Origin of the sequence: Acinetobacter pragensis (assembly GCF_001605895.1) — a bacterium.
Lineage (GTDB): Bacteria > Pseudomonadota > Gammaproteobacteria > Pseudomonadales > Moraxellaceae > Acinetobacter > Acinetobacter pragensis.
The window spans coordinates 1-57671 of the sequence record NZ_LUAW01000016.1; the positions used below are offsets into that span (position 1 = coordinate 1).

Genomic DNA, 57671 nt, shown 5'->3' on the forward strand with positions numbered 1-57671 from the left:
TCCTTATCAAAGGGGGATTTAGGGGGATTTATAAAATTAAGGATTTTAAAATGCCAACATTTACTTCAAATGATGCTGAAATCAATTACGCAACCTTTGGCGATGCCAGCAAACCTGCGATTATTTTTTCCAATTCTTTGGGAACCAATTATCAAATGTGGCAGCCGCAGATAAATTTCTTTAAAAAAGATTATTTTATAATTTGCTATGACACCCGCGGTCATGGCGCATCATCGGCACCGCAAGGGCCTTACAGCTTAGAACAGCTGGGAACGGATGTCGTCAATCTGCTGGATCATCTGAATGTTGCAAAAGCCAGTTTCTGCGGTATTTCAATGGGCGGCTTAACGGGCCAATGGCTGGCAATTCATCATCCTGAACGCTTTAACCATGTGGTTGTCTGCAATACAGCAGCAAAGATTGGTCAAGAACAGGCTTGGAATGACCGAGCTGCTTTAGTGAGAGAGCAAGGTTTAAAATCGATTGCCGATACAGCAGCATCGCGCTGGTTTACCGAACCCTTTATCCGAAGCAACGCAGCAACTGTAGAATCTTTGAGTAACGGCCTAGGCGCTGGCAGCCCAGAAGGTTATGCAAGCTGCTGTGAAGCTTTGGCTAAAGCGGATGTCCGTGAACAGCTTAAAAACATTACTGTGCCAACTTTGGTGGTTGCAGGTCAAAAAGATCCAGTTACGACTGTCGCTGATGCGCAGTACATTATCAATCATGTCCGCAGCAGCGCTTTGTATGAAATCAATGCGTCGCATATTTCAAATCTGGAACAGCCAAAAGCTTTTAACCAAGCGGTGCAGAGTTTCTTACAGCAATAAGCAGCTCAACGGATTCAATCCAATATTAATTTTTAAATAAAGCCTTACTTTCATGTAAGGCTTTATTTCATTTCAAGACTTTGTTTTAATGGCGGCGTAAAAAACAAACAGGATAATTAAAATAATGACTGCCAAATATCAAAAAAATGGATTGATACTGCTTTTTAGTTTAGCTCTGGGCTTAAGTTCTGCGGTTTACAGTGCAAATGTCACGACTCAGCGCGCTGCGGATATTAAAGCCTATACTCTCATCAATGGCGGTGGTATTGATGATCTTTCAATAGAGCTAAAAGATGTTAAAAATAGGCATATATATGCTTATTGCATACATCAATGCGGTGATTGGTTTGCTTATGACCCAGAATCGGATGGTTATGCGTTAAAGAAAAAATACCAAGGCGCTAAAGTATGGGCTTCACTTTCATATGAAGAAAATCATGACCGTATTGTTGGTCCAAGCCATGATGAAGAACTTTATTTTGTGAAAAAAATTAAAATTGAAAGTATTCGCTGAATTAATCTTGCAGTCAGAATAAAAAAGGCCGAAGTATTGGAGTCCTTCGGCCAAAACAGGAACTTAGAAAATAAATTGATTTAAATCAATGCCTCATAATATGCTATGCCACCTGTCCATCAATAATCCCCTGCGCTTTTAATGCTTTTAATTCATCTGATGTTTTAAAACGCGATAAAATCTGCGCTGTGTGCTCACCTAATTGCGGCGGCGCATGCCGATATTCCACAGGGGTATCCGACAACTTCATTGGTGAGCCAATGACTTTAAAGTTGCTGTTTAAGCGGTGTGGAAGATTGACCACCATGTTTCGGTGCTGAATTTGCGGTTCATGCAAGGCATCTTCAACAGAGTTGATTACACCGACGGGCACTTTTACCGCATGGATGGCATCTACCCATTCTTCCGCTGTTTTATGCAAAAAATATTCAGACAGCAAAGGAATTAACTTATCACGGTGTTTGACCCGATCCTGATTGCGCAAATAATGCGGATTATCCAGAAGTTCAGGATAACCGATCGCGATGCATAAATCTTTGAACTGTTTATCGTTGCCGCAAGCGATAATAAACTCTTTGTCTTTTGCTTTAAATGTTTGATATGGAACAATATTTGGATGATTGTTTCCCATACGTACCGGCGCTTTGCCAGACGTTAAATAATTCATGCCCTGATTGGCCAGTGCCGCCACCTGTACATCCAGCAAAGACATATCTATGTATTGCCCGCGCCCAGTATGCTGGCGCGCCAATAAAGCCGCCTGAATGGCAATGGTTGAATACAGTCCTGTCTGAATATCCACCACAGCCACACCGACTTTCTGCGCTCCGCCGCCAGCTGCACCATCCGGTTCACCGGTAATGCTCATTAGGCCAGACATGCCTTGAATAATAAAGTCATAGCCCGGCTCTTCGGCGCGCGGGCCATCTTGGCCAAAACCAGTGATTGAACAATAGACTAAGTTTGGATTTATAGCGCTCAGCGCTGCATAATCCAGTCCATATTTGACCAATGAACCAGCTTTATAATTTTCAATGACGACATCGGCCGTTTTAGCAATTTCATAAATTAGGGATTGGCCTTCTTCGCTTGAAATATCAATCGCAACTGAATATTTATTGCGGTTGGCACATTGAAAATACCCAGATTCACGTGTTGGGTTGCCCTGCCGATCCGGCATCCAAGGCGGGCCCCACATGCGGGTGTCATCACCGGCTTGCGGGCGTTCAATCTTAATCACTTCAGCGCCTAAGTCCGCCAAAATCTGTCCGCACCACGGTCCGGCCAATACACGGCTTAAATCCAATACTCTGATTCCTTGCAATGCACCCATTCGCTTACTCCTTATCGCCATGAAGATTTCAGATTCTTCATGGCGTTTAATTTTTTATTTTGCAGTGACTGTGTTTGAACTGGCTTTGCTTTGAGCATCGTGAAACGGTGTATCCAGCTGGCCCTGATTTTCCTGCGGCTCTGCAGAAAGTGTGGCTTGCTGCGGATCATACTGACGTTCGCGAATGAACAAACCGGGTATCACCCCTGCAATAAAGTACGCAGCGCCCATTACAATAAATGCCATGGTAAAAGAACCGCCGGCGGCAATAAAACCAATGGTGGCTGGCGCAATTGCAGCACCCAGGCGTCCCATGTTGTAGGCTCCGCCAATAGCTGTTCCGCGGACATCGGTAGAAAAGCTTTCTGCCATATAAGTTGCATTCACGCCATATGGAATGCCGTAAAGAAAACCAAAAGTCACCAGCATGTATGCAATATTGTCCGGCGTATTATAAAAAATGATGATAGGTAAAAAGGCTGCTGTAGCGACTGTTCCAAAAACAAAAGTAACACGGCGCCCCAGCTTGTCAGCAGCATAGCCTGATAAAATTTTACCAAGAATCATTGCCGTATAAGCGCCAACCATATAGCCCGTCATGGCTTTAAAGTTCATGCCCAGCTCTGTTTCCAAATACGTTGGCATCCAGTTGTTTACGCCGTAATAGCCGAATTGCAGAAAAGCGGCTGTACTCATCCAAAGCAGGAACATTTTGCGGTGATTGCTATGTCCAAAAATACGTTTATAAATGCTTTCAGATGGCGCAGATTCTTTGAATGCCGCTTGAGGCGCAACCTCTAAATTCAATTCGCGGCGTTTGATCTGTTCAATTTTAGCTTCCTGCCAAGAAGCTGGCTCTGGAACAAAACGCATGAAGATTAAAGCGAATGCAGCCGGCACTATGGTCACATAGAACAGCATGCGCCAGCCATGATCCGGGATAATTGAGCCAGCCAATAAGGTTGCAACAATGTAGCCTACGGTTTGTCCTGTTTGCAGAGTGCCCAACACCGTTGTCCGGTATTTAGTCGGTACATACTCTGCCATTAATGTATTGCATGCCATATAAAGCGAACCTAGGCCAAATGCGCCGACAAAACGCAGAATCAGAAATTGTTCATAGCTTTGGGTCATGCCTAAAATGCAGGTCATAAGAGAGAAAAATACTACCGACCACGCAATGATTTTAACACGGCCGAATTTGTCGCAAGCCCACCCGCCGGATATGCCGCCTAGCGCCATGCCCGCTAAAGAAGCACTGCCCAGCATGCCTGCCTGAAAAGACGATAGGCCAAATTCTGCTTTTAAACTGGTTAAGCTGAATGACAGCAGCATAATATCGACGCCGTCTATCACCAGCGACACAAAGGCGAAAATAAACGCCATTTTCCATGTATTGCTGTTAATGCGGTGCATTGTCCCGACATTTTTTGGCAGTTTCAGCGTTCCAGCGCCACTTTGCATTTCATTGCTCATTATCCATTTACCTCATTTTCCCAAATGAGTCATCGACATTCCTATGTCTCTGCTTCTGCCTGATATTTTTGTTCTTTTTATGGTTTCACACTTAAATTCAGTTCAGTCAAAATGCAGATTTACAAGAGTATTTCACGATGAATCCTTTATATATTGACTGTTATTCACGGTTAATTTTTTGCATAAAAACTCTTAAGATGCTCCCGGAAGAGCATCTGAGTGAGTTCATTTAAATTAGTTGCCGAATGCCGCGATGCCTGTTTGCGCACGGCCTAAAATCAGTGCATGCACATCATGTGTACCTTCATAGGTATTTACGACTTCAAGGTTAACCAGATGGCGCGCCACGCCGAATTCATCTGAAATGCCATTGCCGCCGAGCATGTCACGGGCTACACGGGCAATATCCAGAGCCTTGCCGCAGTTATTGCGTTTAATCAGTGATGTGCCTTCAACCGCGGCAATGCCTTCATCCTTCATGCGGCCAAAACGCAATGCCACCTGCAAGCCAAGTGCAATTTCTGTTTGCATATCGGCTAATTTCTTTTGGATTAACTGATTTGCAGCCAATGGACGGCCAAACTGCTTGCGGTCCATCGTGTATTGATGCGCCGTATGCCAGCAGAATTCAGCTGCGCCCATTGCGCCCCATGCAATGCCGTAACGCGCACTGTTCAGGCAAGTGAAAGGCCCTTTTAAACCGCGTACTTCAGGAAAAGCATTTTCTTCAGGAACAAAGACATTGTCCATCACAATTTCACCTGTGATTGATGCACGCAGGCCCACTTTGCCATGAATTGCCGGTGCAGATAGCCCTTCCCAGCCTTTTTCCAAAATAAAGCCGCGGATGTCTCCGACATTGCCTTCTGTTGAAACTTCTTTTGCCCACACCACAAAAACATCAGCAATAGGACTGTTGGTAATCCACATTTTTGCACCGGTCAGGCGGTAACCGCCTTCCACTTTCTTGGCGCGGGTAATCATGCTGCCCGGATCTGAACCATGATCTGGTTCGGTCAGGCCGAAACAGCCAATGTATTCACCGGTTGCAAGTTTTGGCAGGTATTTCTGCTTTTGCTCTTCTGAACCAAATTCGTTAATTGGCACCATTACCAAAGAGCTTTGCACGCTTGCCATAGAGCGGTAGCCGGAGTCGACATATTCAATTTCACGCGCCACCAGACCATAGCTGACATAATTCAAGCCCGCACCGCCGTATTGCTCTGGAATAGTTGGCCCTAATAGGCCAAGTTCGCCCATTTCACGGAAAATGGCTGGATCTGTCTGTTCATGACGGAATTGCTCCAGCACACGCGGCTGCAAGCGGTCTTGACAGTAAGCATGCGCTGTATCACGGATCATGCGCTCTTCTTCTGTCAATTGCTTCTCTAATAAAAACGGATCTTGCCAGTTGAATTGAACTTTTGCTTTTTTCACATTAACCATTTGATTCATCGCTTCCTCTGCTTAATCAGGCTTTGTTTGTTTTCACTGATGCTATGTGTGAAAAGCGCCCCAATCAAACGATTAATTTGCATGCAGTTATGCGATTACCGCATAACTTAAACGATAAGACCCTAAGTTAAGCATTTCAGCCACTCTGTTATGCCTCACAATGCACTATGTTTAGACGATGGTCTGATATTTAATTTATGCTTATATGACATTTTGTGATACCTATCGATAAAAAGGACTTTATCTATGCGGCGTAATATTCCATCTTTGCAAAGCCTGATTTGCTTTGAATCCGCAGCCAAGCACTCCAGTTATACCCATGCATCGCAGGAACTGTTTATTACTCAAAGCGCTGTTTCAAGGCAAATCCAGCAGCTGGAAGAATACTTGGGTGTCAATCTGTTCAGCCGGACACGCCACGGCGTAGAATTGACCGAAGCCGGCAAGCAATATGCAAAAAGCATTAAGCCTTATTTGCAGGGTATTGAAAAAAGCACAGCAGACATCATGACGCATAAAGGTCTGGGCGGAACGCTGAAATTAGGTGTGGTCCCAACATTTGCAACACGCTGGCTGTTGCCTAAACTGCATAAGCTGAATACGCTTCATCCTGAAATTACTGTGCATTTAGAAACCAGCACCAAGCCTTTTTTATTTAATGAAAATGTATTTGATGCGGCTATTTTTGCTGGAACCCAGCAGCAGATAGAGCACTGGCCGGGTATTCAGGCACATTACCTTATGGATGAAGAAGTGGTTCCCGTCTGTTCGCCTGCGCTCATTCAAAACCGTTTTCCAGCGGCGGTCATGCAAAATGAATACAGCTATGACCTGAGTGATGAAGAACTGCTTTTAATGCCGCTGCTGCAGCAAACCACCCGTCCGAGTATTTGGCAAGAGTGGTTTCAGGCGCATCAGATTCAGCATCCTAAGCCTTTCGATGGACAGCGCCATGAACTGTTTTCCATGCTTGCTGTCGCGGCCAGTCATGGCATGGGCATGGCGCTGATTCCGCAAATGCTGATTGAATCCGAACTGAGAAAAAAGGAGTTGGTCATTGCATCAAGTAAAAAACTGCAAGGCAGCCGCAAATATTACTTAGTTCACTCCAGTCAGGACAGTTCGCCGCAAATACAGAAATTTGTAGATTGGGTGATGCAGGAATTAAAATTTTCTGCACATGTTCAAAATTAGCTCTTCGTTTTTAAAGGATCAATTCATCATGCAAAAACTTGTTGTATTTTCAGGCGCCGGCATGAGTGCGGAAAGCGGAATCAATACGTTTCGGGACAGTGATGGCTTGTGGGAGCAGCACCGCATAGAAGATGTGGCAACGCCGGAAGCATGGACGCGTGACCCGCAGCTTGTACAGCGGTTCTACAATATGCGCCGTAAAAATATTTTAAATGCCCTGCCGAATCTTGCGCATCAGCTGATTGCGCAATTGGAACAGCGGTATGATGTACATGTCATCACTCAAAATATTGATGATCTGCACGAGCGCGCCGGCAGCAGTCAAGTTTTACATCTGCATGGCAATATCCGTTTGGCAAAAACATCTGGGCCAACGGCGCAGTACACACAAGAGTTTTTCCCTATTGAGGGTACAGCGCTGGACATTGCCCAAGATAAATGCCCAAACGGATATCCTTTGCGTCCACATGTGGTTTGGTTTGGCGAAGCTGTGCCCGCCTATGAAGAAGCCTGCAATTTAGCAAAACATGCGGAAATTTTTATTGTGATTGGCACCAGTCTGGCAGTTTATCCTGTTGCTGGACTAATACATGAAATCCCATCATCTTGTCAGGCCTATTATATAGACCCTCAGGCGGACTATCTGCGGGTACCGCATCAGTATCAGCTCATTGCAGAGACGGCAGTTGCAGGCATGCAAAAACTCGCAGATTTACTGCTGCATTGATTCATACTGAATCACGCTGCACTTTTTTCGAACAGAAAATATTGCTTTTATAGATTTATCTTCAATATCCTACCGCTTTTACCTTGCCTAGGCGGAAAATCCAGCTAATTTAGCATTTGATTCATTCTGGCATCATAGTTGCTTAACAGTATTACGTTTTAGAAAAATAGTAATATTGGGGCTGGCAAATATGAGTTACGCTGCAAAACCGCTTACGCCAAAAAGCAAACTGCTGCTTGGGTTCGGGTCATTTTTAATTCCAATCCTCATTTGGTGCGCTGTCAGCTATTTACCTTTTATTTGGCATCCGCAAGTTCAAATTACTCAGTCTGGCAGCGTGGCATATCTGCAAACCGGCAGCCGTGTAGACAAAGCCGTGTTCTATGCCGAAGCTCAAAATGCTGTAAATGCCGGCGCTGAACCGCCTCAAGGCAAACTGGTTAACCCGATTTATCTGCCTGCGCCGCATGAAGTGGCGAAGGCATTAGTGACCGCGTTTATTACACCGCCAGCACAGCCGGATGCCCCATGGTTTCATCAAAGCCTGTGGCACAGCATTAAAATTGTCTTTACAGCGTTTTTCATCGCTTCATTGATAGGCATTCCCTTAGGCATTCTTTGCGGCTTTTCACAAAAAATATCTCAGCTGACTGAACCTTTTGTTGAATTTTTCCGCTATTTGCCTGCACCGGCTTTTGGCGCATTGGCTGTCGCGATTTTAGGCATTAATGATGCGCCCAAAATTGCCATCATTGTGGTAGGCACGCTGTTCCAGCAAATTCTGATTATTGCGAATACCACCCGAATGGTTGACAGAGGCTTGATTGAAGCTGGCTACACACTCGGTACCAATAAACTGAAAAGCCTATTCAATGTGGTCATTCCCGCAGCGCTGCCTGACATCTACCGTGATTTGCGTGTACTGCTCGGATGGGCGTGGACATACCTCATTGTTTCAGAACTGATTGGCACAACCACCGGGATTACATGGTTTATTACTCAGCAAGCGCGTTACCAAAACTTTGACAATGTCTATGCCGCTATCCTGATTGTCGGTGTGATCGGTCTGGTCTGTGATGTCATTTTAATGAAACTTGGCGAACACTTCTTTAAATGGAAAGCAGGAGCAAAATAATGAAAGCAACCGAATTTAATCCGTCAGAGTATTTCGATTCTATTTATGCCCGCCCTGTTATTTTAGAAGCAAAAAAACTCAGTCAAGTATTTAAGCATGGCAAAAATGAACGCACTGTTTTAAATCAGCTGGATCTAAAAATTCATAAGCGGGAATTTATCTGCGTGATTGGCCCATCGGGCTGCGGTAAATCAACTTTCAGCCGGATTGTAGCCGGACTTGACCCTTACAGCAGCGGGGCGCTTTTGGTCGATGGCAAAGCCATTGAAGGCCCAAGTCCTGAACGCGGTATGGTCTTTCAAGGCTATACCCTATTTCCATGGAAAACAGTCAAAGAAAATGTGATGTTCGGCCCTTTAATGAAAGGCGCCAGCAATGCTTCTGCCGAAGCCAGCGCCCGTGAATGGATTGACATTATTGGCTTGGAAAAGTACGAAAATCAGTATCCGCATCAGCTGTCTGGCGGTATGAAGCAGCGTGTCGCCATTGCCCGCGCGCTGGTGAATGAGCCAAAAATTTTGCTGATGGATGAACCATTTGGCGCGCTTGATCCGCATACCCGCCAGAAGATGCAAAAGCATCTCATGGATCTTTGGCAAAACATTGATATCACCATTATTTTTGTAACGCATGATATGGATGAAGCCATTCTTTTGGCAGACCGTATTGTCGCACTGAAAGCGAACCCTGGTGAAATTAAAGAAATTATTGAAGTTGACTTGCCGCGCCCGCGCAACGCAGAACTGATGCTGACGCCTGAATTTAAACGTCTGCGTGACCGAGTCGATTTCTTGGTGCATGCACAGGAAGATGAACGGGATCCGGCACTTGAGAATTTGCCTAAAATTCCGCGCATGACTCAAGTGAGCACCAGTAAATAATTAGCTTGATATTTTTTGACTGCACATCTTTGGGACGGCCCAAATGATGCCATACAGCGTTGGACGGCCAATAGAGGAAAAGAATGATGGATGAGCAATATGTATTGCCATTGGTAGATATCTCTCTGTTGAATAGCATGAATGCAGAAGATCGGCAGCAAGTTGCAAATAAGCTGAATCAGGCCTGCAAAGACGTCGGATTTTTATATATTCGCGGTGAGCAATTTCAGCCAGAACTGTTCAGCAATTTACTAAAAGTGACGCAATCTTATTTCTCTCAGCCTTTAGAGAAAAAAATGCAGAACTATATCGGCCAATCCTTAAATCATAGCGGCTATGTTCCTGTCGGCGAGGAGCAATTTACCGAATCCAGTATTGACCTGAAAGAAGCCTATGACATTAACTATGACTATCAAGGCGCAGCGTTAAAATTCCCGCTGCTCGGCCCGACGCAATGGCCTGAAGATACAGCGTTTAAACAGCATGTATTGTCCTATTATCAGCACTTAAAAGCCATTGGCCAGCAAATTTTTCAGGCGATTGCAGTTGCATTAAATTTAGATGAGCATCATTTTGATGCCTATATTTCCCATGCGCCCAGCCAGCTTCGGCTTCTGCATTATCCATTCAATCCTGCCGCACAGGATGCTGAGGGCATTGGCGCGCACACAGACTATGAATGCTTTACCCTGCTTTTGCCCACCGCGCCGGGCTTGCAAGTACTGAGCAAACAAGGTGAATGGATTGATATTCCATTACTGAAAAATACGCTGGTCATGAATATTGGCGATATGATGGAAATCCTGTCCAATGGGCGCTGGCTGGCGACCAAACACCGCGTTAAAAAAGTGCAACAGGAACGCTATTCTTTTCCGCTATTTTTCTCTTGCGATTATGACTATGTCATTCAGCCCGTTATTCCGAATGAACAGCCGCGCTACCCTGCGCTTAAAAGCGGTGAGCATTTGTTTAACCAAACGGCGCAAATCTTCAGTTACCTGAAAAAGAAAGTCGCCTCAGGTGAAATCGTCCTGCAAAATGCCCGCCCGCTATCTTCATTCGGCATGCCTGAAAACCCAATGGAGCCAAAATAATGAATTTATTTGAAGCGCTCAAGTTAATTCCAACTCAGCCTGCTGAAGATGCTGTAATTCCAGCATCGTTATTTGGCGCTTTCCGCCGTAAAAGCATCAGTTTCTTTAATGGGCTCACTGATGAAAAAACCATTGTGTACTGGTTTCAGTCAAAAACCTTCACTATTGATTTACGTCTAAAAAACCAGCGGGATACCCCATTGACAGAACGCCAAGGCTGGATTGGTGAAACATTGTGGGAGCCTGAAGCTGAACTGCTGTCTTGGTGCGTTGCAAAGAACGGTAATTTTCAGAATCACATACAGTGGCCAGAACCTGCCAAACTCCATACGGTCGGCAATTGTATTTTAGAGTTCTCCCCAAATAACACTTATGTCGAAGACTGGCGGCAACAGGCCGACTCTGGCGTCTTCCTTGGTCTGCGCATTCAGTCAGCCCAGCATCTTGCAACTGGAAAACAGATTGCCTTAGACGGCGGGCTGATTATTTGTGGTCAATACATGGCCTATGCACAGTCGCGCTTGCCCGAATTACAGAATCAGTTATCTGAATACTCAAATTTAAATGAGGCTGTGCAGCTGAGCGCTGATACTAGCGCAACAGTGAAAGCAATTGAAAATTTTGAAGTGTCAATTTCTTTAGCGAACCAGAAAATTGATTACAGCACCCAAAGTTTTAAAACCGGTCAGCAAATGCTTCTGGATGACTTTGAGGTTCTGGATGCTCAGACGTTAAGCCAGCAGAAAATGATTAATGGTGAACCTTATACCGTGCTGTTTAAGGTGGATACCTATGCCCCGCATTATGAATTTCAGCGCAGTACCTCTGCAAGTTCTGCATGTGAAAATTGGTATGCCGCAGAACAGAATCATTTGGCTTTTCATGCTGCAGCAGTCAAATAAAAGGAAAATATGTCTTTTTTATATTTAGTTATTGCTGTCATTGCAGAAGTCCTCGCAACCTCTGCTTTAAAGGCATCCAATGGATTTACAGAACTTTGGCCCGTCATTTTGATGATTGCCGGCTATGCCATTGCACTTTTCTTTTTAGGCCTGACGTTTAAATCTATTCCGATGGGCTTGGCATATGCGCTGTGGTCAGGTGCCGGCATTATTTTGATTTCATCCGTCGGCTGGATTTACTTTAAGCAGCAGCTGGATATGGCGGCAATGATTGGGTTAGCTTTTATGATTTTAGGCATTGTCATTATCAATGTTTTTTCTAAAAGTACCCATCTTTAACATTTACACCCTGTTTTACTCATTTTTATTTGCATCAGAACTTCGTTTTGCGGTTTTTTTCGCTTGCAGGGTTTAGCCATTCTGTTTTAATGGCGGCTCAGCCTGTTTGAAAACCCAAGCCTGCATGCAGAAAACGGTATTTAAGATTTTATTGGCTGTATGTATTTGACACAAAAAATCCCAAGATATCTTGGGATTTTTTCAAATGCGCTTTACTTATTTCAGCTCTTCAACCAATGCTGGATAAATCGAGCCGTCTACATCCATTTCTGTTTTATAAATGCCATTAGCCACGTTGAATTTATTGACATGATAGCTTGAACCATACAAAGAATCAAAACCCTCACCCTTGCTAAACACTTTCTTATTCGCTTCTAAATCCAGCAAGTGTGTTCCGCCAATAAATTGTTCATACTGCGCAGGATCTACACCTACACGGGTTGACATAATTTTCACTGCATCGGCATGCGTTGCAGGGTCATTAATATATTTAACAGTTTTGTCCCAAACCTGAATAATCTTTTTCCATTCTTCTTTATTGGCCGATAAATGGGCCATATTGACGGTTAAGGTGTCATAAATTAAGCCGGGCTTATCCTTTGAAGTATAGATAATTTTAGACCCAGCAACAGTTTTTAAGGCTTGATTCGCCACTGGCTGCCAGACCGCAATCGCTGAAATATCCGGGCTGGCAAATACTTGCGGCAATTCATTGGTCATGGTATTGACCAGTTTTACATCCGATAGCTTAATTTTGGCATCTGTTAAAGCAGTGGACAGCAGTAAGTGATCAACCAGTCCTTTTTCAGTCGCAATATTTTTGCCTTTCAGCTCACTGATATTATTAATGCCAGCCTTGGCAATAATCACATCGTTGCCCGCCGAATAATCTGTCGCCATAATCATGACACCTTTGGTGCCGCCAGAACCTGTCACCAGATTATCGCCATTGGTTACTAAAACGGCATCCAGCTGATTAGCGGCAAAAGCAGATAAAGACGCGGAATAATCGAACCATTTAAAATCTGCATTAACTCCTGCTTCTTTCAGCCAGCCCTTTTCAATTGCAACCTGCCATGCGACAAAACCGGGCCAGTCACTATAGCCAATGGTGATGGTTTTTTCAGAAGTCTGTCCTTCTGCTTTCGCGTTCGGTTCTGGCGCCTTGGCGGTATTGTCACAGCCGCTCAGCAGAATTGCGGTAACTACAGATGCGGATAACAGCGCTTTTTTGATCATGATGCGATTTCCCCTATGCCAGAGCATTTGAATTTGGTATTTGTGGATTGGATGGATTGAATATAGTCACGCCAGCCGCCAAAATGGCTGATATCTAAGGCGTCTTCCAAGGCATGGCCTTCGCAAATAAAGCCTTTGGCCCAGCTGCCGTCTGCCAGCTGCACATTGCCAATGCCTAAAGGTGCTGGAACTTCCACAACAATGTGACCGAAATTGGCTAAGGGAATATCCCAAACTTCGACATCAATGGCTTGACCGCCTTTACTGGCGTACTGCAGCCCTGGTTTTGGCGGCGCGGTGTTTTTCAAGGCATATAATTTGTAATTTGGCGCCGTTTTAGTGGCTTTGAGCAAAGTGCCGCAGCGTGTGCTTAACTGAAAATTCAGCGGCATGCCTGTCAAATGCGCGCCCACCACCGCCAGCTGCACTGAATGGGCTGATGTTATTTTGTCAGAAGGTTCATAGCTGATTTCAGAGGTGCCCAAAGGCAAATCCGCTGCTTGCTGCCAAGCCTGAGCAAAATTTGCCAGCGCTTGATCCATCCATGCAGAAGCAATAAATGTCACCCCTGTCGGAAGGCCATCTGCTCGAATGGCATTCGGCAATGCGATAGCAGATAAATCTGCAAAATTGACAAAATTGGTATAAGCGCCCATATGGCTGTTTTTCACAAGCGGGTCGGCTTCAACTTCGCTGATTTTATAAATAGTCGGTGCAGTCGGTACCATTAAGGCATCGAAAGGCGCCAGTGCTAGGTTAATTTTCCGTGCCAAATCTGCACGTTCATATTCTGCCTGCATGGCATCTACTGCAGAAAATTGATCCGCTTGCGCGATAATTTGACGAATCACAGCATGCGTCTGTTCACGCTTAACCATTTTTTCTACAGCGCTGGTGCGCTCTGCCACCCAAGATTTATTGTAAAGCGCAGAGGCCAATTGATTAAAAACCGTAAAATCGATTGATTCCACTGTATAGCCCAATGCTTTTACACGTTCCACAGCCTCAAAAAATGCCTTTTCTGACGCGGTATCACCATAAAACTCCAGCTGTTGCGGTATTGCAATTTTTGCTTTAGAAAATTGAGTCGGCACATTTGCAGGATGCTGGCGAGAGTATTCATCTGCTGCGTCATAGCCTTGCATCACCTGTGCTGCCTGCCATGCATCGTCTGCGCTTAAAGCGAAAACTGAAATCACGTCTATGGTGCGGCACGCAGGAATTAAGCCGGCAGTAGAAAACCAGCCTTTGGTCGGCTTTAAACCGACAATATTATTATGGCCTGCCGGCACACGGCCTGAACCGGCAGTATCTGTGCCCAATGAAAATGGCACAATGCCTTTAGCGACAGCGACTGAAGAGCCTGAGCTTGAACCTCCGCTGATATATTCGGGGTTAAAACTGTTTTTAACCGCGCCATAAGGTGAACGCACACCCACTAAGCCCGTTGCAAACTGATCTAAATTGGTTTTCCCTAATACAATTGCGCCAGCTGCTTTAAGTTTAGCCACGACAGCAGCATCGGTTTCTGCCAAATAGCAAGCTTCTTTGCATGCAGCTGTAGTATGAAAACCAGCAGCATCAATATTATCCTTAACGGCAAACGGAATGCCGTACAGCGGCAAATCTGCTGGAGAAAGGCCATTCAAGGCAGAAAACTGCATTTGCAGCTGCGCATCATTGGCGATTTCAATCCATACATGGCCATCGTTCTGAATGGCGGCTGCATAGGCCTTCAGGTCTTGCAGTTGAATGCTTCCAGAGGCATAGGCCTGTTTCCAGTCTTGTATAGTCCATAGGTCTTTCACGGCTTAAGCTCCTTCTGTCTGTATGTTGTTTTGCGGAATTGGCGGCATGACCGCATTCATTAATTCCAGATGCCCTTTGGTCACACCTTTTAAGACAATAAAATGCTGGCTAATGGCTTTCAGCTCACTACTCAGCCCTTGCAGGATCATGACTTCTAAAATTTTTTTATCATCAAGCTGAATATGCAATGAGCTGACGACTTGTTCTAAAAACTGCTGCTGCAAATCTAAAAGCTGCATCCGCAGCGCGGCTACACTCGCGTCATACAGCAAGGTAAAGGTGCCGACCATGACTGCATTGCGCTGTTCCTGATCGGCAATCAGATGTTTATTAATCATGTCCACAATGGCTTGCGAGCGGCTTTCGTAATGCTGATCAACAATCTTTTGATCCAGCGCATTGACCGTCATTTCCGGTACAGTGATGCTGATACGCGCCAATTTCTGCTTAGGCACGGCTTTATCCTTTTTTTGACTCTTGCTTAATATAAAAACCGGCACGTGCGCTAAGCAATTCAATTAAAAATGTCTTAAACAGATGCAGTATTTTTGCTGAACGGCTGCTGATCATGTGCATCTCCTTCGAGTAATACAAAAAATTCATTTGGTAATACCATTAGAAATGCAGAATCTGTGCCAAGGTTTAAAATCATCAAAAACAGCAATGCCGTGCCAATTTGATATTTTTTGTGCGAAAAATGTGCAGAAAATTGCACTTTAATGTGCGTGCTGCACCACCGACGTTACTTTTATAGTTTTGTTATTTTTTAAATTTTTCTTTACGGCTCACGGCATATCACCATATAAGCAGTTCATTTGAAACCATCAACGCGCGCCACAAAAAAATAAACATCATTTATAATGCTATTGATCGGCCTAATGTCAAATAAGCTTATGAAGTACTTCAGTTGCGCTGTATGCTGCAATCAGGTGTTTTTTGCCAATTCATACTGTATGAACTGTCAAACCGCATTAGGTTATATCGCCTCTGAAAAAGTGATGGGCTGCTTTGAAAAACACAATGCGACACTTTGGCTGGCGCTCAACCATAGCATTCATGGAATGCGCTATAAGCCTTGCCATAATTATCAGCACCATCAAGTATGCAATTGGATGATTCCCGCAGAAAGTGATGAGATTTATTGTGAATCGTGTTTGCTTACTCACACCATTCCCAACTTGGATAATCCCGATCATATTGTTTATTGGGCGCGGCTTGAACATGCCAAAAGGCGGTTTTTGTATTTAATGCAGCAGCTCAACATTATGCCTCACCCCAAACGCAGCGAAGATGACCGTTTTGGACTGCGTTTTGACTTTTTAATGCCGACTGAAACTGAACCTGTTATGACTGGGCATGCCAACGGCATTATTACCTTAAATGCCAGTGAAGCGGATGTCATTTACCGTGAAACTACCCGTATAAAAATGGGTGAAAACTATCGGACGCTTTTAGGCCATTTCCGCCATGAAAGCGGGCATTATTATTTTGATTTGATTAAGCATTTCCGGCCTGAATTAATTGATGAATTCCGTGTTTTATTTGGAGATGACAGGCAAGATTACCGTGAAGCGCTTAAACGCCATTACAACGATGGCGCACCGCTCAATTGGTCAGAATCTTTTGTCAGCTCTTATGCAAGCACACACCCATGGGAAGATTGGGCGGAAACATGGGCGCATTATCTGCATATGATGGATACTTTAGAAACAGCCTATCATGCAGGCTTGTCGGTTAAAACCGATAAAATTGGTTTAAATAATTTAGAATTGAAGGAAAATCCTATTGGCGCTCAAGATTTTGATGTGCTGTTGCAGCATTGGATGACGCTGACTTTTAACCTGAATGCCCTAAACCGCAGCATGGGCTTAGATGATGCTTATCCTTTTACCTTATCTGATCCAGTACTGGAAAAATTGAGATTTATCCATCATAAATTGCTGAAATTATCTTTTAATCATAAAAATAGCGCTTAAACTTCAAACTGTTCTTGATTTGAAGGTTTTTTGATTCATAAGGGCTTCCTATCTCAAGCGTTACCTAACATATATTTAACATAGATCCTGTTGCTAAATAGAGCACGCTCTAAACACACAGACCAACAATTATTTGAAATGCACCCAATAGCTGATTTTATGCTCTTTTTTTGACAATTTATTTCAGCCGCAATCAGGTAAAATGAATCAAAGATTTTTGAGTTCATATCATGTTAGCGTTAGCACGCAACCAATTCATATTGATCAGTTTATTCAGCATGAGCCTGCTTCAAGGATGTCAATTGGTCACATTAAAGGAGGATAGACTTAGTTCATCTTTAAACAATAAAACAGATAATATTTTAACCAATCAGCAGCTCAGTTCTGCCAGTCAGCATTTACTGTTAATGGTCAATGAAACGGGCGCATCTTGCTTGAGCCAGCTGGAAAACTGCATTGCCAAATTGCGCAGCAATGAAACTTTAGATTCAGAACAGATTTATGCAGCCGCGAGTGAACTTTATTTAGCCCGCGCCTTAGGTGCAGACCAGCATCATGAATGCAAAAAAGATTTGACACAGCAGTTAAGCAAACTGCCTCCAACTAAAATGAAACTGTGTCTGGATCAGCAGCTGGCTGACTTTGATTTAAGCCTGCGCTACAGCTATGTTTACTTGTTTAAATCTGAACAGCCGCCAGAATCACGCTTATTTGATTTGCGTCAGGGACAAGTCCGCACCTTTTATAATGTCGCGCTTTCCCGCCTCATTACCACTTCATATACCCGATTTAACTTTCAGCAGCTGCCGGAAAGCCTGATGCTCGGCGCTTCACAATATAATTTCGACTATCAATACTACCCAGCCCTTGAGCATGCTGCGATTGAAAAACTTCAATCCAGCTACAATTTAAATTTTTCAGGCTTGAATGTAATTAACCGGCAAGAAGGCATCGGGTCAGAGTTTGTATTGGTCAAAAAGCCAAAGGTACAAGGCATAAACCAGCGCTTTATTTTAGACCCTGAACATTATTATCAAGATAAAGCTAACCCCAATATTCATGAAGCGCGCTATTTATCCATCAGCGCAACAGCTGCGCCAAGTGCCGGCAGCAATATTGATGAAACCCTTTCTTTGAAAGCGCCATTGAATATCACGCTCTACAATCCTTATCAGTACAAAACAGCAGACATTAATTCCCGGACTTATACCCTAACAGCCAACTACTCTGTACCTTATGGTTTGTGGCTTTCTGAAAATAAACTCGGAAAATCGGGCTACTGGACGCTGCTGAACAAGGAAGATAACCTGCGTATGCCGCATATATTTATGCTGGAACCCTATCAGCCAAATAAAAAAGTGATTGTCATGATTCATGGCCTTGCCAGCAGCCCAGAAACATGGATTTCATTAACCAATAATATTATGGGTGATCAGAAACTGCGGGATAATTACCAAGTTTGGCAGGTATTTTATTCCACCAATATGCCAATATTTGAAAGCAGATTCCAAATTAATGCCTTGCTTAAGCAAGCTTTTGCAGCGGTGCAGCCGAATACTCCTTCTGCGAAAGACGCCGTACTGATTGGGCACAGTATGGGCGGCATTATCAGCCGGCTGCTGGTGAGTGATGCCGACATTTCTGCGCAAGCCATACCTCTAATGAATTATGAGCAAAATATGCAGCTGCAGCGGAATCCGATTATTCGCGAGCGTTTTGTATTTAAACCGATTCAGCCGATCAGCCGCGCCATTTTTATTGCTGCTCCACATCACGGCACGGCGTATGCTGACCGCTGGTTTACGAATTTAGCTAAAAAAATGGTGGTGCTTCCGCTCAGTTTTTTAAACGATGTGAATGTGCAGATTCCAAATTCAAATAATTCTACAGCCGGATTAGTCAAAACAGGGCCTGCAGATTTAAGTCAAAAATCACGTTTTATGCTGCTGACCAGCAATGTTTTGCCCAGCTCGTCTGTTCCATATCACTCCATTATGGGAAATCAGGCTAAAAGCCATTTAATTGATCAAATGTCAGATGGTATTGTGCCTTATCAAAGTTCTCACCTTGATGGTGCTGTATCAGAAAAAGTGATTACTGGAGGTCATTCTATTCATGAATCCCCTGATGCGATTTTAGAATTGCGACGGATTTTGCGGGAACATCTGGAACAGAATAAATCGGCTAATAATCAATAGGGATCAGTTTTCTAAAGCGGGTTAATCAGTCCTGTAAACATCTTTAAATTAAAAACTGCCTCTATAGGCAGTTTTTTCTGGGTTTATTGCTTAAGCACGGTTTGGCAAAACTGTTAAGCCACAGGCGCCAACGTAAATAACACCTGCCCCGTTTTTACCGTTTGCCCTTTTTCAATGGTAATGGCATCTACACGCATCCGCTCAGGGGCAATAATTGGAATTTCGATCTTCATCGCTTCAATCACGGCAAGTGTTGCACCTTCTTCCACAATATCGCCTGAAGCGCATTCGATTTTCCAAATTGAACCCGGCATATGTGATTCCACTGCACAGCCTCCATCTGGAATCGCCACTGCTTCGCCATCATCCACTGCATCTAAGCTTTCAGAGACGTACTCTGCCAAACCGGCTTCATGCCAGCGGCGGCGCTCATCATCAAAATTGGCTTGCTGCACCGCTTTAAATTCAGCAATTGAGCTTTGATGTTCATCTAAAAAATCATTGTATTCTTTAAGATTCAGCACACCTTCTTTAATACGCAGTTTTAAACGGCCCGCTTTAAAGTCTTCACGCATCTGCATCAGTTCATCTTCAGACACTTCATAAAACTTAATCTGATCAAAAAAGCGCAGCAGCCACGGCATTCCCTGTTCAAAATCAGGATTTTTGCGGTAGCGTGACCACATTTGTGTGGTACGGCCCACAAACTGATAGCCGCCAGGGCCTTCCATGCCGTATACGCACATATATGCACCGCCAATACCTACGGCATTTTCAGGTGTCCATGTCCGTGCTGGGTTGTATTTGGTGGTCACCAAACGCTGACGCGGATCCAGCGGTGTCGCCACCGGCGCTCCCAAATAGACATCGCCTAAGCCCATCACCAAATAATTGGCGTTATAGACCACATCTTTTACGGCCTGTTTATCTTTTAATCCATTAATACGGCGGATGAATTCGATATTGTCGGGACACCACGGCGCATCACTGCGCACAGTTTGTACATAACGCTCAGTCGCCAATTGCGTTTGCGAGTCTTCCCAAGCCAGCGGCAAATACACGGTACGTGACGGTACTTGCATTTGCGTGACATCCGGCAGTTCAGTTTCAGCCACTTGCAGCAAACGCAGCAAATCAATTTGATCCAGTTGAATCGAGTTAAAATGAATTTGCAGCGACCGAATGCCCGGTGTCAGGTCAATTATACCGCTGATGTTTTGATCTTTGACCCATTGCATCAGCGCATGAATACGGAAACGCAGATTTAAATCTAAAACTAGCTCACCATATTCCACCAATAAATAGTTGTTTCCTGCAGGACGGTACACTACATCTGGCGTCCCATTCTGACCTTTTAATGTATCTAAAATGGCAGATTTTAAGGTGCTGTTTTCAGAATAGAATGCGTCATTAAAACAAACTGCTTGAGTACTATTGGCTTGAATTCCTGCATGATATTTTTGATTCAGCAATTTGGCCTGATGATAGCTGACAGGGACAAATTTAACTTTATCGCCTGCTTTCAGCTGACCAAGTTTCCAAAGCTCAGAATGGATCACCACCGCAGGACAGACAAAACCGCCTAGGCTTGGCCCATCTGGCCCAAGAATAATAGGCATATCGCCAGTAAAGTCGATTGCGCCAATGGCATAGGCATTGTCATGAATATTGGACGGATGCAGCCCCGCTTCACCGCCATCCTCACGCGCCCATTCAGGTTTAGGGCCAATCAGGCGAATACCGGTACGGCTAGAGTTAAAGTGAATCTCAAAGGTATTCGCAAAGAAAGTATCAATATCATTTTTGGTAAAAAAATCCGGCGCGCCATGCGGCCCGTACATTACGGCTATTTCCCATTCATGGCTAAAAGCAGGTATTTGATCAGGGTTTAGGGCAACCGTCTCAGTGGATGCATGCGCCGTAATAGGCAGCATATCACCTATCAGCAAGTTTCGTCCGGCATGGCCGCCAAACTGGCCAAGGGTAAAAGTTGCCTGCGAACCTAAATATTCAGGCACATTCAGACCGTTTTTAATACCGATATAACTGCGGCAGCCTGTGGTTATTTTCCCGCATTTTAAAATTTGGCCTTTGCGCACGTTGACTGTTTGCCACATGGGTACAGCGATGCCATCCAATGTTGAAGGCATATCTCCGCCAGTGATTGCAATTTGACTGTCGCAATGGAACTTTAAGGCTGGGCCTTGCAGAGTGCATTCTAAACCAGCTGTATTTGACGCATTTCCAAGCAGCTGATTAGCGACATTTAAAGATAACGGGTCAATAGCGCCGGATGGCGGAACACCAACATCCCAATAACCCAAACGGCCTGTGACATCTTGCACTGCGGTTTGAATGCCGGCTTGCAGTACTTCAATCTTTTGTGTTTTCCATTCAAAAGTATTCAGAAACCGTGTCGTTTGCGTGCCCGCTTTAAATACGTCACCGTCTATGATGTTTTGCAGATATTCAAGATTGGTTTCTATACCGGCAACAGATGTTTTCGCCAATGTATTGGTCATGGCTTGAATTGCAGCCTCTCGGTCATCAGCAGTGACAATGATTTTTGCAATCATCGGATCATAAAATGACGATACCGTGGAGCCTGTTTCTACCCAAGTTTCATTGCGCGCGTTTTCATCAAATTCGACATGGGTAAGAAGCCCAGCGCTTGGCTGAAAGTTTTTGATTGGATCTTCTGCATAGAGCCGCACTTGAATTGAGTGGCCTTTAGATTCCAGTTTCTGAGCTGGCGCGCTCCAAGTGCCTGCCGCCAAAGTCACCATCCATTCGACCAAGTCCACACCAAAGACTTGCTCGGTCACGCCGTGTTCCACTTGCAGACGGGTATTGACCTCTAAGAAATAGAATTCTTGCGTGTCCGTATCCATAACAAATTCAACTGTGCCAGCAGAACGGTAATTGACTGATTGCATCAGCTGAATCGCGACAGTTTGGATATAGGTGCGCTGTTCATCATTAATGTGCGGCGCAGGTGTTTCCTCAATCACTTTTTGATTGCGGCGCTGCACGGAACAGTCCCGTTCCCCCAATGCCAATACTTGCCCTTGCCCATCCCCGAAAATTTGCACTTCGATATGACGTGCATTTTGCACAAATTTCTCTAAATACAAGCCGGCATCTTTAAAATTGGCTTGCGCCAAATATGAAACAGTTGCGTAAGCATCTTTCAGTTCGGTTTCATTCCACACTAAGCGCATGCCAATGCCGCCGCCGCCGGCAGTGCTTTTCAGCATCACTGGATAGCCAATCCGCGCAGCTTCAGTCAGCGCTTCGGCTTCATCAGCCAGCAGGCCGCTTCCCGGCAAGAGCGGAACATTGGCTTGGATTGCCAATTCACGCGCAGTATGCTTTAAACCAAATTCGCGCATTTGATTCGAGTTCGGCCCAATAAAGGCAATACCTTGCGCTTCACACAGATCACAAAACTCTGCATTTTCAGACAAGAAGCCGTAACCGGGATGAATGGCTTGCGCCCCAGTTTGTTTGGCTACGTCTAAGATTTTTTCGACATTCAAATAACTTTGGCTGGCCGGCGCTGCGCCAATATAAACGGCTTCATCGGCCAAGGTAACATGCAAGGAATCTCGATCTGCTTCGGAATATACGGCAACAGACTGAATGCCTAATTTTTTAAGCGTACGAATTACTCGGCAGGCAATTGCACCGCGGTTGGCAATTAAAACTTTAGTTAATGCTGTCATTGCTTATGCCTCCCCGCCTTCATGCACCACCAGCTGAATCGGTGTCGGGTTATAGCCGCTGCACGGATTGTTCAACTGCGGGCAATTTGAAATCAGAACAATCAGATCCATCTCTGCTTTAATTTCGACAAATTTACCTGGCGCCGAAATACCGTCATCAAATTTCAATGCGCCTTCGGCAGTTACCGGCACATTCATGAAAAAATTAATATTGGGACCAATATGGCGGACATTTAAGGCGTGCTTTTGCGCAACCGGGTGTTTTGCCAAAGCATACATAAAGTTGTTGCGGCAGCTGTGCATCGGATATTTATCATGTGCATAGCGCACCGTATTGCTTTCACATGAACAGGCACCGCCCAAAGTGTCGTGTCGGCCGCAGTTATCATCATTGATGACGGCGATAGGCTGCCCGAAATTGCTGTACAGCACGGTGCCTTTTTCAAGGTAAATTTGCTGATTGATCGCTAATGTGTCGGTTGCGCTGTAACGCTCTTCTGGATTGCAGGCAGAGATAAACAATGTATCTACTGCTTGATTGCCTTCAAGATCAATGATGCGGAAATACTGGCCCTTTTTTACTTCGCACATCCATGCTTCACCTGCAGGGCATACTTCGCTTAAAACTGATTTCGTAAATGTTTGCAATACAGTCATGATGCTTCTCCTGCCTTAAAATGATGAAAGTGCGTAATAACGGGCATTATTTTGAAATGCGCGCTGATTTTGCGGACAAGAATCACGGCAGATGTCATTGCCGCTGAGCGCATTGGCTTTGAATAAAGACAATTGAATATTTGAAGGCTGATAAGATGCGCTATTGTCCAAGCCATGCGGCGCAGCAGACAGAAAGACTAAGCAGTCCATTTCAAAACGCAGTTCAATGATTTGATCTGTGTTGTCAGAAGCGGCATAAGACAAAGCGCCTGCATCATTTGGCGTCACTTTTGAAAATAGGTTTACTGTTGCGCTTAAGTCAGTCTGGCTTAAAGAAAATTTAGCCATTTCTACCAGCAATCCATCTAAACCGCTTTGCTGCATGTCATTGCGCGCATCTTGAAAGGCGCAGACACCATATTTTTTTTCGATTTGTTCAGGCCGGCTTGCACCGCAAAAAGTATCATTCCATGCATGGTCATCTTTAACAATGGATGCCATAACACGGCCTAAGTCTGAATACAGCACATTGCCTGCAGTAAGATAGGCTGTATGCTGGCCTTTTAAACTGTCAGGCATGTTGTAGCGTTCTAATTTATCTTCTGCATTTACACAGAACAGGGAAACATTGGCATTTTGGCTGAGTGCCTTAAGCTGTAAAATTGCGCCTTTGCGGATGCGTCCAGACCAATGATGCCCGCCCGGCAGCGTTTCAGTCCAAAGAGTTTGGTTGTCGTGGTATGTTTGTTCAAGTTCGCCCATGCGCTCTACCTCTTAAGGTTGCTATATTTAACCTCCCGGGCTTTTATCCCTCCGTGCAGTTCTTGCGAACCGTGAACTCTCGGTCTCAGGCACAGCTGCTGCTAAAATCAGACTGTCGGAACCCTAGATCACTTTATGTTATTGAGGTAAATGCAAATGACGTGCCAATTTAGTATTACGTTTTTACGTATTGGTAATACTTAAATATGATTTTTCTGTACAAATTCAGTGCAGTTTTCAGAAAGTGCCTTAAAAATGCACCAAAATTAAAAATCCCCGCAATGGCGGGGATTTAATTTTTAAACTTAATGAAGGCAATGCCGCTGGCAAAGTTTCAGCTGATGAATGAGAAATAAGGCTTACTTTACTAAAATGTCATGAAACATATGCCGAAGCCACTGATGGCTGGTTTTATGATGGCATGACATATGCCAATACTGCTTCACCCCATAGCTGGGGAATGCAATTGGCGCATCAAAAATTTTTAGATTGCCACGGGAAAGCAGCACTTCACTTAAATAATACGGTACGGTAGCAATTGCATCTGTATCTTGCACAACAAGGCCGACCCCTAAATAACTGGGCAGGCGCATTAAAATATTGCGTTTCAGTTCAAGATTCAGTAGCTCATTTTCAATATGGTAATGCCCCATTCCTGCATCAATATCGATATGCGATTCAGTTAAGTACTGTTCAGCCGTTATGCTGTCACCTGTCAGGCGCGGATGATCTTTGGCCGCAATAACCACATAATATTGTTCAAATAATTTTTGCTGATAAAAACCATTTTCTAAATGCGGTAAAAAGCCCAAAGCTAAGTCGATTTCGCCATTCGCCATTTGATAGCTGGTTTCTGAGGTAATCGGACGCACATTCAGCCGTACATGCGGCGCATTTTTTTTCAAATATTGCGAAATTTTAGGCAGCAGTACCAAGTGTGAAACATCCGTCATTGCCAATGTAAACTGCTGATGCGAGACAGCCTGATCAAAATCAATGGTGAAATTATTGATAATCTCGACTTTGCTTAACGCTTCGCTGACTAAGGGAAACAGCTGTTTCGACAATTCTGTCGGCACCATTTCATTGCCGATCCGTAAAAAAAGCGGGTCATTATAGTGCTGACGAATTTTATTTAAAATATTGCTGACCGTTGGCTGGCTCATGTCTAAATGTTCAGCCGCCAGCGAGACGCTTTTAAATTTATAAACGTAAAAAAAGATACTGAGTAACTTACAGTCCAGCTCAAACACGAAGGATAATTTCCTATTTTTCAATCATTAACGGCAAATAATCCATTAAATGCCAATAAATAAACGGTTCCAAGGCTTAAATATTACTGCTAAAGGCTTAAAGTTTCTAGAGCGGTTATTCTAGTTTTATCCATTCTGCCGCTTTTTAAACAGTTGTTGCAGCCTGTTAAAATATTTTTGCCGTCTGCTGTTCGTGCGTTCTTTCACTCTATATGCTTTTTATGTCACGGTTTTATTTGAATTATTCTGCCGTCTTCTGGCTATAGCCTTTATTTTAGAGGCCCCTCGCCGCATAATTCATCCACCTACTACCGGATATTGATTTATGCTGCACAATAAAAAATTGGTCTGCTTTGATTTAGATGGAACACTGATTGATTCTGTAGGGATTTGGAATCAAGTCGATGCCAAGCTGATAGAAGATTTGTCTGGTCAGCAGGCTGATTTAGCGCTGATCCAGCAGCAGCGGGATCTGCAGCTTAAAAAATTTAAACATTGCGCTGATCCCTATCTAGAATACTGTGGCTATCTAAAAGATAGTTATGGAATTGAAAGCTTAAGCCAAGATGACATTAAGAAACACCGCTACAGTATTTCGCACTACTTTTTAGACCATGTTATTCAGCTTAAGCCTCAGGCTGAAATGTTTGTGCAGAAGCTGCAGCAGTCCGGCATTCAAACCGCCATTACCACCACAACCAGTTTCAGCAATATTCAGCGCTATCAGCAAAACAACAGCCTCATTAACAGTAAATTGAATTTTGCCAAGGACTTTAATTTAATTTTAACTCGTGAAAATGTACAAAATATCAAACCGCATCCCGAAGTGTATTTAAAAGCTTTAGAATTTTTTAATCTTCAGCCCGAAGAGTGTTTAATTATTGAAGATTCAATTATTGGCATAGAAGCAGCAAATCAGGCAGGGATTCAGGTTGCTGCAATTTATGATCAGTATTCAGAACATGAAATGACAGAAATTAAAGCTAAAGCAGATTATTTTGTACAGGATTTTAAAACTTTATTGAATTTTATCACCTAAAAAAAGATGCCTTGAATTCAATTCAAAACATCTTTTTCTTCAATCCTTATTGAACTTTTTTGTAGATTGAACCAGAGCCGACCAGATTTCCGGTTTTTTCATCTATGGCAAAATTAATTGCGCCAGTGCCTGTATTGACCTGCAGCAATCCGCTTTCATTTACAGAGGCCGGAACTGGATTTTTCTTTTCAGTTTTACCGCTGGCTTTATCTTTTAAAGTATTGCTGATGAAATATGTCTCACCATTTGGGGTAATCACCAGCGCGTTTTCAAGCTTTGGATCTTCTAAGGTGTTTTTCCAAGTTCCTTGGTAATCCGGCGCTTTAGTACAGGCAGTTAAAAGCAGTAAAAGTGTGATTCCTGACAAATATTGAATATATTTCAAAATTTTGACCTTGCGTGTTGCGAAGCAGGCATTATAAAAATAATTGTTTTTGGATTAAGCGGCTTCTTGTTGTCCAAGCGTTTCGGCTGAATCAGCAATGTTTTTCTTTTGTCTGTTTTTTGAAAGCTATGTACATCTTTAATGACGTGCAACTAAAAAACCCATCTGATGATGGGTTTCCAGCGGCTTTGTACCATTTAACCCACAGTACAGTTAACCTGCAGCTGTGTTCCGCATTGTGCCATTTTCTTCAAATTCGGCATGCCAAGACAGCGCTTCCGCTAAAATATGCGGCGTCTGACCGCCATGCTCACAAGCGCGTTCAAAATAGTTTAAAAGCGCAGCACGGTAATCTGGGTGCGCGCAAATTTCAATAACCTTGCGCGCCCGTTCACGCGGCGCAAGTCCGCGTAAATCCGCTAATCCCTGTTCTGTGACCAAAATATCCACGTCATGATCGGTATGGTCTGTATGGCTGACCATAGGCACAACCGATGAAATAGCGCCACCCTTTGCAATTGATTTGGTTACAAAAATCGCAATATGCGCATGACGGGTAAAATCGCCGGAACCGCCGATGCCGTTCATCATTTTAGTGCCCGCAACATGGGTGGAATTTACGTTGCCATAAATATCAAATTCAAGCGCAGTATTGATGGCAATAATGCCTAATCGGCGAATAATTTCGGGATTGTTTGACAGTTCCTGCGGACGCAGCATGATTTTATCTTTGTATTGATCAAAGTTTTTCATCACATGAGCCGCGCAAGGCTCAGACAACGTCATTGAACAGCCAGATGCAAATTTCATTTTTCCAGAATCAATCAGCTGGAAAGTACAGTCCTGAAGCACTTCTGAATACATTTCCAAATCATGAAAATTTGAATGTTCAAAGCCTGAAAATACAGCATTGGCAATAGAACCGACACCTGATTGCAGCGGACCTAAATTTTCAGGTAAACGCCCTGCTGCCACTTCACCTTCAAAAAAAGTAATCAAATGCTGCGCGATCGCTAAAGTTTCTGCATCAGGCTCATCCATTTTAAAAGATGTATCCGGCACATCATTCAGGACAATAGCAGAAATTTTTTCTGGACTGACATTAATGCCAATAGTGCCAATGCGGTCACCAGCCTGCGTCAGCGGAATCGGATCACGGTTTGGACGCGGCTTAGGTACATAAATATCGTGAACGCCTTCTAAAACCGGGTTAATCGTATTGTCAATTTCCACAATCACATGATCAGCCATTTCAATAAAATTCGCTGAATTGCCGCATGAACCTGTCGGAATGATTTGCCCATCTTCGGTAATTGCCGTAGCGGCAACCACAGCAACAGTGATGCGCGGTAAATTATGATGACGGAGGTTATCTGCCATTTCAGACAAGTGCTGGTCAATGTACATGACTTCACCAGCGTTGATTGACTTACGCAAGCCGGGATCGGCCTGATATGGAAACCGGCGCTCAATCGCATGCGCCTGATTCAAACGCCCATCAATGCTGTTGCCCAGACTTGCGCCAGTGGCCAGTGTAATTTTTAAAGGATGCTTTTCTGCATAATCAGCCAATACTAGCGGTACTGTTTTTGCTTCACCTGCACCGCCAAAACCGCTTAAACCAACGACAGAACCGTCTTTAATTAATTGAATCGCTTCTAATGGCGACATGACTTTATCGCGTAGGGAGACTAAGCGAATACGTTCTAAACCGTTCATAATAAAAATCTCAAAATAAACATCAATATATTTCCTCCATCCCAGCGTGCTGAAATGAAGCTAGTTATTGCTTATCTAAAAATTAAAATTGAGTTTGAATTAGACTAATTCAACTGCAATTGCTGTCGCTTCACCGCCGCCGATGCACAGCGCAGCAATGCCTTTTTTACCGCCTGTGCGCTTTAATGCATGAATCAGCGTCACAATAATGCGTGAACCCGATGAGCCCAAAGGATGGCCCAATGAACACGCGCCGCCGTTTACATTGACTTTAGCTTCGTCCAAGTTAAAGCCATCAATTGCCAGCATCGTCACCATAGCAAAGGCTTCATTCACTTCCCAAAGATCGACGTCTTTTGCATCCCAGCCGGCTTTTTTCAGCACTTTTTCAATTGCACCTACCGGAGCAATAGTGAATTCTGAAGGATGCTGTGAATTTGTCGCATAAGCTGCGACTTTTGCCAGCGGCTTCAGACCGCGCTTATTGGCAATTTCTGCTGATGTAATCACCAAAGCAGAAGCGCCATCAGAAATTGAGCTGGCATTGGCGGCTGTAATGGTGCCGTCTTTTTTGAATGCAGGACGCAATGTTGGAATTTTTTCCGGTTTTGCGCTTAAAGGCTGTTCGTCAGTATCGACAACAATATCGCCTTTGCGTGTTTTAACCGTGACAGGTGTAATTTCGTCTTTAAAGAAACCGCTTTGAATGGCTGCTACCGCTTTGTTCAATGAGTTGATGGCAAAAGCGTCCTGCTGCTCACGGGTATAGCCTTTTTTATCGGCCATATCTTGTGCAAGAATGCCCATAGACAGGCCAGTTTCTGCATCTTCCAAACCTTCTTGGAACATATGGTCTGTGGTTTTACCATGCCCCATGCGGTAGCCGGCACGGGCTTTTTCCAGTAAATACGGTGCATTTGACATCGACTCCATGCCGCCTGCCACCACAATTTCTGCAGAACCGGCTTTAATTGCATCGGCTGCCTGCATGACGGCTTTCATGCCAGAGCCGCAAATTTTATTAATCGTTGTCGCGCCAGCTGAATCCGGCAAACCTGCCTGACGCATGGCCTGACGCGCTGGGCCTTGTTTTAAACCTGCGGGCAATACGCAGCCAAAAATCACTTCATCAATATCTGCAGGCACTAATCCAGCGCGCTCAACAGTGGCTTTAATCACCGCAGCGCCTAAATCGGGGGCAGTACACGATGAAAGTGAACCCTGAAAACCGCCCATTGCTGTACGAACACCATCTACAATTACAATCATTTTTTATTACATCCTATTTATACATTTTGTATGCCCCAAGAAGCATAAGCGCTTCTTGGGACTTTTCCATCATTTTGAAAAAGCTTATGCCTTAGACTTAAGACTGAGCGGTGAAATATTCAGCTGGAAGCTGCATAATCAATTCAGCGCCGGCTTTAATGCGCTGCGCGCGCGCAGCTAAATCCGGCAGCACTTTGGCAACGTAATAATCTGCCAGCACCAGTTTGTTTTGGTAGAACGGCTCTGGTTTCGCTGCCGCCGCTTGGCTGATGCGTGCAAACATATACACAAAACTGAGCAAGCCTACCGCATGTAAGTAATCTACTGCCACGGCATTGCTGAAATCAGGCGCTGTTTTAGACTGTTCAACAATAAATTGAGTTAAGCCTTCAACGTCGCTGCACACCTGAACCGCAGCGGCTTTTACTTTAGAATCGGACATTGAGGCTGCAAATTCACGGATTTCAGCAATATATTCAGCAATAAATGCGCCGCTGCATTTCGTGGTTTTACGGCCAATCAAATCAATGGCCTGAACTCCGTTGGTGCCTTCGTAAATCTGAGAAATACGCAAGTCACGGATGCATTGTTCCATGCCCCATTCACGGATATAGCCATGGCCGCCAAAGCACATTTGCGCTTCCAAAGCAGAATCCAGCGCTTTATCTGTCAAATAAGCTTTCGCAATCGGTGTTAACAGCGCTACACGGTCATTGGCCTTGCGTACGGCCTCTTCATCTGTAGAGAATTTGGTAATGTCCAGCTGCTGGCCCACATAGACTGCAAAAGCGCGCGATGCTTCGTTATTGGCGCGGATATTCAGCAGCATGCGGCGCACGTCTCCATGCACTAAAATTGAATCTGCCGGTTTTTCAGGTGATTGAACACCTGTGGCTGAGCGCCCCTGCAAGCGGTCTGTAGCGTATTGCGCTGCATTTTGATAGGCAAATTCTGCTGCGCCAATACCTTGAATACCCATCGACAGGCGTTCATAGTTCATCATGACAAACATGGCGGCTAGGCCTTCATTTTCTTTGCCTACGATAAAGCCTTTCGCGCCATCAAAGTTCATCACGCAGGTTGCAGAACCTTTAATACCCATCTTATGTTCAATTGAACCAGCTGCGACGGCATTGCGTTCACCAATTGAACCATCCGCATTGACATGGAATTTCGGCACAATAAACAGTGAAATGCCGCGTGAACCCGCAGGCGCATTCGGCGTTTTTGCCAGAACCAAGTGAATAATGTTTTCACTTAGGTCATGTTCACCGCTGGTAATGAAGATTTTAGTGCCGCTAATGCTGAACGAGCCGTCTGCATTCGGTTCGGCTTTGGTTTTAATAAGGCTTAAATCAGTTCCTGAATGCGGTTCTGTCAGGCACATGGTGCCCGACCATTCCCCTGTATAAAATTTTGGCAGGTATGTTTCTTTTTGCTCTTGCGATGCGCGGTCATTGATGGCCATGCCTGCACCAACGGTCAGTAAGGGGTACAGCATAAATGACGGATTGGTACTCCAGATCATTTCATCTGCCAGCACAGTCAGCATTTTTGGCATGCCTTGGCCGCCAAACTCTTCAGAAGCGCCTAATCCCACCCACCCGCCTTCAGCAAATTGCTTGAATGCTTCTTTAAAGCCTGCTGGCGTTTTAACTTCACCATGATTAAATTCTGCACCGCCGCTTTCATCCGAACTGCGGTTTAAATCCAAAATGACATTTTTAGAAAACTTGGCCATTTCTTCTAAAATTGCATTGGCAGTCGCCATATCAACATGTGCAAGATTTTCATTGGCCTGCCAGAATTCGTCTGCCTTGAAAACATCATTTAAAATGAAGTCCATGTCTTTGAGCGGCGCGTTATAAATTGGCATAGTTGCTTCCCTTATACATTGAATGCTGACTGTTAAATGAAGCCATCATTTTTTAAGATAAAAGTATCCTAAGTGAAACCTGCAAGGCGATTTCAACTGAGTAAAATATGTAAAATTTTCGTTCAATGTTCGGCATAATTTATCACTAAAAAACATTGAAATAGCACAAAATGACCTGTGCAGCGGCGGGTTTATTAGAGCTGCGATCGGGCAGATAAAAATTGGATAAAGCGGATTAAGCTTATAAATTGATTTTGCATAGAACCGTACATATAAAACCTGAAACCCTGACCAAGTGGCCTGTCCATCTAAATCACAACAATGAATTTCCGAACATGACCGCTGTTTTTGTACTCATTGACAATAGAATAAAAAATTTAAAAAAGGAATTTTATTTGCTGGAAATGACCTCTAGGGTTCACTTTTCTTGACTTTAAGCTTCGACTTATGAAAAACAGTAAAATTCCAATAAATTTCGAATGTTTATTTTTAAATCAAAATTGAGTACTTTGCTCGACCATAGTGTTATTTTAGATGAGATAGAAAAACCGTAATCTAAAATTACGTTCTCCATTGATGTATTTGGAACAATAAAGATGACTACAGTACGCCAACAGAATTTTCTAATCCGCAAAGAGAAAATTTTAGCGATGGCAGAAACGTTGTTGCTTGATAATAATCAGGATATTACGTTAAGTGAATTGGCCAGTGAGCTGGACATTGCGAAAGGGACGATTTACAAACATTTTAAAAGCAAAAACCAGCTGTATTTAGAACTGATTATTTTGAATGAAAAGCGCTTATTGGACATTTCTAAAAAATTTAATCACGATATTAAAACCTATGTTTCGCAATACATGCTGTACAACATGCTCAACTCTAACCGCACCATTTTGCTGCATGTCATTGAAGAACGCTTAACCAACAATGAGCGCAAACTGAAAGATTTATTTGAAGAGCTTTACGACATTCGTGAACAGCGGATTTTAGCCATTAAAGACTTATTTTCAGATTATCTCAAAGCATCAAACAGCATTATGTCCATACGCGATTATCTGTCTTATATTTGGACAGTAACCTATGGCGCTTCCCTGCTGCTGAATTCAACGCACTATCAAAAATCTATCGGTTCGCGGGAACGGCTGATTAAGCTTTATGTCAATCAGGCACTGATGACGCCAGATAAAATTTCAACACACAACTAATGTTTCAATAAAATAAAAGCCTAGGGTTGTCTAGGCTTTTATGATTCAGAGGTTCAGATGCGTTTAAAGCTGAACTGCTGGAAATCCATCTTCCGATAAAGCCTCTAAAATCTTTTGCTGATCCTGAACAGACTCAACTTCAACCACTTTAGACGCGACATCAATTTCAACTTTTGCATTCGGATCCACATCTTTAATTGTTGCTGTCACACTCCGTGCACAGCCGCCGCAAGTCATTGCATCAATACGTAATTTCATACTGTTTCGTCCTATTATCTGGATATGCGTGCACTATAAAGCTTCCCATGATATCAAGGTCAAGCACGGATAGCTGCACCCTATCTGTTGAAAATTTCAACTTGAATGAGGGTTTTTAGACGGCCCTAATTCTATCTGATTTAAAATTTCACAATCGGCCTGCTGATTTCCAGCGCAGCAGTCTACTGAGTGCTGCAAAGAACTGACCATGGTCTGCAAATCGGCAATTTTTTGATTCAATGCATTAATATGCTTTTGCGCAAGCTGTTTGACTTCTGCGCTTTGCCGATCCTGATTTTTCCATAAGCCCAGCAGCTCTTTCATTTGCTCTGTAGAAAATCCTAATTCACGAGAGTGATGAATGAATTTCAGCATTTTAATATCTGATTCGCTGTACATTCGGTAGCCTGCGTCAGTCCGCTTAGATGCAGGCAGCAAGCCAATGTCTTCATAATAGCGGATCATCTTGGCGGAAATGCCGGATTGCTTTGCCGCTTGCCCAATATTCATCTTAGCTCTCCTGTTTCATCCAAGTCGGCTGGTAGCGTTTTAAACGCAGTGCGTTGCTGATTACAAATACCGATGATAACGCCATCGCTGCTGCCGCAAATATCGGGGACAGCAATATGCCGAACATTGGATACAATGCGCCAGCCGCGACAGGAATTAACGCCGCGTTATAAACAAACGCCCAAAAGAGGTTTTGACGGATATTATTCATCGTGGCGGTACTCAGCCCAATTGCTGTAGGTACAGCCTGTAAATTACCGGACATTAAAACAACATCCGCAGCTTCTATAGCAATATCCGTTCCGGTGCCAATGGCAAGGCCGACATCCGCTTGAGCCAAAGCTGGCGCATCATTGATGCCGTCCCCAACAAAAGCTGTACAGCCATATTGCTGCTGGAGCTTTTTCACCGATGCAACTTTTTCATCCGGCAATACTTCGGCAATGACTTCATCAATATGCAGCTGTTTTGCAATGGCTTGCGCCGTATGTCGATTATCGCCTGTAATCATTGCAACTTTTAAGCCTTGATCATGCAGGGCTTGAATCGCGCTGAATGTGGTTTCTTTAATCGGGTCAGCTACAGCAATAATAGCGGCCAGCTGCTGATCTATAGAAATATACAGCGGTGTCTTGCCTTGTTCGCCTAAAGCGGCAGCCGCTGCTGTGAATGCGTCGGTATTTAAGCCCAACTCATGCATTAAGCGCGCTGCGCCAATATGCACCTGCTGGCCGTTCACTTTGGCTTGAATGCCTGCTCCTGTAATGGAGTCAAACTCTTCAACTTCGAGAAATTCCAAACCCAATTCCTGAGCCGCTTGCACAATCGCATAGGCTATAGGATGCTCAGATTTTGCTTCTACGGACGCAATAAGGCTTAAAACGTCCTGTTCATGAAACTGCTCAGTGACTTGAAAATCCGTCAGTTTAGGTTTGCCTTCGGTCAATGTACCGGTTTTGTCGACCGCAACAACTTGAGTCTCTTTCAGCAGCTGCAGTGCTTCACCTTTACGGAACAGCACGCCCAGCTCAGCACCGCGCCCTGTACCGACCATAATTGATGTCGGCGTTGCCAACCCCATAGCGCATGGGCAGGCAATAATCAGCACAGCCACGGCATTCACTAAGGCATATGTCAGACTTGGTTCCGGCCCAACAAAATACCAGACAGTAAACGTCAGTGCAGCCAGCAGCATTACGATAGGTACAAACCATAACGTCACCTTATCGACCAAGGTTTGAATTGGCAGTTTAGCGCCTTGCGCCTGTTCAACCAGCTGAATAATCTGCGACAGTACCGAATCCTGTCCAACCGCTGTTGCTCGTACAGTCAAACTGCCATTTTGGTTCACTGTACCGCCGACTACAGCGTGTCCTGCCGATTTTTCAACAGGAACGGGTTCGCCGCTGATCATCGATTCGTCAATATAGCTGCTGCCTGAAATAACTTCACCATCCACAGGAACACGTTCGCCGGGACGAATTTCCAAATGCATGCCGGACTGAACCTGATCTATGCTTAACTCGACATATTGCCCATTCTGTTCTACACGAGCCGTTTTAGGCTGCATGCCTACCAAGTATTGAATCGCTTGCGAAGTCCGGCCTTTAGCCTTAGCTTCCAAATAGCGGCCCAATAAAATTAAAGCAATAATGACTGCTGCGGCTTCATAATATACATGCACAGTGCCTTCGGGCAGCACCTGCGGCATAAATGTTGCGACGCAAGAAAAAACATAAGCAGAGAATGTTCCGACTGCAACCAAGGAGTTCATATCTGGTGCGGCACGCAGTAAAGCAGGAACACCATGCTGATAAAAGCGCCGGCCCGGCAACAGTAAAATCAGCGTTGTCAGTGCAAACTGGATATACCAGCTGTTCTGCATGCCAATGCTGCTATGAATAAAATGATGGAAGGCCGGAATCATATGCCCGCCCATTTCCAAAACAAATACAGGAACCGCAAGAACTAACGCAATGATTAAGTCACGTTTTAAAACCGCTTGCTCCTGCTGTTTTTTCTCTTCATGCGTTTGATTTGACGAATGCGACAATTGCGCGATGTAGCCGGCTTTTTTAACAGCCGCAATAAGTTCCGCCAACTCACCGCCCTGTACAAATGCTTTTTCTGCAGCCAGATTCACAGTAGCGGACTGAACGCCCTGAACTTGCTTCAATGCCTTTTCAACCCGAGCAACACAAGAAGCGCAGGTCATGCCGTCAATATCCAGCTCAAAACTTTTGGCTGCTGCTGAAAATCCAGCTTTTTCAATGGCCGTTCTTAATGCTGAAATATCAGTTGAATCAAGGGCTTTTACCGTTGCCTTTTCTGTAGCTAAATTTACCGCAACATCAATCACCCCTGGCGTTTTCTTTAAGGCTTTTTCAACCCTTGCCACACAAGAAGCGCAGGTCATGCCTTCAATTTGCAAGTCTATTGTTTTCACAGGAACGTCATAGCCTGTTTTTTTTACAGCCTGAATAACGGCCTGCACATCAATAGCCTGTGAACTGCTCACGGTCGCTTTTTCTGTCGCCAAATTTACTGACGCATCGTCAATGGTTTCAATTTTTTTTAATGCTTTTTCAACTCTGGCAACGCAAGAGGCACAGGTCATGCCTTCAACATTAAAACTGAGCTGATTTTTTACTGTAGGTTTTGTGACTGATGAGCCCGACATGCTTCTTTGCTCCTCGTGAATTACACGTTATTTTACAGCTTAAACATTCCCACATTGGTAAGGTCAAGCGGAATTTTCTAAATTCAATCCGCCTCAGATTTGATGATCAGTTTTAATGATTAACTGTTAGGCAGTTAAATCTTTTCATTGATATTATCATTATAAAATGGTGTATAAATATTAGATATCAACTGCCGTTTTTCATCTGTTTTAGATCTCCAATGCTCAAGCTTTCAAACTTCTTTTTAAATACAGGCCTTTTTATTCTTTTAATTTTCATTTCCTTATGCTGGGCCTTAGACAACATAGAGATTTGGGTGCGTTATGTGCTTATTCCCGCTTTAGCTGCATGCACTGGTCTAGGTGTACTTTTTAAATATTTGGCAAAAAAGTTTAAACAGGCAGAAAATCCGTCTTTCGTTAAATATAAAAAAGATTGAACTTGAATATAAAAAATCGGATGCAGCTATAGCGGCATCCGATTTTTAAAAATTGAAACAGTCCGCCTCAATTTATTTAATCTGCTGAAATATCTTCAAACAATACAGAAGATAAATAACGCTCCCCGCCATCAGGCAGAATAACCACAATAGTTTTGCCAGAGTTTTCTGGACGCGCCGCCAATTGAGCCGCTGCCGCCATAGCTGCGCCGCTGGAAATACCGACTAAAATGCCTTCATGGGTCGCTGTTTTACGCGCCCACTGAATTGCTTCGGCGCTTTCGATGGCAATCACTTCATCAACTAAATCCAAATCTAAATTTTTTGGAATAAAGTTTGCGCCAATGCCCTGAATTTTATGCGGACCAGGCGTCAGTGTTTCACCGCGTTTCGCCTGACCGATAATTGGAGATTCGGCCGGTTCTACAGCGACAGAATAAATTGGCTGATTTTTTACTTTTTCAAAGTAGCTTGAAATACCGGAGATAGTACCGCCAGTGCCGACACCAGCAACTAAAATATCAACTTTACCGCCCGTGGCCTCCCAAATTTCAGGGCCAGTGGTTAATTCATGAATTTTAGGATTGGCTGGATTTTCAAACTGCTGCGGCAAATAATATGTTTCAGGATGCTCTGATGCCAAACGCACGGCTTCATCTACAGCGCCTTTCATTCCTTTTGCCGGCTCGGTCAACACCAAGTTCGCGCCAAAAGATTTTAAAACTTTACGGCGCTCTATGCTCATGCTGGACGGCATTGTTAAAGTAATATCATAACCTTTGGCAGCGGCTACAAATGCCAATGCAATTCCTGTATTGCCGCTGGTTGGTTCAACAATATGCATGCCGGGCTTTAATAATCCCTTTTCTTCTGCATCAGCAACCAAAGCAGCGCCAATACGGCACTTTACAGAAAAAGCAGGATTGCGGCTTTCGATTTTAGCCAATACTGTCGCCCCGCCTTCAATTGAACGGTTAATACGAACAAGCGGCGTGTTGCCAATGGCCTCTGCATTGTTGCTGTATACGGCAATGCCTAAATTTGCAGGTGCTGGAAAAGCTGAATCTGTTGTCATGAGTCTTTCCTTGATATTTTTTACATCAAAAAGTACATTGAACATCATACATTTATTTCATTATTAGGGTGTAAAATTTAGTATTTGAAATTGCAGTGCCGCCCCATTTTTGATTATTTTTTGCACCAATACTGCGCAATAAGAATATCTGATGCATCATTAAATCATATATCAATAAAAGCAATAATTATGTTCACTAAAAACCATAAAAAATCTATGATTAATTCAATGTATTCAAGCCTGATAACCGTATACTAAGCGCGTTGCATAAGCAGAATGGACCCCCTGAATGAATAGCGATATAGAGATCACCAGCATGCGTGATTCTGCGGATTTAGTGGTTGGCGTTTTAAAGTCGCTGGCAAATACTGATCGATTACTGATTTTATGCCATTTGGCTCAAAAGGAATTGAATGTCTCTCAAATTGAGCAGATTACGCAAATCAATCAGCCGACGCTTTCTCAACAGCTGATGATGCTGCGAAAAAGTGATGTGGTGACCACTCGCCGTGACGGCAAGCAAATTTACTACTCTATTAAAGATCAAAACTTAGTCACTGTTTTACAGACACTCTATGAGCTGTATTGCAACAAAGCATTAAACGCTGTTTAACCCGCACTGGCTTATGCTGACAGCAGAAACTTATAATTAAACGCTGACAGCTTGCATTCTATTTTTAAATCAATTCAATACACCCTTCACTTTAAATAAATTCCTCATAAATTCGTTCTTACTCCCTCCTTCCTATTAATATTTATTTTTTGATTTCATTGGCTTTAATATTTTCTGAAAGCAAAGTTAATTACGCCATAAAAAAACTCATTTGAGTTCTTCGAGACTTCTTATCATTTTTTATGCATAATATATATTAAATTGTGATTTAGATTTTTTTATGCCAGATTCAAAACTCCGTATTGTGCAGCTGATTCCTGCTTGGCAATGGCTTCAGGACTACAGCGCTGGCAAATTTAAATCTGACTTGCTGGCTTCCCTCATTGTTATTGCAATGCTGGTGCCTCAGGGCATGGCCTATGCCATGCTTGCCGGTTTGCCGCCTATTATGGGCTTATATGCAAGCATGATCCCGATGATTATGTATGCAATCATCGGCGGCAGCACCACTTTGTCGATCGGCCCAGTGGCCATCATTTCCATGATGACCTTTGCCACTTTAAATCCGCTTTTTGAAGCTGGTTCTCCTGTTTATATTGAAGCCGCTATGCTGCTGGCGCTTATGGTTGGCATCATTTCATTGCTTTTGGGCATGCTGCGTTTTGGCTTTCTGATTCAGCTGATCAGCCATCCCGTCATTAAGAGCTTTATTATTGCGTCTGCGCTATTGATTGCGCTTGGCCAATTCAAATTTCTGGTGGATGTCCCGCTTAACGGCAACAATATTCCTGAATTTATCGTGAGCCTTTGGCAATATTTATCTCTGGCTCATTTTGCCTCATTCGTATTTGGCATCGCTTCTATATTGTTTCTGATTTATGTACCGAAACTGCTGCATAGCCAGTCAGTAAGAAGCAAAATCGGTTCAACCAATTTTATAATCAAAGCTGTGCCTTTAATTTTGGTGGTGATTTCAATTACGCTCACTCTGAGCCTTGGGCTAAAAGAGATAGGAATAAAAACCGTTGGCGAAATACCGTCGGGCTTCCCGCCAGTGCGCATTCCGCACTGGAACTGGGATTTAGTCATCAAGCTGCTGCCCGGCGCAGCCATGATAGCCATGATCAGTTTTGTCGAATCGCTGTCGATTGCTCAAGCCACAGCCTTACAGCAAAGAAGCAACTTAAACAGCAATCAAGAACTGATTGCGTTAGGGGTCGCAAATCTCAGCGCAGGCTTAACCTCCGCTTTTCCAGTGACAGGAAGTTTATCGCGCACAGTGGTCAATGCTGATGCTGGAGCGAAAACTCCCATGGCCGGCGTGTTTTCATCCTTGCTGATTATCGTTGTTACTCTATTTTTCACAGGATTTTTTAAAGACCTGCCTTTAGTAATTTTGGCTGCGACCATTATTGTTTCTATTTGGAAGCTGGTCGATTTTAAACCGTTTTTGGATACTTGGCGCTATTCCAAAGCTGATGGAATTGCGATGTGGGTTACGTTTTTTGGGGTCATTTGCATTGATATTTCAACAGGCTTAATCATTGGCATTATCTCTACTTTTATTTTAATGCTTTGGCGTATCAGCCGCCCGCACATGGCTGTAATCGGCCTTGTTGAAGGTACACAGCATTTTCGCAACATACAGCGCCATCATGTCATTACCACGCCAGAAATTTTGTCTGTGCGCATAGATGAAAATTTAACATTCTTGAATGCCAATGCGCTCAAAGGCTTTTTAATCAATGAAATTAGCCAGCAGCCCCAGCTGCAGCACGTCATTATCAATTGTTCAAGTGTCAGCAGTATCGATTTCAGCGCTTTAGAAATGCTGGAAGATATTAATAGTGAACTGACTAAACTGGGCATCCGCCTGCATTTTTCTGAAGTTAAAGGCCCCGTTATGGATAAATTGCAGCAATCCAAATTACTGAAGCATTTGAGCGGGCAAATTTATTTAACACACTTTAAAGCAATTCAAAGCTTGTCGCCAAAAGTGTTTGAATATCAAATATAAAAGCGTAAAAACCGTGCTGAGTGCGGTTTTTATGCGGGATTTATTTATTTTTACAAAAAAACAGGCTGCAATTTTTTAGAATATCAATTGTAAAAATAAGCACTTAATTTTTATATTTAATTTTTTTTCGAGGCGGAAAGATTTTCAGTATAAAATGTCCGGCTTATTTTCCACATTTTGTCATCGTAATTCTGACAAGGCCCTTCTATGTTCTCTGCTTTCACGCGTTTGAGTTTAGTAACCCGAATTATTATTGCCATTATTTTAGGTATATTGGTTGCTGTTCTGTTTCCAAACGCTGCGCCGTATTTAAGCCTGCTGGGTGATCTGTTCATTAAAGCGCTAAAATCTGTCGCTCCTATTCTTGTATTTGTTTTAGTTCTGTCATCTATTGCAAACTTTAAAGTCGGCAGCAGCAACGCGTACATTAAACCTATCATGCTGATGTATGCTGTAGGCATGTTCTTGGCGGCCTTAAGTTCTGTGCTTTCAAGCGTAATTTTTCCAAGTACGCTTTTTTTAGATGCGCCGGCTCAAGGTGAGCTTAGCCCCCCTGGCAGCTTGGCTGAAATTTTAAAAAATTTATTGCTCAGTTTTGTCGCCAACCCTGTCACTGCTATTGGTGAAGCAAATTTCATTGGTATTTTGGCTTGGGCTGTTGCTTTAGGTATTGCATTCCGCCACGCGTCCGATCACACAAAAACCTTTTTGTCTGATGCAGCCGATGCGGTCAATAAAGTAATTCGCTTAGTGATCAGCTTTGCGCCATTAGGTATTTTTGGCTTAGTTGCTGTGACATTTGCAGAAGCCGGTTTAAGCACATTGGCAGGCTATGCGCATTTATTGGCTGTTTTATTGGGAACCATGCTGTTTGTCGCACTGGTCATCAACCCAATTATGGTTGGTTGCGTAATCCGTGCAAACCCGTACCCTTTGGTGCTGCAGTGCCTGCGTGAAAGCGGTATTACCGCGTTTTTCACCCGCAGCTCAGCGGCCAATATTCCTGTAAACCTAGACCTTGCAAAACGCCTCGGCATTCCAGAATCTACAGCAAGTGTAGCTATTCCATTGGGCGCTACAGTCAACATGGCTGGCGCTTCAGTCACCATTACGGTGCTCACTTTAGCGGCTGTCAATACTCTAGGTATTTCAGTTGACTTTACCACTATGCTGATTTTATCTGTGGTTGCGACTATTTCAGCTTGCGGCGCATCCGGTGTAGCTGGCGGGTCATTGCTGCTGATTCCAGTGGCTTGCGGTTTATTTGGCATTTCATCTGATATCGCGATGCAAGTTGTGGCTATCGGCATGGTCATCAGCGTTTTGCAGGATTCTACTGAAACTGCTTTAAACTCTTCGACTGATGTATTATTTACTGCAGCTGTAGACCGTGGTTTAAGATAATATACTGATAAACGTATATTAATTATTCGATGCGCTATGCCTTTTTATAGATTGCCCCTTTGGGTTCAATTGGGTGCGTTCTTTCTCGCAATTAATGCGGGCATGATCAACGTGCTTGGACTGGTGACGGTTTTGCACCAGTCCGTTTCTCATATGACGGGCAATGTCAGTATGCTGGCTTTGGCTGTAGTTCATTGGCAGCCAGCATCGATTCTCTATCTTTTTCTGATTGTTGTGTCTTATGTGATTGGTTCATTTTATAGCGGACTGATTTTAGGCAGCAGTCAATTCAGCTTTAGCCGGCTGTATGGCATCCCATTAAGCCTTATCGCTTTATTTATCTTCCTATGCTGGCTTTTACTGCCCTATTTTCCTCGCTATGCTCTATTATGGGCCTGTGTTGCGATGGGGGTGCAAAATGCCATGGTCAGCCACTACAAAGGCACTATTATCCGGACTACACACTTATCTGGTGTACTCACAGATTTAGGCTTGGCTTTAGGATACCGCGTGCGGGGCTTAGAAATAGAGCCGAAGCGTGTCATTCTGCATGTTTTAATTCTAATTGGATTTTTTATTGGCGGAATTCTTGCCAGCTTGGTTTATCCTTTATTAAAATTAAACTCATTTCTGGTACCAGCAGTATTCAGCTTGACCTTAAGCATTTTATACTGGGCCGTTTATTTACGTTATCGACATCGTCAAAATTAAGTTTGGAATATCTTATGGTCAAAAATGCATTACAAGCCCAGCTGCTCAAAGCAGGTTTAGTCGATAACAAAAAAGCCAAGAAACTGTCTAAGCAAGCAGTGCATGAACAGCGTACTGGACAAAACAATGACGCTGAAATGAAAGCTAAAATTGCGCAGGATCAGCAGCAGAAACAAGCGCGGGATCAAGTGATTGAACAAGAGAAAAAAGCTGTTTTGCATGAAAAAGAGTTAAAGGCTACGATTGTACAGATGATCAGCCAGCATAAAATTCGAGAAACGGATGGAGATGCCGTTTATCAGTTTATTGATGATTCGAAAATTAAAAAACTCTATATCAACCAGCAAATTTATAATGCTTTGGTTGCCGGCAGCTTGGTTATTGCCAAGGACAAAGAAGGTTACGCCTTTTTACCGAAGGCTTTGGCTGACCGCATTAATGCAAAAATGGAAGGCTTTATCATCGTGAATAATTCTGAACAGAATGAGCAATCGACAGATGAAGAAGATCCATACGCAGCCTACGTTATTCCAGATGATTTAATGTGGTAATTGCAGTGATATATAAAGCGGTTAATTGAGGTTAAGTAATCTCATTAAACTAAAAACCAGCTATAAGCATGCCTTAAAGCTGGTTTAATTTTATTCTGCTTATTATTGTCTAAATTTCTTAATGCTTTTAGACAAATGAGCGCGCATCATTTGACGCGCCAGCAACCCGTCTTGATCCACAATAGCACTGTAAATATTCATGTGATCATGATGTACTGCACGCAAATATTCTTCTAAATTAACTGTGCTTTTTTGCACTGAATTCACACGCGCCCGCGGAATAATTTTTTCGCCCAAGTACTTTAAAAAATCCACAAAGTATTGGTTTTCTGACGCTTCCGCAATGGCAATATGAAAATCATAATCTGCTTTTACGGTTCCATCATTTGCGCTAGCTGAGATATGAGATTCAAAATCATCTAATGCTGCTTTCATTTTTTTAATATGCGCATCTTTACGGCGTTCCGATGCTAGAAAAACGGCCTCAGACTCTAAACTAATGCGCAGCTCTAAAAGAGAAACAATATCATTGATTGTTTCTAAACTTGCATTCGACAATAAAAAGCTTTGTTCTTCTTGATGCTCTTTAACAAAAGTGCCAATGCCATGTCTGGTTTCAACATATCCCAAAGAGCGCAATTCTGTAATCGCCTCCCGAATAACAGAGCGGCTCACATCAAAAAGGTCTATTAACTCCAATTCAGTTGGAATTTTATCACCGACTTGGTACTCATTTGATTGAATTTTTTCAATCAAATTTTCAACAATATTCTGGCTTAATTTTTTTGTAGATCTAGATCTAAGAGGACTAGACATATATAAAAATGCTCAATAATCAACCTTTAATATAGCTATTATTATAACAGAAATAAATATAGTAAATAGATTTTGGTGGAGATTGAATAAATCAAAATAACTATTTAATACATTGCTTTAACTTTATCAGCATATCGCAGCATCTGCTTTTGATCAGCAGATTCCATATTGCGATACTTTTCAGATGCCCGCTGATTGACAAGGGCCTCTTCGCTCCTATTTGGCAATTTCAAATGCTCGCTCTGCACTGTTTTTATCTAAAATTTGTGACAAAAATGCTCGGGCATTATGTAATTGATAATTCCTTTTTTAAATACCAAAACTCGACTCAGGGACTGTGCACTGAATCGAGTTTGCATGCTTTAAAAACTTAAAGCGCCGCAGTACTTAACTGGCCATTCACTAAACGGTTTAAACCTAAAGGATTTTCATCCTTTAAAGCATCAGGCAGCAGTGCCTGAGGCGTATTTTGATAGCAAACAGGACGCAAGAAGCGATCAATAGCTGACGTACCGACTGATGTACCGCGCGCATCACTTGTTGCTGGAAATGGACCGCCATGAACCATGGCATCGGAAACTTCCACCCCCGTTGGGAAACCATTAAACAGCACACGGCCCGCTTTCTTTGCAAAAAGATTCAATAAATCTTCGGCGCCTGCAAAGTCTGCATCATCACCAATGATGGTTGCTGTTAATTGGCCTCCAAGCTGATCAATACCTTTTAATAGAGTCGCTTCATCATCTACAGCAATCACAACAGACATTGGGCCAAATACTTCATGCTGTAATTTGGCATTGCCGGAAAGCAATACGCTTTGGTCTGCTTTGAATAAATGTGCAGTTCCTTGGGAAATTAAAACGGCTTTTTCCCCAGTTGCTATTTTTTCAAAACCGGCCTCATTTTCCAGTTCATCAATGCCGGCTTTATAGCTTTTCAACGTCCCTGGATTCAGCATCACCTGTGGCGCTGCAGCCTGAGTAGCGCTAACCAGCCCCTCTATAAACTGTTCAAACTCTGGGCTTTTCACCCCCAGTATAAGACCTGGTTTTGTGCAGAACTGCCCGCATCCCATATTGAAAGATGCAACTGTATCCGCAGCAACTTGCTGGCCACGCGCAGCTAAGGCCTGAGGTAAAACGACTAATGGATTGACACTCGACATTTCTGCAAATACAGGGATTGGCTGCTGACGCTTTTGGACAATGTTATACAAGGCCATGCCGCCTTCTAACGATCCTGTAAAACCAACTGCCTGAACAGCGGGATGTGCAACCAAGTCTGCACCAATACGACCGCCGAAGACCATATTGAATGTCCCAGCAGGCATAGCGCATTTTTCAACTGCTTTTTGAATTGCCGAAGCTACTAATTCAGCTGTTGCCATATGGCCCGAATGCGCTTTAAAGACTACAGGACAGCCTGCAGCAAGCGCAGCTGCTGTATCACCGCCAGCGGTTGAAAATGCCAGCGGAAAGTTGCTTGCCCCAAAAACCGCGACAGGCCCTACGCCAACTTTAGCTAAACGTAAATCTACGCGCGGCATAGGTTTACGGTCTGGCATAGCTTGATCAATACGCGCTGAGAAGAAGTCGCCGCGGCGGACAACTTGCGCAAATAATCGAAGCTGACCAGTTACACGGCCTGTTTCACCTTGTAAACGGCCTAATGGCAAGCCCGTTTCAATAGACGCAATTTCTTGCAGTTGAGGACCAAGCGCTCCAATTTGCGCTGCAATTTCCTCTAGAAATTGCGCACGCAGTTCTGGTGCAGTCTGATTGTAGACTTTAAATGCCGCTTGCGCCGCCTGAGCTGCCTGATCCACTTCCTCTAAGGTTGCTTGGCTAAACAAAAAACCGGTTGGTTCATACGTTGCTGCATTAATACTTTCCAATGAAGGCGTATTTGCTGCAACGCGCTGACCATTGATAAATTGTTTTCCAGTAATTTCGCTCATGAGCATTCTCCAAACTGCACCGATAACTTAAAACTTATTGAGGACCTAATTTAGCGATTAAATCTGCCAGCATTTTCATTTCTTCAGCATCTAAATCACTTAATGGTGCACGTACTGGACCCGCATCATGACCGACAATCTTAGCGCCTGCTTTTACTATACTTACACCGTAGCCTGCTTTGCGGTCACGAATCTTAATATAAGGCAAGAAAAAGTCACTCAATAAACGGTCTACTGTGGCTGAATCATTGCTGCGTACAGCATTAAAGAATTCAATAGCTGTTTTTGGAATAAAGTTGAATACAGCGGAAGAATAAACAGGCACCCCCAATGCTTTATAAGGCGCAGCAAAAAGCTCAGCTGTAGGCAAACCGCCGATATATGCTAAACGGTCACCCAGTGCATGCGTGATTTGTGTAATTGTATCAATTTGGCCCAAGCCGTCTTTAAACCCAACAAGGTTAGGACACATTTCTACCAACTTGATTAAAGATTCCGGAGAAAGCTGTGAAACACTGCGGTTATAAAAAATTACACCGAAATTCACTGAATCGCACACTTGCTTCACATGTTCAATCAGGCCTTCTTGGCTTGCTTCTGTCAGGTAATGCGGCATTAAAAGAATACCGTGTGCGCCTAAACGTTCAGCTTCTTGCGCATAAGCGATTGCTTGGCGTGTTGGACCGCCAGCACCGGCAATAATTGGCACTGTGCCGCGGCAGGTATCAACAGCTGTTTTAATCACTTCTGAATATTCATCGGCTGTTAAAGAGAAGAACTCCCCTGTACCGCCAGCTGCAAATAAAGCACTTGCGCCATATGGCGCTAACCATTCCAAACGTTTTTTATAAGATTCTTTATCAAAGTTACCCTTTTCATCAAAATCAGTTACTGGAAAAGATAGTAAACCATCAGAAATGATATTTTTAAGTACTGCTGCATCCATGAGAAAACTCCTTGCTGTGTATGTTGTATGACATCTTATATCATAAAACTCATCATGCAAGAAAAAATTTCCTAAAATGCTATTTTATAAGCAGAAATAATTATAAACCACTGTAATTTAAAGTTATTTAAATCAATAAAACTCTTAAAGAATAATGATATGCCGTAATCTTCCCTAATCAATTTTTTAAAAAATTGCATTTTAGAATTACAAGACATTGAAATTAGGATGTTTATTTTTTTATTTCTAAATTTTTATACAAAGCAATTGCAATTCATAGAATGTTAGTCATATGATGTCTCATGACAATTCAATATCTAAGTATCCTTTTGCTAAGCAAGCTCAGCTGTCTTTACGGGCGAGCCAGTGCAAAGGTATCATCATAAACCACCTGCTTTACGGAATTTAAGCAGGTTTGAAATTTGAGTTTATATATGGAAGATTCTCAAGTAAGGCATACTACGGCCGGCATCAGTTCGGTGAGTAAAAAAACGGCGACTCATACCAAAACACGGTTTTATATTTTAGCCATGATCTTTCTGATCACCGCGCTAAATTATGGTGATCGTGCAACGCTTTCAATGGCCGCCTCTCCTATGTCGCAAGATTTAGGACTGGACACCATTACAATGGGTTATATCTTTTCTGCATTTTCTTGGGCTTATGTCATAGGGCAAATCCCTGGCGGGTGGCTGCTTGATAAGTACGGCGCTAAAAGAATTTACTTTTGGAGTATTTTTCTTTGGTCCCTTTTCACTGTATTTATTGGGTTCACTCATTACCTAGGCAATACTGGGCTTATTATCAGCTCTTTATTTCTGCTGCGCTTTTTAGTCGGTCTTGCCGAAAGCCCTGCTTTTCCAGGCAATAGCCAAGTTGTCGCGGCATGGTTTCCAACAAAGGAACGCGGTACTGCCGCCGCAGTTTTCAACTCAGCGCAATATTTTGCAACTGTAATATTTGCGCCATTCATGGGCTGGCTGGTTTCTCAAGTTCATTGGCAATCCATCTTCTGGGTGATGGGCGGTCTTGGTATTGTGATTTCTTTTATTTGGTTAAAAGTCATTTACAGTCCTGTCAATCATCCAACAGTTAATCCCAAAGAACTGGAATTAATTAAGGATGGCGGCGGTTTGGTGAATATGGGGCAAAACCTGCAAGAAAACCAGAAGTCTAAAACCAAATTTTCCGATATTAAACAGCTGCTTTCTTCGCGCATGCTGCTGGGTATTTTCATTGCCCAATACTGTATTAACTGCTTGACTTATTTCTTCTTAACCTGGTTCCCTGTTTACCTTGTAAAAGAAAGAAATATGACTATTTTACAGGCTGGTTTTGCAGCGGTTGCTCCTGCGCTGTGCGGCTTTATTGGCGGAATTTTAGGTGGATTGATTTCAGACCGCTTAATCAAAATGAATAAATCTTTAACCTTTGCCCGTAAATTGCCTATCATTTTAGGTATGCTGCTCTCCACCAGTATTGTGGTTTGCAACTATGTAGACTCTCAAACGGCAATTATTTTCTTCATGTCTCTAGCGTTCTTTGGTAAAGGCTTCGGTTCTCTTGGCTGGGCGGTTATGTCAGATGTAGCGCCGAAAGAAATGATTGGTTTAAGCGGCGGATTATTCAATACTTTTGGCAATACCGCCGGCATTGTCATTCCAATTGTCATTGGCTATATCCTAAGCACCACAGGCTCATTCAATGGAGCATTGGTCTTCGTCGGCATTCATGCCCTCATTGCCTTATTTAGCTACATTTTCTTAGTTGGCAAAATTGAACGTTTCCAGCTTAAAACAACTTCATCTCATTAACCTTCGGCGCGCTGGCTTTTATTAAATTAAAAGTCAGCCTACTTAAACAAGGATGCATTATGCAAAGACCTCTTTTGATTAAAATCAACCCATTAGATAATGTTGCTATTGTCGTGAATGATGGTGGTCTTCCTGCTGGAACTTATGTTGAAGATCAGAACATTCATTTGATTGAATATGTACCGCAAGGCCATAAAGTTGTTTTATTCGATTTAAAAGAAAATGACCCTATTTACCGCTATGGTGAAATTATAGGATATGCCAATAAAGCTCTCGCTGCAGGTTCATGGGTGAATGAAGCTGTAACTCAAATGCCTGACGCACCTGAACTTGATTCTTTAGAAATGGCAACCCGTCCTGCGCCAACACTTGAACCTTTAACCGGCTATACATTCAAAGGCTACAAAAATAAAGATGGTACTGTCGGGACAAAAAATGTTCTGGCCATTAGCACCAGTGTTAACTGCGTAGAAGGCATTGTAGATTTTGTTGTAAAAATTATTGAAAGGGATTTATTGCCTAAATATCCAAATGTCGATGGTGTTGTCGGTTTGAACCATCTTTACGGATGCGGTGTGGCTATTGATGCGCCTGCGGCAATCGTGCCTATCCGTACCATTCACAACTTGGCGCTTAACCCGAATTTTGGCGGTGAAATCATGGTTGTGAGTTTGGGATGCGAGAAAATGCAGCCTGAACGCTTATTGAACATCCCAGTTGAAAACAAACGCATTCCTTTAGAAGATGATGACATTATTCAGTTGCAAGATGAAAAACATAATGGCTTCCAAAGCATGGTTGACCATATATTGGCTGTTGCTGAAATCCATCTGGAAAGACTTAATCAGCGTCAGCGTGAAGTCGTTTCTGCCGAACATCTCGTTGTTGGCATGCAATGCGGCGGCAGTGATGCTTTTTCGGGTGTAACCGCGAACCCTGCTGTAGGCTTTGCTTCAGATTTAATCATTCGCTGCGGCGGAACAGTCATGTTTTCTGAAGTGACAGAAGTCCGTGATGGCATTCACCTTCTAACCCCTCGTGCAGAAAATGAGAAAGTCGCGCAAGATCTCATCCGTGAGATGAAATGGTATGACAATTATTTAGCATCAGGTCATGTCGATCGCAGTGCGAATACGACACCCGGCAATAAAAAAGGCGGATTGAATAATATTGTCGAAAAAGCGATGGGCTCAATTGCTAAATCAGGAAGCTCTGCAATTGTAGAAGTATTATCGCCTGGACAAAAGCCGACCAAAAAAGGACTGATTTTTGCAGCGACCCCTTCCAGTGACTTTATTTGCGGGACTCAGCAAATGGCTTCTGGCATTACTTTGCAGGTCTTTACAACTGGACGCGGCACACCATATGGATTAGCTGCTGTTCCTGTCATCAAAATGGCGAGCCGCAATAATATTGCCAACCGCTGGTACGACTTAATTGATATCAGTGCTGGAGATATCGCCATTGGTAAAAAAACGATTGAACAGGTTGGCTGGGAACTATTTGAATTAATTCTCGCTGTTGCAAGCGGTGAAAAAAACACATGGTCAGATCATTGGGGATTGCGTAATTCACTTGCAGTATTTAATCCAGCGCCTGTGACCTAAGGCCAATCTATTTGCTTTGAAGATGGAACCAATATAAATGACGTATGCTGGTTCCATTTCAGACGCTGAAAAGTTCAATAAACAGTAAAATTTCAATCTGTTTCTATCTTATTCATTACATCGAAAATGTCTCTAAAAAGTGCTAAGATACCTACTCATCAGACATCTGCACTGCCATTTTCAGAGCTGTATTTAGATAACCTCAATTGAAGCATTCTTATGGATATCACTCAAAACCCGTCCAACCTAAGCAAAGCATTAATGTACCTCATGATGTCTGCTTTGCTTTTTTCAATTATGGGCGTTTGCATTCGCTATGTTTCAACAACTGTAGACAACTATACCGTTGTTTTCTTTAGAAATGCTGTTGGACTGCTAATTTTCATTCCTATGCTTTTTAAGAAAGGTCTATCTTTTGCAAAGACAGATAAACTCTGGATGCATACATGGCGGAGTATTGTCGGCCTATGTGCAATGTATGGTTTTTTCTATGCCATTGCGCACTTAAAGCTTTCAAATGCGATGGTTTTTAGTTATTCATCACCTATTTTTATTCCTTTAATTGCATGGTTCTTTTTAAAAGAAAAAATTACATCGGCTATGATTTTAGCGGCCGCTATTGGCCTATGCGGTGTCCTTATGGTTGCAAAACCGGATGAGGGGCTATTCAACAGCATGTCTATTATTGGATTAAGCTCATGTTTTTTATCCGCTTTAGCTTTCGTTACTGTCCGTGCGCTAACCAGCACTGAACCTCCTGAGCGTATTGTTTTCTATTTCTGTATTTTTGGCACCGTCATTTCAGGCATTCCCATGTTTTGGCATTTCAGATGGTACAATTTATATGAACTCAGCCTGCTTATTTCTATTGGTTTGCTTGCAAACGTCAGCCAAATTTTTATGTCCTATGCATACAGTTTAGCGCCTGCTGGTCAAATTGGGCCAATGAATTATATTGCCATTATACTTGCAGGAATTTGGGGCTTTATTTTTTGGAGTGAAGTGCCTGATATTTACAGCATTGCCGGTTTCTGCATCATCTTGCTCGCCATTATTTTATGCAATCCATTTGCCTTGCAGAAAATTGCTAAACTATTCCATACAGTCAAATAATGCAGATTGATTCGATCGTTCAAAACACATCATAATTGTTTTACTTGAGAATATGGATATTCTCTTTACCCCGCAACTGCTTCAACTTCCATGAACTGATTTCTAATTTTACCTATCTATTAAATTCTCTTATTTGAATCATAAAAAATATTCTTGGATTGCCCCCTATGTTAGGGTTCATCAAAAAAACAAAATGTTGTATGATGTCTAATATCATATCATGATAATAAATTGGCTCTTTATAGCAGGATGCTATTAATGGAAATCACTAGAATAGAAATAATCCGTATTGCGATCCCCTTTACTGCTGGCAGAAATGAAGCAGAAAATTCTGGGCAAGATTTCAATGCTGCCTCGCCTAACCTCAATAAAATGGAAAGCTTAATTGTTAAAATTCACACTGATAATGGACGCATTGGCTGGGGAGAAGCATTTGGTCATTTAGTTAATGCTGTTTGTTATGCCGCTTTAGAAAAGTTTGTTGCTCCATTTTTCTTAAACAAGCAAATTGAAACTCAACATGATTTAGCAGCGTTAATGAAAAGCGCCGAATATGCCTTTCATGGCTTTGGCCGCACAGGCCCCATCCGCTATGCATTATCTGCAATAGATATTGCCCTTTGGGATTTAATTTCTCAGCATGCAGGTCTCCCCCTTTGGAAAATGCTGGGGGCTGAACGGCAAAAAATTTCAATTTATCCGAGTTTAGTCAGCTACGGAAATGATCCGGACTTAGTTCATAAAAAAGTCAAAGAGGTTGTTGATCTCGGGTTTAAACAAATCAAATTGCATGAAACAACCTTTGAAGCAGTTGCTGCCGCTAAAAATGCTTTGAATGAAAATTGTAGCCTTATGGTTGATGTTAATTGCTGCTGGAATAAAGAAGATGCTGCGGCTGAGATTGCAAAACTTAAAACGTTAAATTTGAAATGGCTGGAAGAACCTGTTTGGCCTGTAGATGATTTCGATGCACTGCAAGAATTAAATCAGCAAGGGATTTCAATTTCTGCTGGTGAAAATACTGCCGGTGAACTGGATGCGATTCATCTGATTAAAAATAAAATTGTCGATATTGTTCAGCCCAGCGTAGCCAAAATAGGCGGTGTAAGTTCCGCAGTGCAGGTCATTAATGCGGGTTCAGAACACTCGGTCACCGTTGTTCCGCATTGCTTCTACTATGGTCCGGGCATGCTGGCTACAGCTCATCTTGTGGCATTGCTTCCTGACGATATTTATTTAGAAGTGCCATACATTCAATTCAAAGAGCATTTGCATGTTCTTACTCAATACCAGCCAGAAATCATTTTACCTGAAACGCCAGGACTCGGCTTTCAAATCAACGAAGACATTCTTAAAAAATATACCGTTGTATCCAGCACATGTATGAATCAAGGAGTATAGATTCATGTTCAAAAATAGGTATCGATTAGTAGTTGCCATACTGCTTTTCCTTGCAGGGATTTTAAACTATTTAGACCGGGCCGCATTGTCTGTGATGGCCCCTTTAATTAAAACAGATTTACATTTAGATGATGCGCAGATGGGGCTGCTATTCAGTGCATTCTTTATCGGCTACTGTGTCTTCTGCTTTTTAGGGGGCGTAGCGGCAGATAAATTCGGGCCGCGGCGCGTATTCGCTTCAGCCGCATCTGTTTGGTCAGTTTTTTGCGGTGCGACCGCACTTGTTGGTTCATTTACGCAGCTTCTATTTGTACGGGTTTTATTTGGCATGGGCGAAGGGCCTATGGGCACAACGACCAATAAATCGATTTCTAATTGGTTTCCTAAAAAGGAAGTCGGCCGCGCTGTTGGTTTTACCAATGCGGGGCAACCTTTAGGCGCCGCAATCGCTGCGCCATTAGTCGGCTTAATTGGTCTTCATTATGGATGGAGAATTTCATTCATTATTGTCGGTATATTAGGCTTAGTGTGGGTTGCAGTTTGGTGGTGCCTTTTCCGAGATAAACCAGAAGATCATCATTTGGTTTCGGAAGCAGAACAGAAAGAAATTGTAGAAAACCGCCCTGCAGCCATTATTTATGATGACAGCGCGCAACAGGATCAAAAAAGCATTTGGCACTATATTTTTTCTGCGCCAGTTATTGGTATCGCTGCCGCATTTTTCTGCTTTAACTATATTCAGTTTTTCTTTTTATCTTGGCTGCCAAGCTATCTCATTGATTATCAGCATCTTGATATTAAAAGCATGAGTATTATCGGCATGTTGCCATGGTTAGGCGCAACGGTCGGATTTTTAGGCGGCGGGATTATTTGTGATTTTATCTTCAAAAAGTCACAAAACTTTCTCTTCTCACGCAAGCTGATTATTTTCATTGGCTTAGCTATTGCAGCTGTGTCTGTATTTGCCGCTGCGTATGCAAAGTCATTAGGTGTTGCTGTTACATGTATTACGGTTGCGACTATTTTTGCATATATGACACCGCAAGCATGCTGGTCATTGCTGCAGGATATTGTTCCTGCAAATAAAATTGGCAGTGCTGGCGGCTTTGTACATTTGCTTGCCAACTTGGCTGGCATTATTTCCCCAGCGCTTACTGGCTTTATTATTCAGTATGGCGGGGGGTATAACACAGCATTTATTCTTGCGAGCGGCTTTGCCTTCATTGGCATTATTGCGCTTTTAGGGATGGTGAAAAGTCAAAAATCCATGGCTGTATGCTGAAAAATAAAGGGAAATGATATTGCTATAGCAATATCATTTCCCTTTTTAGGGTAACGCTATAAAAAGCTGCTATATGAGTGTAAATTGAAAAAAGCGACGGCATCAATAAAACAGGAATTATCAAGTTTCTATTTTTATTATAAACAACTGATTTTTTTAAAAATATTTACCTAGGTTTAAGCACTGTTATCTTAAATTATTTATTATAAAAATACGGCACGCATTCCGCTCTGTTGCAACTTATCTCTAACTGAAAAATAGGCGTTATCATTGAAATGACAATCATAACGCCTGAAATAAAAATGTTTAGAAGATTTAGTGTTTTACAGCTTTCAGACTGTTCATCCATCGGTACAGCACAGGCAATAACACCAAAGTCAGCAATGTCGATGAAATAATCCCGCCAATAACCACCGTAGCCAATGGCCTTTGCACTTCTGCCCCTGTTCCTGTGGCTAGCGCCATAGGTAAAAACCCTAAAGAAGCCACACATGCAGTCATTAAAACTGGCCTTAAGCGCAATATGGCCCCGTGCCAAACTGCGTCATGAACACTATGTTTTTCACGAAGTTCTTTAATAAATGTCAGCATCACCAAACCATTGAGCACCGCCACGCCAGATAAGGCAATAAAGCCGATTCCCGCTGACATGGACAATGGAATATCTCGTAGCCACAGGAACAGTACTCCGCCCGTTAATGCAAAAGGCACCCCAGTAAAGACCAATAAGCTTTCTTTGACATTGCGGAATACCGCCATTAATAAAACAAAAATCGTCAGCAGTGCAAAAGGAATGACAAGCTGCATGCGTGCTTTTGCAGATGCCAAATTTTCAAATTGACCGCCGTATTCAATCCAATAGCCGCTTGGCAGTTCATAAGCATCTAGCTGCGTTTGCAGATCGGAAACAAATGAACCTAAGTCACGGCCTTCGACATTGGCCGTGATAACCATCCTGCGCTTGCCATTTTCTCGGCTGACTTGATTAACTCCATTTATTTGAGTCACTGCAGCAATGTCGGATAATAAAATACTGCCGCCATTCGCAAGCTGTATAGGCAGCTGAGAAAGAGTTTCTGCTATTCTGTCCTGATCGCTTAAACGTACCACAAAATCAAAACGCCGGTCTCCTTGCAGAATTTCACCGACACTTTGACCGCCTATGCTGGCAGCCACTAAATTTTGAACAGTATTTACACTGATGCCGTATTGAGCCGCCAATGCTTTGTCAACGTCAACATTCAGCAAGGGTAAACCCGAAGTCTGTTCAACTTTTACCGCACTGCTGCCCGCGATTTGCTGCATAATCTTGGCAATTTTGACAGCCTCTGCATTCAGCACCTGCATATCATCGCCAAAGATTTTAACCCCGACATCATTGCGGATTCCTGAAATCAGCTCATTAAAGCGCAGTTCAATCGGCTGCGAAAACTCACTGTTATTGCCCGGCATTTCTGCAAGATAGGCCTGCATGCGTCTGCGCAATACATCAAGCGGTTCTTTAGGATTAGGCCATGCCTCACGCGGTTTCAACATGATGTATGAATCTGAAATATTTGGCGGCATCACATCTGTTGCCACCTCCGCCGTACCCGTACGGGCAAATACAGCTTGAACCTCAGGGAAATTTTTAAGAAGCAGCTTTTCTGTATTTTCCTGAATTTTTAAAGATTCTTCTAAGCCTGTGCTTGGTGAGCGCAGCAGCTGTACAGCAAAATCGCCTTCGCTGAGCTGTGGCGAAAATTCACTGCCGATACGGGTGGCAAGCAGCCCTGTGATCAACAATAAGCATAAAGCAAAGGTTAAAACTGCGGCTTTATACTGATATGCTGTATCTAAGATTTTCTCATAAGATGTTTTCAGCCATTGCATCCAGCGGCTTTCGGTTTCCTTGATATCCCCTTTTACCCATAAAGCAACGGCTGCTGGCACAAAGGTAATAGACAGAATAATGGCCGCAACTAAAGCCAAGACAACCGTCAGCGCCATAGGATGGAACATTTTTGCTTCGACGCCGGTTAAGGCAAAAATAGGCAGATAAACCACCAAAATAATCAGCTGGCCGAATATTAATGGGCGTCTGGCTTGCCGCGCAGCCAAGAATACTTCTTTAAAGCGTTCTGTACGCGACAAAGGACGCTTTAATATGTGCTGTGCATTCGCTAAACGGCGAATGCAGTTTTCGACTATCACCACTGCGCCATCGACAATAATGCCAAAATCAAGCGCGCCTAAACTCATTAAGTTTGCACTTATATTTTTCTGCGCCATGCCTGTTAAGGTAAATAGCATCGACAATGGAATGACACAGGCTGTAATCAAAGCCGCACGGATATTCCCCAGAAATAAAAAGAGAATGACAATGACCAGTATTGCGCCTTCCAGTAGATTTTTTTGTACTGTTTGAATTGCTTTTTCAACCAATACCGTCCGGTCATAGACCGTTTCAATTGTTACGCCTTTTGGCAAACTGCTCTGAATCTGCTGAATTTTGGCATCGACCGCTTTTGAAACGGTGCGGCTATTTTCACCCATCATCATCATGGCAATGCCCAGAACTGTTTCTTCACCATTATAGGTCGCACCGCCAGTTCTCAGGTCATGGCCAACTGAAACTTGCGCAATATCAGCGACACGGATCGGGCTGCCATTCGGACTGCTGACCATCGTGTTTTCGATATCCGCCAGTGTATTCAGTGTGCCTGGAACACGTACGGTAAGCTGCTGACCATTTTCTTCAATAAACCCTGCTCCACGGTTCTCATTATTCAGCATCAGGGCTTGCTGCAGCTGTTCTAGCGGAATTTTCAGCTGCTGCATGCGGTTTAAATCCGGTGAAACCACATAGGTTTTATTAAACCCGCCAATACTGTTAATTTCTGCAACGCCAGCAACCCGCTGAAGCTGCGGACGAACAATCCAGTCTTGAATTTCCCGCAAATCCATTGCGCTATATGCTGTACCGTCAGGCTTTTTCGCTTCAGGATCAGCCTTAAGCACCCACTGATAAATTTCTCCTAACCCTGTCGATACAGGGGACATTTCTGGTGAAATTTGAGCAGGCAATTCAGATTTCACCTCTTGTACGCGCTGGCTGATCTGCTGGCGCGCCCAATAAATATCTGTACCATCTTTAAAAATAATAGTGACCTGCGACAAGCCATAGCGGGAGATAGAGCGTGTCAATTGAAGGTCTGGAATACCGGCCAGCGCATTTTCAATTGGATAGGTGATGCGCTGTTCAACCTCTAAAGCCGTAAAACCGCTGGCTTGAGTATTGATTTGCACTTGCACATTGGTAATATCCGGCACAGCATCAATGGGGAGTTTTTGATAGCTGTAGACTCCGACTGCGATCCATGTCAAAGCAAACAGCAGAACCCAAATGGCATTTTGAATAGAAAAATGAATGATGCGTTCAAAGACGCCTTCAGGTTTGGGCAAATCATTATTAATGCTCATGGCCTGCCTCATCTTTTTCCAG

46 protein-coding genes, 1 pseudogene and 1 riboswitch (1 of these 48 running past the window's edge) are annotated in these 57671 nt (G+C 43.2%); of the genes and pseudogenes, 23 read left to right on the plus strand and 24 right to left on the minus strand.

Annotated elements, in window-relative coordinates:
- Positions 1-50 precede the first annotated feature (50 nt).
- Together pcaD and AZH43_RS07070 are read left to right on the plus strand one after the other, a co-directional pair.
- Positions 51-830, plus strand: a complete 780-nt coding sequence (pcaD, locus tag AZH43_RS07065; RefSeq protein WP_067668138.1) for a 3-oxoadipate enol-lactonase — start codon at positions 51-53, stop codon at positions 828-830.
- A gap of 124 nt (positions 831-954) precedes the next feature.
- Positions 955-1344 (plus strand): hypothetical protein, encoded by a 390-nt coding sequence (locus AZH43_RS07070; protein ID WP_067668141.1) that lies wholly within the window; start codon positions 955-957, stop codon positions 1342-1344.
- A 103-nt stretch (positions 1345-1447) separates the two neighbouring features.
- Here the strand turns inward: AZH43_RS07070 and AZH43_RS07075 are convergent, their stop codons facing one another.
- From AZH43_RS07075 to AZH43_RS07085, 3 genes are all read right to left on the minus strand, one after another.
- Entirely contained in the window at positions 1448-2677 is a 1230-nt protein-coding gene (locus AZH43_RS07075) for a CaiB/BaiF CoA transferase family protein (protein WP_067668144.1), read from the minus strand.
- A gap of 54 nt (positions 2678-2731) precedes the next feature.
- Positions 2732-4153, minus strand: a complete 1422-nt coding sequence (locus tag AZH43_RS07080) for an MFS transporter (RefSeq protein WP_067668146.1) — start codon at positions 4151-4153, stop codon at positions 2732-2734.
- A 234-nt stretch (positions 4154-4387) separates the two neighbouring features.
- A complete protein-coding gene (locus AZH43_RS07085) occupies positions 4388-5608 on the minus strand; it encodes an acyl-CoA dehydrogenase (RefSeq protein ID WP_067668148.1) in 1221 nt (406 codons plus the stop codon).
- 246 nt (positions 5609-5854) lie between these two features.
- Between AZH43_RS07085 and AZH43_RS07090 the strand changes: the two genes are divergently transcribed.
- From AZH43_RS07090 to AZH43_RS07120, 7 genes are all read left to right on the plus strand, one after another.
- Positions 5855-6802: a LysR substrate-binding domain-containing protein gene (locus AZH43_RS07090; RefSeq protein WP_067668150.1), complete on the plus strand. Its 948-nt coding sequence runs from the start codon at positions 5855-5857 to the stop codon at positions 6800-6802.
- Positions 6803-6830: 28 nt separating this feature from the next.
- On the plus strand, positions 6831-7529 hold the full coding sequence (locus tag AZH43_RS07095; RefSeq protein ID WP_067668301.1) for an SIR2 family NAD-dependent protein deacylase: 699 nt from the start codon (positions 6831-6833) through the stop codon (positions 7527-7529).
- 190 nt (positions 7530-7719) lie between these two features.
- Positions 7720-8664 (plus strand): ABC transporter permease, encoded by a 945-nt coding sequence (locus AZH43_RS07100; RefSeq protein ID WP_067668152.1) that lies wholly within the window; start codon positions 7720-7722, stop codon positions 8662-8664.
- On the plus strand, positions 8664-9545 hold the full coding sequence (locus AZH43_RS07105; protein WP_067668154.1) for an ABC transporter ATP-binding protein: 882 nt from the start codon (positions 8664-8666) through the stop codon (positions 9543-9545). The genes AZH43_RS07100 and AZH43_RS07105 overlap by 1 nt, the downstream gene beginning before the upstream one ends.
- A gap of 86 nt (positions 9546-9631) precedes the next feature.
- Positions 9632-10639, plus strand: coding sequence for an isopenicillin N synthase family dioxygenase (locus AZH43_RS07110; RefSeq protein WP_067668156.1), 1008 nt, complete (start codon positions 9632-9634; stop codon positions 10637-10639).
- Positions 10639-11541, plus strand: a complete 903-nt coding sequence (locus AZH43_RS07115; RefSeq protein WP_067668158.1) for a hypothetical protein — start codon at positions 10639-10641, stop codon at positions 11539-11541. The genes AZH43_RS07110 and AZH43_RS07115 overlap by 1 nt, the downstream gene beginning before the upstream one ends.
- Positions 11542-11550: 9 nt before the next feature.
- Complete coding sequence (locus tag AZH43_RS07120; RefSeq protein ID WP_067668160.1) at positions 11551-11880, plus strand: DMT family transporter; 330 nt, start codon at positions 11551-11553, stop codon at positions 11878-11880.
- Positions 11881-12096: 216 nt separating this feature from the next.
- On the opposite strand, the gene AZH43_RS07125 is transcribed toward AZH43_RS07120, so the two are convergent.
- From AZH43_RS07125 to AZH43_RS07135, 3 genes are read right to left on the minus strand one after another with little or no spacing between them, the layout of a single operon-like run.
- Positions 12097-13119, minus strand: coding sequence for an ABC transporter substrate-binding protein (locus AZH43_RS07125; RefSeq protein ID WP_067668162.1), 1023 nt, complete (start codon positions 13117-13119; stop codon positions 12097-12099).
- A complete protein-coding gene (atzF, locus tag AZH43_RS07130; protein WP_067668164.1) occupies positions 13116-14927 on the minus strand; it encodes an allophanate hydrolase in 1812 nt (603 codons plus the stop codon). The genes AZH43_RS07125 and atzF overlap by 4 nt, the downstream gene beginning before the upstream one ends.
- Before the next feature lie 3 nt (positions 14928-14930).
- On the minus strand, positions 14931-15383 hold the full coding sequence (locus AZH43_RS07135; protein ID WP_067668165.1) for a CopG family ribbon-helix-helix protein: 453 nt from the start codon (positions 15381-15383) through the stop codon (positions 14931-14933).
- 438 nt (positions 15384-15821) lie between these two features.
- Here AZH43_RS07135 and AZH43_RS07145 point away from each other — a divergent pair, with 438 nt between their 5' ends.
- Positions 15822-16904, plus strand: coding sequence for a zinc-binding metallopeptidase family protein (locus AZH43_RS07145; protein WP_067668303.1), 1083 nt, complete (start codon positions 15822-15824; stop codon positions 16902-16904).
- 230 nt (positions 16905-17134) lie between these two features.
- Positions 17135-19102 carry an esterase/lipase family protein gene (locus tag AZH43_RS07150; RefSeq protein WP_067668169.1) on the plus strand — a complete coding sequence of 656 codons (1968 nt, stop codon included), beginning with the start codon at positions 17135-17137 and terminating at the stop codon, positions 19100-19102.
- A 113-nt stretch (positions 19103-19215) separates the two neighbouring features.
- On the opposite strand, the gene uca is transcribed toward AZH43_RS07150, so the two are convergent.
- The 4 genes from uca to AZH43_RS07170 all read right to left on the minus strand — a co-directional run bounded on the left by uca (position 19216) and on the right by AZH43_RS07170 (position 25499).
- Entirely contained in the window at positions 19216-22827 is a 3612-nt protein-coding gene (gene uca, locus AZH43_RS07155) for an urea carboxylase (protein WP_067668171.1), read from the minus strand.
- A gap of 3 nt (positions 22828-22830) precedes the next feature.
- Positions 22831-23484: an urea amidolyase associated protein UAAP2 gene (locus tag AZH43_RS07160; protein ID WP_067668173.1), complete on the minus strand. Its 654-nt coding sequence runs from the start codon at positions 23482-23484 to the stop codon at positions 22831-22833.
- A 15-nt stretch (positions 23485-23499) separates the two neighbouring features.
- Positions 23500-24246, minus strand: coding sequence for an urea amidolyase associated protein UAAP1 (locus AZH43_RS07165; protein WP_067668176.1), 747 nt, complete (start codon positions 24244-24246; stop codon positions 23500-23502).
- Between the two features lie 30 nt (positions 24247-24276).
- A riboswitch (guanidine-I (ykkC/yxkD leader) is annotated at positions 24277-24384 on the minus strand.
- Between the two features lie 221 nt (positions 24385-24605).
- Positions 24606-25499: a LysR substrate-binding domain-containing protein gene (locus AZH43_RS07170; protein ID WP_067668178.1), complete on the minus strand. Its 894-nt coding sequence runs from the start codon at positions 25497-25499 to the stop codon at positions 24606-24608.
- 325 nt (positions 25500-25824) lie between these two features.
- On the opposite strand from AZH43_RS07170, the gene AZH43_RS07175 reads away from it, so the two are divergent.
- Complete coding sequence (locus tag AZH43_RS07175; protein ID WP_067668180.1) at positions 25825-26538, plus strand: HAD family hydrolase; 714 nt, start codon at positions 25825-25827, stop codon at positions 26536-26538.
- A 46-nt stretch (positions 26539-26584) separates the two neighbouring features.
- Here AZH43_RS07175 and AZH43_RS07180 read toward each other — a convergent pair whose 3' ends face one another.
- The 4 genes from AZH43_RS07180 to AZH43_RS07195 all read right to left on the minus strand — a co-directional run bounded on the left by AZH43_RS07180 (position 26585) and on the right by AZH43_RS07195 (position 31787).
- Positions 26585-26923 (minus strand): hypothetical protein, encoded by a 339-nt coding sequence (locus tag AZH43_RS07180; protein WP_067668182.1) that lies wholly within the window; start codon positions 26921-26923, stop codon positions 26585-26587.
- A gap of 213 nt (positions 26924-27136) precedes the next feature.
- Positions 27137-28642 carry a succinate CoA transferase gene (locus tag AZH43_RS07185; protein ID WP_171254441.1) on the minus strand — a complete coding sequence of 502 codons (1506 nt, stop codon included), beginning with the start codon at positions 28640-28642 and terminating at the stop codon, positions 27137-27139.
- A gap of 99 nt (positions 28643-28741) precedes the next feature.
- Positions 28742-29911 carry a thiolase family protein gene (locus tag AZH43_RS07190; RefSeq protein WP_067668187.1) on the minus strand — a complete coding sequence of 390 codons (1170 nt, stop codon included), beginning with the start codon at positions 29909-29911 and terminating at the stop codon, positions 28742-28744.
- 97 nt (positions 29912-30008) lie between these two features.
- Complete coding sequence (locus AZH43_RS07195) at positions 30009-31787, minus strand: acyl-CoA dehydrogenase C-terminal domain-containing protein (RefSeq protein WP_067668189.1); 1779 nt, start codon at positions 31785-31787, stop codon at positions 30009-30011.
- Between the two features lie 596 nt (positions 31788-32383).
- On the opposite strand from AZH43_RS07195, the gene AZH43_RS07200 reads away from it, so the two are divergent.
- On the plus strand, positions 32384-32992 hold the full coding sequence (locus AZH43_RS07200) for a TetR/AcrR family transcriptional regulator (protein ID WP_067668191.1): 609 nt from the start codon (positions 32384-32386) through the stop codon (positions 32990-32992).
- Positions 32993-33055: 63 nt separating this feature from the next.
- Here the strand turns inward: AZH43_RS07200 and AZH43_RS07205 are convergent, their stop codons facing one another.
- From AZH43_RS07205 to cysK, 5 genes and pseudogenes are all read right to left on the minus strand, one after another.
- Entirely contained in the window at positions 33056-33250 is a 195-nt protein-coding gene (locus AZH43_RS07205) for a heavy-metal-associated domain-containing protein (RefSeq protein WP_067668193.1), read from the minus strand.
- Between the two features lie 96 nt (positions 33251-33346).
- Entirely contained in the window at positions 33347-33760 is a 414-nt protein-coding gene (gene cueR / locus AZH43_RS07210) for a Cu(I)-responsive transcriptional regulator (protein ID WP_067668195.1), read from the minus strand.
- Position 33761: 1 nt separating this feature from the next.
- Positions 33762-36242 (minus strand): heavy metal translocating P-type ATPase, encoded by a 2481-nt coding sequence (locus AZH43_RS07215; RefSeq protein WP_406564613.1) that lies wholly within the window; start codon positions 36240-36242, stop codon positions 33762-33764.
- A gap of 27 nt (positions 36243-36269) precedes the next feature.
- Positions 36270-36440 (minus strand): annotated as a pseudogene (locus AZH43_RS19140) (cation transporter); the annotation flags it as partial.
- Positions 36441-36956: 516 nt separating this feature from the next.
- A complete protein-coding gene (gene cysK / locus AZH43_RS07225; protein ID WP_067668201.1) occupies positions 36957-37955 on the minus strand; it encodes a cysteine synthase A in 999 nt (332 codons plus the stop codon).
- Positions 37956-38244: 289 nt separating this feature from the next.
- Here cysK and AZH43_RS07230 point away from each other — a divergent pair, with 289 nt between their 5' ends.
- From AZH43_RS07230 to AZH43_RS07250, 5 genes are all read left to right on the plus strand, one after another.
- Entirely contained in the window at positions 38245-38568 is a 324-nt protein-coding gene (locus tag AZH43_RS07230) for an ArsR/SmtB family transcription factor (RefSeq protein WP_067668203.1), read from the plus strand.
- Between the two features lie 280 nt (positions 38569-38848).
- Positions 38849-40585, plus strand: coding sequence for a SulP family inorganic anion transporter (locus tag AZH43_RS07235; protein WP_067668205.1), 1737 nt, complete (start codon positions 38849-38851; stop codon positions 40583-40585).
- A 207-nt stretch (positions 40586-40792) separates the two neighbouring features.
- A complete protein-coding gene (sstT, locus tag AZH43_RS07240) occupies positions 40793-41989 on the plus strand; it encodes a serine/threonine transporter SstT (protein ID WP_067668207.1) in 1197 nt (398 codons plus the stop codon).
- A gap of 36 nt (positions 41990-42025) precedes the next feature.
- The gene (locus AZH43_RS07245; protein WP_067668209.1) at positions 42026-42700 is read left to right on the plus strand and encodes a YoaK family protein; all 675 of its coding nucleotides are present in this window, start codon (positions 42026-42028) and stop codon (positions 42698-42700) included.
- A gap of 14 nt (positions 42701-42714) precedes the next feature.
- Positions 42715-43251, plus strand: coding sequence for a DUF2058 domain-containing protein (locus AZH43_RS07250; RefSeq protein WP_067668210.1), 537 nt, complete (start codon positions 42715-42717; stop codon positions 43249-43251).
- A 102-nt stretch (positions 43252-43353) separates the two neighbouring features.
- Here the strand turns inward: AZH43_RS07250 and AZH43_RS07255 are convergent, their stop codons facing one another.
- The 3 genes from AZH43_RS07255 to kdgD form a co-directional block, all read right to left on the minus strand.
- On the minus strand, positions 43354-44067 hold the full coding sequence (locus tag AZH43_RS07255; protein WP_067668212.1) for a FadR/GntR family transcriptional regulator: 714 nt from the start codon (positions 44065-44067) through the stop codon (positions 43354-43356).
- Positions 44068-44437: 370 nt separating this feature from the next.
- Entirely contained in the window at positions 44438-46024 is a 1587-nt protein-coding gene (locus AZH43_RS07260; protein ID WP_067668214.1) for an aldehyde dehydrogenase (NADP(+)), read from the minus strand.
- 34 nt (positions 46025-46058) lie between these two features.
- Entirely contained in the window at positions 46059-46970 is a 912-nt protein-coding gene (gene kdgD, locus AZH43_RS07265) for a 5-dehydro-4-deoxyglucarate dehydratase (protein WP_067668216.1), read from the minus strand.
- A 434-nt stretch (positions 46971-47404) separates the two neighbouring features.
- Here kdgD and AZH43_RS07270 point away from each other — a divergent pair, with 434 nt between their 5' ends.
- The 5 genes from AZH43_RS07270 to AZH43_RS07290 all read left to right on the plus strand — a co-directional run bounded on the left by AZH43_RS07270 (position 47405) and on the right by AZH43_RS07290 (position 54187).
- Positions 47405-48784 carry an MFS transporter gene (locus AZH43_RS07270; protein ID WP_067668218.1) on the plus strand — a complete coding sequence of 460 codons (1380 nt, stop codon included), beginning with the start codon at positions 47405-47407 and terminating at the stop codon, positions 48782-48784.
- Positions 48785-48843: 59 nt separating this feature from the next.
- Positions 48844-50391: a galactarate dehydratase gene (gene garD / locus AZH43_RS07275; protein ID WP_067668220.1), complete on the plus strand. Its 1548-nt coding sequence runs from the start codon at positions 48844-48846 to the stop codon at positions 50389-50391.
- Between the two features lie 219 nt (positions 50392-50610).
- The gene (locus tag AZH43_RS07280) at positions 50611-51504 is read left to right on the plus strand and encodes a DMT family transporter (protein ID WP_067668222.1); all 894 of its coding nucleotides are present in this window, start codon (positions 50611-50613) and stop codon (positions 51502-51504) included.
- Positions 51505-51762: 258 nt separating this feature from the next.
- On the plus strand, positions 51763-52905 hold the full coding sequence (locus tag AZH43_RS07285) for a mandelate racemase/muconate lactonizing enzyme family protein (RefSeq protein WP_067668224.1): 1143 nt from the start codon (positions 51763-51765) through the stop codon (positions 52903-52905).
- A 4-nt stretch (positions 52906-52909) separates the two neighbouring features.
- Complete coding sequence (locus tag AZH43_RS07290; RefSeq protein WP_067668226.1) at positions 52910-54187, plus strand: MFS transporter; 1278 nt, start codon at positions 52910-52912, stop codon at positions 54185-54187.
- 315 nt (positions 54188-54502) lie between these two features.
- On the opposite strand, the gene AZH43_RS07295 is transcribed toward AZH43_RS07290, so the two are convergent.
- Positions 54503-57649, minus strand: a complete 3147-nt coding sequence (locus tag AZH43_RS07295) for an efflux RND transporter permease subunit (RefSeq protein WP_067668228.1) — start codon at positions 57647-57649, stop codon at positions 54503-54505.
- A protein-coding gene (locus AZH43_RS07300; RefSeq protein ID WP_067668230.1) for an efflux RND transporter periplasmic adaptor subunit crosses the window boundary here: on the minus strand, positions 57639-57671 show its final stretch. The gene runs 1203 nt beyond the window's last position; only the last 33 of its 1236 coding nucleotides appear in the window; the start codon falls outside the window, past its right edge; its stop codon occupies positions 57639-57641. The genes AZH43_RS07295 and AZH43_RS07300 overlap by 11 nt, the downstream gene beginning before the upstream one ends.

Bases quoted from the DNA above. Each gene is read 5' to 3' on its own strand.
- pcaD (WP_067668138.1), top strand. From the start codon at position 51: ATGCCAACATTTACTTCAAATGATGCTGAAATCAATTACGCAACCTTT.
- AZH43_RS07070 (WP_067668141.1), top strand. From the start codon at position 955: ATGACTGCCAAATATCAAAAAAATGGATTGATACTGCTTTTTAGTTTA.
- AZH43_RS07075 (WP_067668144.1), bottom strand. From the start codon at position 2,677: ATGGGTGCATTGCAAGGAATCAGAGTATTGGATTTAAGCCGTGTATTG.
- AZH43_RS07080 (WP_067668146.1), bottom strand. From the start codon at position 4,153: ATGAGCAATGAAATGCAAAGTGGCGCTGGAACGCTGAAACTGCCAAAA.
- AZH43_RS07085 (WP_067668148.1), bottom strand. From the start codon at position 5,608: ATGAATCAAATGGTTAATGTGAAAAAAGCAAAAGTTCAATTCAACTGG.
- AZH43_RS07090 (WP_067668150.1), top strand. From the start codon at position 5,855: ATGCGGCGTAATATTCCATCTTTGCAAAGCCTGATTTGCTTTGAATCC.
- AZH43_RS07095 (WP_067668301.1), top strand. From the start codon at position 6,831: ATGCAAAAACTTGTTGTATTTTCAGGCGCCGGCATGAGTGCGGAAAGC.
- AZH43_RS07100 (WP_067668152.1), top strand. From the start codon at position 7,720: ATGAGTTACGCTGCAAAACCGCTTACGCCAAAAAGCAAACTGCTGCTT.
- AZH43_RS07105 (WP_067668154.1), top strand. From the start codon at position 8,664: ATGAAAGCAACCGAATTTAATCCGTCAGAGTATTTCGATTCTATTTAT.
- AZH43_RS07110 (WP_067668156.1), top strand. From the start codon at position 9,632: ATGGATGAGCAATATGTATTGCCATTGGTAGATATCTCTCTGTTGAAT.
- AZH43_RS07115 (WP_067668158.1), top strand. From the start codon at position 10,639: ATGAATTTATTTGAAGCGCTCAAGTTAATTCCAACTCAGCCTGCTGAA.
- AZH43_RS07120 (WP_067668160.1), top strand. From the start codon at position 11,551: ATGTCTTTTTTATATTTAGTTATTGCTGTCATTGCAGAAGTCCTCGCA.
- AZH43_RS07125 (WP_067668162.1), bottom strand. From the start codon at position 13,119: ATGATCAAAAAAGCGCTGTTATCCGCATCTGTAGTTACCGCAATTCTG.
- AZH43_RS07145 (WP_067668303.1), top strand. From the start codon at position 15,822: ATGAAGTACTTCAGTTGCGCTGTATGCTGCAATCAGGTGTTTTTTGCC.
- AZH43_RS07150 (WP_067668169.1), top strand. From the start codon at position 17,135: ATGTTAGCGTTAGCACGCAACCAATTCATATTGATCAGTTTATTCAGC.
- uca (WP_067668171.1), bottom strand. From the start codon at position 22,827: ATGACAGCATTAACTAAAGTTTTAATTGCCAACCGCGGTGCAATTGCC.
- AZH43_RS07160 (WP_067668173.1), bottom strand. From the start codon at position 23,484: ATGACTGTATTGCAAACATTTACGAAATCAGTTTTAAGCGAAGTATGC.
- AZH43_RS07165 (WP_067668176.1), bottom strand. From the start codon at position 24,246: ATGGGCGAACTTGAACAAACATACCACGACAACCAAACTCTTTGGACT.
- AZH43_RS07175 (WP_067668180.1), top strand. From the start codon at position 25,825: ATGCTGCACAATAAAAAATTGGTCTGCTTTGATTTAGATGGAACACTG.
- AZH43_RS07185 (WP_171254441.1), bottom strand. From the start codon at position 28,642: ATGAACGGTTTAGAACGTATTCGCTTAGTCTCCCTACGCGATAAAGTC.
- AZH43_RS07190 (WP_067668187.1), bottom strand. From the start codon at position 29,911: ATGATTGTAATTGTAGATGGTGTTCGTACAGCAATGGGCGGTTTTCAG.
- AZH43_RS07195 (WP_067668189.1), bottom strand. From the start codon at position 31,787: ATGCCAATTTATAACGCGCCGCTCAAAGACATGGACTTCATTTTAAAT.
- AZH43_RS07200 (WP_067668191.1), top strand. From the start codon at position 32,384: ATGACTACAGTACGCCAACAGAATTTTCTAATCCGCAAAGAGAAAATT.
- AZH43_RS07205 (WP_067668193.1), bottom strand. From the start codon at position 33,250: ATGAAATTACGTATTGATGCAATGACTTGCGGCGGCTGTGCACGGAGT.
- cueR (WP_067668195.1), bottom strand. From the start codon at position 33,760: ATGAATATTGGGCAAGCGGCAAAGCAATCCGGCATTTCCGCCAAGATG.
- cysK (WP_067668201.1), bottom strand. From the start codon at position 37,955: ATGACAACAGATTCAGCTTTTCCAGCACCTGCAAATTTAGGCATTGCC.
- AZH43_RS07230 (WP_067668203.1), top strand. From the start codon at position 38,245: ATGAATAGCGATATAGAGATCACCAGCATGCGTGATTCTGCGGATTTA.
- AZH43_RS07235 (WP_067668205.1), top strand. From the start codon at position 38,849: ATGCCAGATTCAAAACTCCGTATTGTGCAGCTGATTCCTGCTTGGCAA.
- sstT (WP_067668207.1), top strand. From the start codon at position 40,793: ATGTTCTCTGCTTTCACGCGTTTGAGTTTAGTAACCCGAATTATTATT.
- AZH43_RS07245 (WP_067668209.1), top strand. From the start codon at position 42,026: ATGCCTTTTTATAGATTGCCCCTTTGGGTTCAATTGGGTGCGTTCTTT.
- AZH43_RS07250 (WP_067668210.1), top strand. From the start codon at position 42,715: ATGGTCAAAAATGCATTACAAGCCCAGCTGCTCAAAGCAGGTTTAGTC.
- AZH43_RS07255 (WP_067668212.1), bottom strand. From the start codon at position 44,067: ATGTCTAGTCCTCTTAGATCTAGATCTACAAAAAAATTAAGCCAGAAT.
- AZH43_RS07260 (WP_067668214.1), bottom strand. From the start codon at position 46,024: ATGAGCGAAATTACTGGAAAACAATTTATCAATGGTCAGCGCGTTGCA.
- kdgD (WP_067668216.1), bottom strand. From the start codon at position 46,970: ATGGATGCAGCAGTACTTAAAAATATCATTTCTGATGGTTTACTATCT.
- AZH43_RS07270 (WP_067668218.1), top strand. From the start codon at position 47,405: ATGGAAGATTCTCAAGTAAGGCATACTACGGCCGGCATCAGTTCGGTG.
- garD (WP_067668220.1), top strand. From the start codon at position 48,844: ATGCAAAGACCTCTTTTGATTAAAATCAACCCATTAGATAATGTTGCT.
- AZH43_RS07280 (WP_067668222.1), top strand. From the start codon at position 50,611: ATGGATATCACTCAAAACCCGTCCAACCTAAGCAAAGCATTAATGTAC.
- AZH43_RS07285 (WP_067668224.1), top strand. From the start codon at position 51,763: ATGGAAATCACTAGAATAGAAATAATCCGTATTGCGATCCCCTTTACT.
- AZH43_RS07290 (WP_067668226.1), top strand. From the start codon at position 52,910: ATGTTCAAAAATAGGTATCGATTAGTAGTTGCCATACTGCTTTTCCTT.
- AZH43_RS07295 (WP_067668228.1), bottom strand. From the start codon at position 57,649: ATGAGCATTAATAATGATTTGCCCAAACCTGAAGGCGTCTTTGAACGC.